This is a genomic window from Pedobacter agri PB92 (assembly GCF_000258495.1).
GTDB classification, from domain to species: Bacteria; Bacteroidota; Bacteroidia; order Sphingobacteriales; family Sphingobacteriaceae; genus Pedobacter; species Pedobacter agri.
Genome location: NZ_AJLG01000018.1, coordinates 1 through 41103 on the forward strand (window position 1 = coordinate 1; position 41103 = coordinate 41103).

Here is a 41103-nt window from a genome sequence, read left to right on the forward strand (position 1 = left end):
ACGTACACACTGAGTATCGCTCTTTCCGGCCAATACCGTTTAGCGGGTAGATAACGGTGTATCACCTGCAACCCCACCTTTCCAGCGACGCGGTCAAGCAATTTGATCACACTCTGATCATCAAGGCCAGGCTTCGATGTCCACATCTCTTCCTGGGGAACCTCTACATCATCCACTTTTGGTGCTTCCAGCACAAAAAGCTCGATGCCAAGGGCAGGCCTGATCTGATCGATTTTCAGCTGAAAAAGCTTCAACAGGTGACTGATGTTATGCGATGCTCCGCTCGTACCGATATCAACCTGTACCACTTTGCCATCGATCCGGTAACAGGTAAGCACACCAAAGCGTAGTCCCTTCCCCTCGGCCTGCATTCGCTTGCACAGGTTTTCCAGTAATTTATGGATGGCAATTTCAATTCCGTTTCTTGTTTTGATAGGCTCCAGGCAGGCAAGTCTTTCGCTAAACTGCACAGGCACCTGAAGGGGAGACAGTACTTCGATTTCTGTGCCTATGGCCTGGGCTAAGCGAAGCAGAAAATCCTCACCGAACCTTCTGCGCAGAACCGACCTGGGCATTCCGATAAAACTTTTGATCTGATAGAACCCCAGTTTTCGAAGTTTTGCCAGGGTAGTATCGTCGAGTCTTAATGCATCGGGTACCAGATTGAGCAGCGCATCCACATGTTCCCCAACAGGAATCAGCGGGGTAATTTTTCCGAAATGCGACACGGCCCAGGCAGCGCCGGGGTTATCGGCTATTGCTACGCGAACCGTGTAGCCCTTGCTTTTTAGCCTGGAAACGATTTCTTTCAGGTATCCGCGTTCGCCGCCCCAAAGATGGCTGCATCCGGTTGCCTCTAGGATCAGCCCATCCATTGCAAATTCATCGATGGCTACAATTGGAGAATAGCGCACACACCATTCGCCAAGACCTTTGAGCAATTTTTTTTGGTCTTTCAGGTTTATCATCCAACACCTCAAGTCCGGGGCAAATGGCCTTTGCATCGGCAGCACGCATTCCAACCTCTACGCCAAATCCCTGTGCCAGCTCGCTCACTGCTGTGATCATCATTCGGCCATGGTCGGGCGCAGCAAAAACAAAAGGTACACCGGAAAGCTCGGGCCTGCGGATAAGCTGCCAGTCAGCCAGCAGCTGGCGGAACCATATTGAAACAAAACGCCTTTGCATAATATCTATCCAATCTGCCTGCCCTCCATTTCAGACCAAACATTTTCTTTTTTGAGTTTCTTAACTTCTTCGAATCTTTCTCCCGCCCATTCCAGCACGAAGTTTCCAGGATTTCCGTTGCGCACCTTAAGCAGCTCGACCTGCCAGCGAGGAAACCCAAGGCCCGGCATACCATCCTCAGCTTGAGAAGGGAGGGGACTGATCCTCCACCTTGCGGTGGCTACTGTGCTTGCGGTTTTATTTTCATCTTTTCGAAGGATAAATCCGGTAACGCCACTGGACTCCACGGCCAGCTGCAATCTTCGGGATTCGATAAGTGACAGATTATTGACCTCGGCGACCACGGCCGCAAGTCCCTCGCATTTTAGTGCTTCCTCCGTGATCCATAACACATCCTTTTCGGTCCGGACATCCATAAAAATAATGCGCTCGGCCTCGACATTGAAAAGGCCGAGCGATGCCGGAAACAACCGACGAGAGGTGCTTGCCCAAACGCAGGCTGCACCGTTTTCCATCAGCACGGCAAGCAATCCTGCAATGAAGCCGTCACTCGCCGCCGAATGCTCGGGCTGAACAGTGATAAACTCATGGATTGCTTTTTTTTGGAAATACTCCACCAGGGAAAGCATCTTCAATCTCTCCAAGGCCGATGCGCTCAGCCTTGCCTGAGGCTACGGGCTTGAAGCCCTGCCACAACAGGATATCCTGTTGCAATTTTTGAAACAATTCCCTTTTAGCATCCATGGTATTTGAGTTAATTTTATACTATTTATATTAGTATTATCAAATTATACAACAAACATAAAGCTAAAATTGTTAGTAAAATATAAGATGTTGAAAAGATTGTACTTTTGGTGGAAAACTCTGATCAGGACATCGCCTAACGTTGTGCGCTAAAGACTGCCAATTTTATATCACAAAGGAAATAAAAAAGATTATTCTCTCCTGTTGCCAAAAAAGAAAACTTCAAAGATTAGAGATCCGATGGCTCAAATCCAACGAAACCCTTTGCTTTAAGGATGGCTGCCGTTTCTACCTGGAATCGCTTGTAGCCCTCGGGATCAGCGTACCTGGTTTCTATAACGCTGCCATTTTCCAAGGCCGTGGAGCCTGTGCAATATAGACTGGACAGGACGTTAGGCTGATAGGTATTTTTTAAAAGTGCCAGGATGTCAAACGCAAATTCGGAAAAATGCTGTTCCCAGAATGTCAATGACAGGCTGAAATATTGATCATCCTTATACTTCAGGCATTTCGATGTTGACCAAAAGGATAACGATGAGTTATTGTTTGGCTCAGCATTGACGTTTTCATTTCTGAACGTTATTTTTCCACTGTTATACTTTTCAAGCGTTTAGGCACGAAGTATAATTCCCCCATAAAATCTTCGGATCATTGTGGCATTAACCAGCTCATTCATTGCTGCAAAATCTTTTTCATGTTCTTTACGGAGCTCGAAAAATACCGTCGCACAAAAGAAATTGGCAGGAAGGTACATTTTGGCGCGACTGGTCGGAGGGTCTACACGAGCCAATTATGGCTTTAGCTTGGAAAGCTGGTTCACTGCATTTTTGCCGGATCGTCTGTTAAACGCGGATTTCACCTCAAATACCGCATGGACATACTCTACAGGAATTGCCAGCGACTGTCCCTGATTGGAAGAATCTGGATTACCCTCGACCCAGAGCACTGGGGATTCCAGCTGGTCATATACGATCACATCATAATGCACCATATGATCTTTACTGGAAATTCCGGGAGAAATGATATACCCAGCTGTTACCGCATATCTCTTTGGCAGAAATTCGCTTAGCCACTTTCTGAATTCGGCTTCTGCTACAAGACCATGTCTGACCTTAACCAGCTTGTTGTTTTCCATATCTTTCGCTAGATCATAGGCAGCAAGCATGCGGGTTTTTGCAGCGAGGAACTGTTTCCATCCCTGGCTTGCCAACTGCCGCTGGAGTGGTTTTTCATTGGACATATCTATTCTTCTTTTGCGCTAAAATAAAAATGAACACTAATTTCTCCAGTGGTCAAAATCCAGTTGTTCCTGGTCTACGAAACTAAGGTCAAGGGCAGGATGATCCGGATAATTAAGAGGGGTAGCCTCACCGGCAAAACGGTAATCCTTATCAATGGTGCATGCTTCCATCAATTTCGAAGGGATTTGGGTAAGCGCAATTTCAGTCAAACGTTCTTCGCTGGGCTGTTCCATTAACCATTCCCAGGCAAGATCATCGGTAAGTATGGTTGGCATGCGTTTTTTAGAGTTGTGGATCTGCTGCATGATGCCATTTGCAGCCGTTGTACCAAATGCTACCGTGCGCACCCATTGTCCTACTTCTTTATCGAACCAATCATTATACACGCCGGCAAACCAGAAATATTCCTTGCCCACGATTCCGATTTGATAGGGCACTTTATCGGTAGCCTTTAATAGCTGACCCTTTTTACCATAGGTAGGCACATGCATGGATTCGATGATCCCGGTAGAAAGTACAAGGCATCTGCGCTGACGTGCAGCCTCTGCCCACATAGACTTTTTGCCTGCCTCATTCTTAAAAAGATTTTCCGCCTTGAAATTTAGCGTCGTATACATGCCCCTGAATTTCTTTGCCTCTTCGCGGTCTTTGGCATATCCCGGAATAAATCCCCATTCGGCTTGCTGGATTTCAAAATCCCTGCGATCGTCTGTAGACACTAAGATTGCACAGGGTGCATAGTTGAAACCGTTGTGAACGCCGGTATCTAAAAAATCGTAATTTTTTACGGCTTTTTCTAACTGTTTAAGCTGGATAAACTCAGCTCTGGTTACTCTTTGTCCATTGTAATAACACATAATCCTATTTCCTTTTATTGCGGATATACACCGCTATTAACTTTCCAATTGCTGCAGCCTCTTTCTGGCGTCCCTCTGGAATGGAAGTCCAAAATTTTTGGTCCCTTAAATTTAAGCCCACTCCAATGACTAATGGTTTTAATCCGGAACTAAAGTTTACATAAAAAACCCTCTTTCCGGCTATTTCATGTTCTGCAATATGCAAAAGTTCTTCATTGAAATGCAGCTCAAAGGGAGGTTCTAAATCCCTCATTATTAAAGATAATAAAATGTTTTTGAATTCATGTCCGGCAAATTTTCTCTACAATAAATATTTTGGCGTGCTCATTCAATCGCAGTTTCGATTTCATTTCTTCATGCCTGCGGGATTTCCATTCAGTCACTCACGCAATTTATTTTAAATGAAAAATCTCCTGCTTATATATTTTTGCAGGATGTAATGCTGACCAACTAATGTCCTAACGAATATCGATAATCAATTTATCTGGTGCACTATTGATTTTTTTTGGTTTCGGTTATCCATTTAATGATATCATGATAGTCTTTTAAGTCAATAAGGTGTGGGTTATGGTCGTTTCTGTACTTTATCGCATCGGGTGAAAATGTAGAGCTGGTGAATATGACACCTTTATTGGCCTGCTCATTGACAATCACAGATTGAAATCCGCGAATCACTAAGACGTCTATTTTTCTGAAGGCAGTCCACCTTTTAACTTTCTTGTCTTGCTAACAGGCATGTTTATAGTTAACTGTTTGATTCATATGTAAATATAGTGAAGTCTTGGCAGGAATAATAGAAGGAGAAAAATCCGAAAAGGGGCAACAATAGTTTTATAACTACTATTGTTGCCCCCTCATCATCACTGATCTGGCGGAAGGAGGGGGATTCGAACCCCCGAGCCCCAATGGAGCTAACAGAGTTTAAGTCTGCCGTAATCAGCCACTCTACCACCCTCGAATATTTTCAGTTAATATTCAAGGGTGAATGTTAAATATAGCAATTTTATGTTGAAATAGGAAACGGTATCTTTGAGATATGGATCAAGATATTAATAACGCGTTCGTCAAATTACGTAAGCCATCAAGAGCGAATTTTAACGAAATATTTGAAAACTATTCCATTGTCTTTGAAAATCAAATGGATTCCATCAGGAAGGAAATCATTCTTTGTATAGTACATGACCTTCATCAAGCAGCCATAATGCTAACCAATCATTTGCTGGAAAAATTTCTCAGAGCCGTGATCGTGATTGAAGAGTCAGGGATAGAAAAAATGATTCCGGAAAACCAAAAGAAAATCAAAACCGCTTACAAAAATAGAAGGAGTAGTAGTTTAAATGATCTTAATGACGAGGCGCTTAAGCGAAATATAATTTCTGAAGTTCAGCACCAGCAAATCAAGGAGTATATCTTAACCATAAGAAATCCATATAGTCATGGATCTTCATTTCAGATTTTAAAGGACGAGAAACCAATAAAAACTTTGAGCGGTAGTTTTTCGGAAGGTATCAAATCAGAAATAATCGAAACCGATATTAACAGCTATTTTCCGCTGCAATCTCTTTTCCAAGAGATCCGCGCAATGAAAGATTCTGTGAAGTATTTTAAGTTCGTTGATGCTATTCTTTATTCTTTTTATAAAGAAAAAAATGAGCAGGTGTTTAGGCGTCAGTTCTAGATTATAATTATCTCTACTAGGATAGTTTTTGTTTGAAAAATCTCTAGTAGAGAACTTTAAAAGTTCCCTACTAGAGATAAATTGATTGAGGTTATGCGCATGCGACTAAAACATACTATGTTTTCAAAAGCCGCTCTGAAAGTTGCGGATCAATCTCCATCATTTTCCCCTTTAGGTTCGCTAGACGCGTTAAATCGTACATAAAATCCGTCTACAGAAGCAAGTGAGGCCACCCTTTATGGGGCAAATACTTTTTAAGAGGGTTTTGCCCCTTTTTTCTGTGCCCGTAATGCCTGTTTTCCAGATAGATCAGCTCCGCTGCCCGGTTGAGTTTCGGAGTTTGACAGGCACCCTCAGCATAGGTGATTTTGTCAGGGAATAAAATGCCTACTAGGTATCTTTTCGCCTTATTGAGGAGATGTCATACAGTTTGTCCAATTCACAAAGTGCATTTACGGCCATATCAGAAAGCTTTTTAATGTTTACCTGCGTTCCGTTGCGCTTTTACTGGCGTGAGACTGAATTTTTCGTTTCTGTATCTTTTTAACATTGGCTTTCGTTTTATCCTGCAAACATGGGGCACTAGCAAATGTGTTTTACTCTACTAGGCATAAATATTTATCCACTTAAATAATTTATAACTAGTAGACAGGTATTTAAATCCGGAAAAACTGAGCTTTAATTGTTAGATTTTTTGTTTGCTATTTTCTACCTTAGTTAAGTAATTAAATATTAACGCTCATGGATAAGAAAGTTCAAAAACAGATGTTTATTGTCAAATCACCTTGTTATAAATGCAAGGAAATGTTCAATGTTGCATTAGTAAATGAAGAAGTAGGGACTGGCCAGATTTACGGACCAGAGGAATTTACCAAGGAAGAAATGAGACTGGCCGAAGAACATGGCGTTCTTATCAAGGAACAATTCTCTGCAACTAGACAGGAAAGCTATTATGCAAATACCTGTCCCAATTGTGGTGTGTTTGTAGGACAACATTTTCTGTTTACAGAGTACTTTTGTGAGGCCAGCTATGGAGGCTGTGAATATGAAACAATTGATCTAGCATAACTATTGTTAACCTACTTACTGGATTCTCAATTCATTAAATTCTTACTGCCTTTCACCAAATCGCTCATTGAATGAATAATCAAATTAGGACCTTACTTATAGATCAGGCACGTAAAAAAATGCCAATTACCTATGGTGATGTGATGAAAAAGCTGGGACTCGATCATAATAATATTGATCACCGCAATAGTTTGAGCAACGAACTCTATGCGATTTCCAAGTTTGAGCATGAACACGAGCGCCCACTGTTAAGTTCGATGGCGATGTATTCTAAATTGGCCGATCATGGTCCCGGATTTTACGAACTGGCAGAAGAGTTTGGTTTCGGTGATTAGAAAACGCTTACTGATCGATTGTTTGCTTTCCAGGAAATGAATCGGTGCCAAGATTTCTGGTTGAATGATGAAAACTATCAAAAGAATTACGGCCTTCCGGCAATGGTGAATTATAATTACCCATTCTTCAACGGCGCTGAACCGATTGTTTACATACTTGGGGAGGCGTCAGTTGCGAGATAAAGTTTCACAATAGCCTGTACAATTTCATTAAGGAGACCTTTAAAAAAGAAGACCATATTGTTTCAAACAATGAACTAGATAACATTGAAGACGATATAGAAGAAAGAACAATAGACGCTCTAAATAATTGGACAACCGAGGGATTTTGGGCCTATCTGAGCTATTATTGAAGATGTAGTTGCGGTAAATATAGGAGTAAAAGAAAATGTTTCATAGGTAAGGAAATTGAGCAATAAAAGTAATGCAAAATATTAACCAACACAAGATTTCATTTTGATGATTAAGAAATTAGGTTTAAACTATTGCATTTTATTACGATATGCAAACCTACGTCTTATAAAAAGATAAGTTGCTGGCGATATTAGCAGAATCATCCACCATAAGTGATCATCTAAAGGAATATTGCAAGCTCTTGTGAATGGCTGTGATATCTGCATGTAATATAAGCCTGTTTTTGTTGTTCGCCCATCAGTAACTGAGCAACTTCCAGAAGAAGATCCAAAGACCTGGATATAAGTGTGCGGTCCACACGTACCCGCCTAATTAACAAAGTTGTAACCATTGCCTGGTGTAAATGTTGTTGCACCCGATGATGTAGGCCGATTGAATACTTTATCAAACTGATCGTAATTTGCGATTAAACATCCCTGACTAAAGGCAGAAAAAGAAATAAAATAAAACAGTAGGGACGATAAAATTAACTTAAACTTCATTTTTTTTAGACGTTGAATATTAATGAATGAATAACTCCTTCATTGAAGATGTCAGTATCCCGGTTGTAATAAGTAAGATGAGAATGGCTGCGGACACAAATAAGTATAGCATTAATCTGAGTAATCTCCAGAAATCGGTCTTATAGAGGATATAGTAAACTTTCAATGATAGCCATTGAAAAGCTAAGTTTATGGTACGCATATATCGGGATTGACAGCTTCACAACCTATTTAACGCGATATTGTTTGGGTGCTGACTACCTGATTTTCAAAACTTATCACGTATAAATACGTTTTATAAAAGTTCCCGGAAGATCAGTTTGACATTAAATTTAATTTATGAGAACGGGGATTGTCATCGCATACAACAGAAAAGTCAAGATTGGCGTAATAAAAGATAGCAACGAACAAAGAATAAGATTCTATTCAGAAGATGTTACTAATACTTTCCAGCGGTTTGATGTAGTTCAATTCGATATAGCGTTTATCGCTAGATCTTTGAGGGCTGTTAATGTAGTACATGTTTTGGATAGGCAGGGAAAACCGGTTAGAATGACTGTTGGGGTTGATTAATGGTACGATGGCTTATCAATATTCATAGCAAATTGATATCACTCTCCAAAATACCATTGCACCGCACCGGTACTTGCCAGTATGAGGATTATCACAAAAAAATTACGGCGGATTACCAACTCATTAGGTGGCTGCGGTTCCGTCAAGAAAGTGAGGAATGAAAGTAGATTTATTTTTTTAATAGTGCAAAGCTGTTGCAATACTATATTATCGCACAGCCAATAGCCTGAAATAATCAAGACGAAAGCAATTAAACCCATATATAAATAGCTAAACCATGGATTTCGCTATTTTACTTTATGTGGAATACATTCTAACGAATATATTGGAATAAGAAAATCCCAATAGTGAGGATAGCTGCTACAAATAATACAAACATTTTGTAATTATTATTTTGACGCAAAGCCTTGTAGTTAAAAACTAAGGAGGCAATCCCTAATACTATAACTCCAGATAATATAATAATCTTGGTCTCCGTAGTTATATCAAAGAGTTGAGTAGCTAAAAGATAAAGTACGAAAGGAACTATACCTAACCACTTTAGAGAAATTTTTCTTTCCATATTTATTTATTATTCAGCTGTCACCACTCCGTTACAATCTTGCGCCGCCGCATTACAATTATCACCCGCAGCTAATTGGTAAGCAATTGCTGCACCATGGCACACAGCGCCCAAAAGAACCGTAAGATCTGCCGCAACACACGCAACATGAGCTGCGGTAGCTGTTGCTCCTACCATTATTATACAATTTCTGCGAATTCTTTCGCAATTGTTCATATCCTCAACCTGCACAACATTACCTTTCAAACTGCTAATCTTAAATGGTGTTTCGTGGAATTCAAGACTTCGATACCTATCGTTGTTAGATCTTTTTGACTCACTTTTTCGAGTTGATATTCTTCTTTCAGTTTAAGAAGAACTGCATCCTGCTTTTGAACAAAGTCAGAGTATTCGGCGAAATCTTTGAATCCTAGTAATGTAGAAAATTTATTAAGTTCTGCCGCAGTTGGATTTGGTTTAGTAATTAATGACACTGCTTCTTTACCATTACTGCCATTTGCTATTAGAGATGCATTTTGTTTTACAATAGCGATAAATCTTTCGTCAGATTTTAGAGATTCAATTGTGGTTACTGTTTTTTCGGTTTTTTACACGACATGTAGGTTAGGGATACTACAAATAAGAGCGTCAGAAATAGTTTTGAGGTGTTTTTGAGTTGCATAATTTTTACGTTAAATTAAGATTTTAAGATTCTATAATGTTAGTCATTTAAATTATACAAAACTCCAATTACATATTTGTAGCGTTAATATTTCAAGCGAATTTTATTTATAAGGCAATAGCCATTAAATATACCAGTGGTAGAGGTCATTCCGAAAGTAGTTTCTACAACCTTGTTATAGATAAGTTGTAAAATAGTTCCGGGAATCAACTGCCAACTTTTTAATTTAGAAGTGGCTTATAACAAGAGGGATAATAGCCGTGTATAATAATGCGGTAAAAGAAGATTATGTCAAAGATGAGAATAACTAAAAGATAAGAGTCAATATTGGGAAGACAAAGGTGTTGTTAAAAGATTTGATAAAGTTACAATTTGAATTATTTTTTAGGAAGAGTTGCGGGCGGTAAATGTGATGCATACCAACGATGTGGTGAGGTAACCTGCGTATTCAAGAAATAAGCTGTTCGTGATAGGGTTATCAGTTACTCATCCCAAACATCAAACTCCCTGATATCATAAACCGTAAATGATTTGTATTGACGGCCATTATGGTAAAATATGTATTCTATATCATTAACCGGCAAACCTGTTTCTTCTATGTGCATATCGGGCGGTGACAAACCAGTTTCTTTTCGCAAAATATGGTGCCATTCTTTTTGCACGTTCAATCACGTATGGACTTGACTCGAATATTTCCATATTTGAATATAGCGAAAAGTTGTGAAAGTAATCAATGGTATTGTTCTTAAACTATTTGAGATTGGCTTCCAATAGTTCGTAGATGTCTGTTCGCTTGTAGTAAAGCGTTTTGCCTACTGTACTGTAGCTTATGGTTCCATGTATCCTCAGATTTTGCAACGTTCCTTGAGAAATATTCAGAATTTCTCTAACCTCAGCGCTTCTCAACCAATCTGATTTTTTACATGAACGAGGAGAAGACATAATGATTTCCTCAATATTTTTTAAAAGATCTTCTCTAAAAGATTTTAAATCCTCTTCCGTTATCAATGTTATTTTCATCATATTTATTAATTTTTAAATATGGTGCAATTTGATTGATAATGTTAAGTTTCTTTAGTGATCCTCAGCAGGATACCTAATGATTTTAATATTCCACTTTGGTATTAATTTATGCGGCAGAGGATTAAATCGCAGCGAAAATTTCTAAAAGATGAAGAAACGGACAAATTTCTTAAAAAGAAATTTCTTAAAATAAAAAACTACAATAAATGATTTATTTTTAACTTTATTAAGATTTGCAATCAAAAGAAGGCGAGGTGAGTCTTTGAAACGAAAATTCCAAAAAGCATATGTAAGGTATTGAAATACAGGTGGTTAGGTTGGTGGGCTCGACTTCCTTCGGATTCTTGGTGACGCAGCTTAAAAAAGCTAAGAGTTTGAATTTTGATGATGTCTGTGGTCATCTTTTGGCTTCTTCATCAAACATAAGCTAGTTTGCTTTGACATAATACTTTATTACCTTCCATTGCTGCGGTAACATAAAGTCTATATGCATATTTACAAACTCCGGGCAAGAGTATAATTGGCTAATAGCCTGATCGTAATAGATGTAATTATGCGTTCTACCAGCCGATTCCTAATTTGTGATCAATGTTATTTCAGATAATCAAATGGATCCTCCAATTTATATTTGGGGCTTCGTCTCAGAAAATCATTGAAAAATGCGGTATGTGTTCCACCCATCAGGATAAATATCCGGTCGTTTTTCTAAAGGGATCTGATTGAGGTTGGAGAAGATCACCAGATTCCTATGATAGAATTTTGCGGCCTCGTCGGCACCTTCTGATTTACCCTTGCTGGAGATATAGGTCAGCATATCTGCATTGATATTGATCATACTTTCCAGGTACTGGGGGTGGTTATTGAGTTTGAAAAGATCATAAAAGGGAATGCCTTCCTCAGGGTTTTTCTTCTCGTTCTCCTCGATGAGTTTCCAATACCTGTTATTGGTGCTTTTGTCCATTGTATGTTTTACTTTGCCGCCGATCTGGTAGTCATAACCCTCTTTAAAGTCAATTCCATATATTTTTTCTGCACGGCTTAATCTTGCAACTTCATAGGCAAGCAGCTCTCTTTCATCCGGATCTTTGAATCTCTTTTTCGGATTTTTGAGGTAGTTCATGTAATCTGCTTTTCTGGTCGAATCATTTTTTGGACGGTCTTCGATGATGATTATGGTTGGGCTAAACGCTGCCAGTTTCCTTGCCAGGTCTCTGATGTCTTTCTGGTTTTTTGAGTCTTTCTCGTCGAAAGCTGTTGAATTTGCATCTGAGGTTTCGCCCATATGGAATGTTGCGATATTGAGTACTGGAACTGCATCTTCGAATTTGTTCTGATAGATCTTTTTCTGGCTGTAAATGATTTTTTTCGAGCAGGAAGCCAATGTCAATAGAAAAATAAGGGCAGTAATATGAAGTTTGTTTTTCATTGGATAGTGGGCGTTCGCCTTTTTCTGATTGATGACTATCTGAGTTCTTTTGATTTTATTTCGGAAGTCAATGTTTTGATCCGTAAATAGATGGGTAGAAAACTGATGAAAATCGTAATTGAGGGTATAAACAGCGCAATGTTATCTTTCTTGTAATAAAAATAAATGGCGGCTGCTAGTACAAATGGCCAAAGGATGCAGATTCCAATGAGAACGCCTTTCAAAAAATTTCTTTGTTTGATCAGGGTTTTGAGATCTTGTGGGTTGGATAGGTTAGTGGATAACATTGATAATGTTGGATTTTAAGTATATATAATAATTTTAGTTTTTTATTTTGGGTAGGGTATGCCATTGCTATTTCATCAGTATAAATCAATGTCGTTTATAGAATATGCTTGACCTGGTTGTGCATCTTTTGTAATAGCTATCACTGGTCACGATCTTTTGGAGGTTGATCAGATAGCAGCGAGTCTGGCGCTTTGTATCGCAGAATTGATGAAGTGTCAACGATACGGCTCTATTTCTGCACCTGAGCGTTTTCGGATTTTGTTCTGCTGTCTGCATCTGGATCAGTTGTGCTTCTTGTTCCTTGCTACAGGATTACAAAATATCGTTCCAATAAATGGAGGAACAAAAGGTAATTTTTTTCATTGTTCAGTGTGTTCAAATGGTTGTTTGCAAAGTTTTGAATGGGTACTCAGAGCCTTTGTGTTGGATATCGAGTACAGTATTAATTTCTCCAATTTACGGAGAAGACAAAACTAGTGAAATAAATTTATATCACAATAGTGTGATATAAATTTTTCTTGCTTTTTTTCTTGTTGTATCGTGTTTTTAATCCAACGTTACCCTTTGTCAAACTGTGGCTTGTCGCTTCATGGAAATGAAGATGACGTTTATTTGTGCGGGCGGAATCTTTGATGGTGGCGCAAAAAATCGCAAATTGCACCAAAGTTGATTTAAATGGCAAGAAAAGTTACAGATGGCCCGGTCAGAAACAAAGAACGCACCAAGGAAAACCTAATTAATGCCCTAGGAGAAATCCTGAAAAAGGATGGTTTTTCGGCGCTGAGCATCAGCAGGGTTGCTGATGTCGCAAAGGTAGATAGGAGACTGATCTATGACTATTTTGGTAGCCTTGAGGGACTAGTAAAAGAGTATCTTAATACCAACGACTATTGGAAGATCCGTCCGGAGGAAGTGGGAGGTATTGTGGAGACCAGCAAGGCGGATGCCGGTAAGATGCTTGCTTACAATGTGCTGGAGAACCAGTTTGACAGCCTGATAAATAATGAGGAGATGCGCCGGATCATTACATGGGGACTCAGCGAGAAATTGCCGATTTTGAAAGCGCTTGATCTGAAACGTGAGGATATCGGTAATCAGGTGATGAGCGAGGTCTTCGATGCGCATTTTGAAGGCAGCGATAAAAACTTTCGGGCGATGTATGCATTGTTGATGGGCGGGGTCTACTATCTTACCCTTCATGCCAAAATGCAGGAAAATCCTTTTTGCGGAATAGACTTGCAGCGAGTTTCGGGTCAGGAAGAGATCAAGAAGGCGCTCAAGCAGTTTATTGAACTTGCGTACGCTTAATCTGTTTATAAACTTGCACTTATTCAATCACACAAATAACCTCAAAGTTCTAAAAGTCGTTTGCACTTGTCCGGGGTCATCCGAGTCAAGTTGATAAATTGAATACTGTTAGTTAAGTAGTAGGTATGAGCTTGCTGCTGTTACTTCCAAGTGTATTGGCTAAAATAAGTAGTTGACCAATTATTTACACATCTAGAGAAACCAGTTTTAGAGGGTTATTTTCAAATGAAACGGATTAACATTGATATCGCTTCTTTTATAGGTAATCATACAGGTTTTCTTAGTCCGATATTTTGTGATTTCCTCCCTATTTTCTATACAAACGTGCATTTGTTAATTTTCGTCGAAGGTGGAAACAAAATCACCATGTTCGGCATTGTAAACAAACAGGTTTACATCAATGGCCACTTCAGCAAATAGACATATTCAAATCCACAGGAGGCAGGAATCTACCATCTCCGTTAAAACTTTTTTGATTTCAATCGCTGTAAGTATTGTTGTCATTCTTTCACTTTGGGCATGGAAATCAATAGAACGGAAGTCCATCATTCAGAAAAGTCAAAGGCAGAGCCAGTTTTATAAAAACAAAATTGCTGCTAAGTTAGATGCTTCATTAAAAAACCAATTGCTGGTATTTAGCAAGCCATTGGTCTGGCAATCCGCACTGAACTTTTGAAAGGGGATAGGAAAGCTGTAAGTACTTATCTTAACCAGCTTATGACCATGGAGAATTTGCAGGAGGCATCCGTGATTGATAATTACGGAATAATCATAGCTTCAAGTAAAAAGTCAGAGATTGGACATCTGTATTCCACTTTCTATAATATCAACTTCCTCTCGACAGATTCAGCCAGACTGAATACACAAAGTGGTAATAGTATCATCATCACCAGTCCAATTTTTGAAAGGGACCGTAAAGTGGCTACCCTGTCCATTCATTACCAGCTGGCAAATATAGATCAATATTTCAAGTAATAACTGACAGCATTAAGTATGTTGACTTTATCTCCCGTTTTGCTTTTTTTTAAGGTCAAGTCATATAAAGCTTTTTGAATAAACTCTACACCACATTTGCCACCTATTTCTCCAAAATTTACCATTTTTACATAAGAAATTAGTAGAGAGGTACGTTCTGGCGTGGTCGGTTGGAGGGTCTAACCGCGCTAATGATGGCTTAAGCTTGGCAAGTCGGTCGACACCTTCTTTAGCTGATTTCGAGATTTCGCTAGCAGTGATCAACTTATTTCGGAAATCAAATTCAGTTTGTTCGGCCTAAAATGATCATCTCAACAGGTTGATTAGTGACATGATGGAGATAAGTCGGTTTCAATTTGATACTGGTCAATCCACAACGGAATCGTCTGGTCAACGAAGCCGAAATTTGCAACCATGTGCATCTTTTGTTTTTAATGCAGGCGACAGATCTAAAGTCAATTTTGAATGTACTATAGTTATCTTTTTGCCTGTGTATTAGGTCTGTTCTAACTGTTATTTCTACTTTATCCATTTATTTATTTAACAGGGAAATAAACCATGGCAAGCTAAATCACATTAGATTCCGTTGATGATTGAAAACGTGGCTGGTTTTTTAATAAATCATCTATTTACACAATTTAAAGCCGCTAGAACCTGCATTTGGTATTTGGCGCCAATTGGTATTTCCCGGGCTGAAATATAAACTTCATCTGGAGTATAAGAATCTATCTTATCAGAAGCCACCAGGTATGACCGGTGCACCCTTAGAAAAGCAGCCACGGGGAGCATGGCTTCAAGTGAGGCCATTGTAAGTTTGGTGATCACCGTGCCTCTGGTCGTATGGATTTTGACATAATCCTTTAAACTCTCCACGTACTGAATCTCATCCAGCTGGACTTTAATCATTTTACGATCCGCACGAAAGTAAAGGAATGCAGGGCTGGAAAAATCCGCTGCACCTTTTTTCACTGGTGCCTGCTGCGCAGAATCCTGATCAGGCAAAGCTTTCATCGCCGCTTTTAAAAACCGCTCGAAACTTACTGGTTTAAGCAGGTAGTCTGTGACCTCCAGTTCAAAAGCTTTAACCGCGTATTGCCCGAAAGCGGTAGTTAATATGATTTTTGGCGGATTGATGAGTGCGCCTATCAGCTCCAACCCGCTCAGTTGCGGCATCTGGATATCGAGAAACAGGATATCGATGTGCTCGGACTTTAGCATTGCAGCCGCCTGTAGAGCATTGCTGCATTCACCTGCCAGATGCAACATGGGAAGCTGGGCAATGTAGCGCTTCAGAACTTCCCTTGCCGGGGGTTCATCATCCACAATCAGGCAATTGTACTTTACATTATTCTCCATGATCAGATAGCTTAATTTCCAGGTCAACAATATACATTTCCTCCATATTACTGATTTTTAGCGCATGCATTCCGGGGTAGAGGAGCTCAAGCCGCTTGCGGACGTTTTCAATTCCGATGCCAGGCATTCCTGTTTTAAGCTGTCCGGGCTTTCCGTTAATAAGTTTCATTGTTAGCCAGTCAACATTCATCGAAATATCGACGCTTATCCAGGGCCGCTCAATTAGCTGACTGGCCCCATGCTTAAAAGCATTTTCAGCGAAAGGTAAAAGGATTAAGGGGGCTATGCGGTAACCGCCGCCGTCTGGCAGCTGAAGGGAAATATCGAGACCCTCCCCATAGCGCGCGGATTCGAGCTGAATATAATCGCGGATCATTTTAAGTTCCTGATCAAGCGGAACCAATGGCTTATTACAATCATATAAGATATAACGTAACAGCTCGGCGAGTCCCATAACCATGGCCGATGCTTTCGGGGAAACTTCCTGCGTAAAAGCATATATATTATTTAGGGTATTAAAGAGGAAATGGGGGTGCAATTGCGCTTTCAACATCTGAAGTTCTGCGTTCGCCTTTTCCTTCTCTAATCGCAGTGCAGCTTCCTGCTTTTGATAAAAACACTTCATTAGCTTAACCGCCGCGGCAACCCCGCCTACGGTGATACTACCCCGAAGACCTGCCAGCATAGCGTGCCGAGCTGGATGTAAAAGACTGGATGCCGCTCAGTAGCAATCCTTGGCGATAAGCGGGCTCCGTTTCTATGGCGCAGGTAATCCACCAGGCTCATCGACAAAGCAGCGGACAAGGCGGAAGTGAGCACCATTAGTAATATCGAGCTCAATACCGCCCAAAGATAATCCCCTGGAATCACCTGCCTGGGGATAACCCAATACATCAGCGTGTAGGCCAGGAACATGCTCGGAATCAGGAAAATTAGCGTTTCGGGCAGCGTAATTAAAATCCGGTTAAGGAAAGCCTGATGTTGGAGCACCGGGGAAGGTGAAAAGGAGTATAACAGCAGCTGAAAAATAAACCATGCGGACCAAAAACTCAGGTGCCGGGCAAGGCGCCAGCCTCCCTCACGCGCGAAAAGAAAAGGAAGTTGCTGCATCATGGATCTGATTTCAGCTCTAATATACAGATCAATTCCCTGCTAATCCCATTCGCTGCCGGATATTCGACCAAGCCGGGTATCACGTCTATCAAAGCATTTTATCGACGACGAAATCATTCCATAGACCAGAAATGATTGTGTGTCTTTCCCCGGAGTAACTTAGGCTACTTTTTATTCCATCAATATTCCATGCCTTTACCTTTAAACAAAAAATCAACCATGAAAACAGTTTTGCTATTCACGTTTTTGTCATTCTTTTATCTTCATGTCACCGCCCAGATGGATACGACAAGCTATCCCAAAGAACGGGCAGAAATCAGGCAAGTTTTGCGAAGCCAAAAACCGGGAGTGACAACAGACTGTAGCGACATGATAGCTGTGGGACCAAAAGGGGATATCTCTTTTTCTCGCCAGCAATGGTTAGCCGTGCAGCAAAAAGAAAAGCTTACCTTCAAGTCCGTCAGGCCAGTTCCGGGTAATGAATACATCCGTATCTATGAGGGCAACATCGCCGTGGTGAACCTGCTGATTAAAGTAAACCTCTTGGTCAACGGCCAGGACATCAGCATCAAAGTCCGCCGGCTGGAAGTCTACCACAAACGCTTGGGCAACTGGTGCCGGGTGGCGGGACAGGGTACCCAGGTAGACGAAGGGCTTTTTCCTACTGATGCCGGTAACAGACCCCAATAGCCAAGGCCATGAAAAAGATAATACAAAAATCGTTAAAACTAATGATCGTGCTTATTTTATTGAGCAGCACTGCATGTAAAAAATATAAATCTCAGCTGAATCCGGATAAAGACAGCAAAGGCACATACAGCTTTTCCAATACCAAGTACACGGGCCTGGCCAACGTAGGCGACCACTATTTCCCAAGGCCCCTGTCACTGCGCTTCGGTGCAGCAGATGAAGTCACCTTCTGGTCGCACCTCACTTTAAGCGTTTGGAGAAGGGGAGATGTTAAGGGGAAAATAACCAAAGTAGAACAGCGGCCGCAGGGTCAAACCAAGATCACCATAATGTTTGAGCTGCCAGGGGAAGAACAGTTTAACTCACCTCAGGTTTATATCATTTCTGCCGACAGAAAAAGCATTACCGGCGGCAGCACGCCAATCATTTCTATGGTGGATATGAAGCTTTTTCCAATAAATGCCCCCAGCATTGTTGGCCTATGGGCGCAGCCCGAGCATCCTGACTGGTTCCCCGACCTCAACGCAATAACTTTTGAAAAAGCCGGGACCACTACATACAACCAGGGCGGCAAACCGGTTTATTTTATTTATGATGACAAGGTTTTATATAGACAAAGCTATAAACAGGACGGCTCGCGCATCAGTTTCTTCGGTGTTAATCCGGTCGTCATGCCTAATATGCTCACCTATATCCCTTATTATGGCGTGCTTTCCAGCGGTGGCACAATCCTGTATGTAGATGCCTATGACCTCCAGCGCAAGAATCACCACCTCATTAAGCACCATTCCATGGAATGGACCAAGAGGCGTTACCCCATGGCTCAACAGGCAACCGAATTGAAACCTGTATGCCTAGCTGGATCAGTTTATGCTGGGATATTTGGATATGTATGATATAAAGGATTTGGGTAGCTTTGACGATATCATTTCGGAATTTTAAATCAGTATCTTGTGGTAGAAACCAATCACCTCCAGCAGATTAATAAATAATAAGTTAATGGATAAGTGATGTCTTGTCCTATGCTTGTCAGTCCGGCATGGAGTCACCTAGCTAACAAATCCTAAATCTTCAGTTAGGGAGCTTCTATAATTACTTTATTCTATTTTTATAAATTGTCAAGCGGTATTTAGTATTTCCCGAACTGGGCGTATGCTCGTTTTGATAGTTTCCAATGGAATTTGAAGTTCGTTTGCTATCTCCTCATATTGATAACCCTCCATATATCTCGTAAATGGGATGGAATATGCAGTAGGTAAGGCTTTTAAAACCTTCGTAATGTCCCCGACAAAAAATGAACCTATAGCACCATTACTTTGCGAAGTGGTTAATAAGTTTCCCGATGAGATTTCTTCCTCCTGTGTTATGATCTCGTTTTTTTTCGATTTTTCCTGTAGTCGTTAATGAAAGTATTTTTCAGGATGACAAACAACCAACCCCTTAAATTCGTGTCTTGTTCGTAGTTATAAAAAAATCGAATGGGCTTGATCATGGTATCCTGGAAAAGATCATTGGCATCTTCCAAATCATTAGTAAATTTAAAGCGTAGTTCTTCACTGCACGCGCATGTGCATAAATCTGCAGGTTACAATCGTTTGCATTCATAAGTTTTTCATATGGGCCTCTCAGAGATCCCAGGCATTAATATTTATGGTTGTTCTAGTTTTTTTCGCGCAGTTTTAATGTCTTTAAAATTCCCCGAAATAGAGCTTCTTTCCTTATGGATAGGTGCTTGTTTTTTTTCTCCTGATCATAGCCATATAATTTTTGTTTTCTAAAACATCCTGAATGAGCAATAGATAGCTTATCCTTCATTAGCTATCTTAATTTCGAAAAATTCTGCTAAAAGCCTTTAATTGTACAAAAGCAAACCATTTCCGTACAAAAACAGCCCCTCCAAATTTTGATTTGCGCTTAGTTTTGTATCAACCAAATATAATGCAGCACATGAGAATTAATCAGCAAAACACACAGCTGGAAGTTGAGTCCGTCGGTGTTCCAGCCGAGAGAAGAAATTACCACTATTCGTATCTCTCTCCTTTTCCATAAAAATAAATAATCAAATACATGCATATCAAAGCAAAATATGAGCAGCGAAGTTTACATCCGTCGTGATTTACTGGCGCAGTGAATAAATAATCATCTTAATACTAACCATTTATAAACTTGTATGATAATAAAAATACACAAAATGCTCAAAAGCAGTCTCATGGCTGTTGTCCTGCTTCTCTCTGCGGTAAACATGGGTTATGCACAGGATCTTATTTCAATTAAGGGAAAGGTAACTGATATTAAAGGCGATGTACTGGTAGGCGTATCGGTTAAAGTAAAAGGGAGCAATACCGGAACATCGACAGATAAAAATGGAGATTATACGTTAAAGGCAGCGCCAGCGGCCATTTTAGTATTCTCTTATGTTGGGTTTGATAGCCAGGAAATAAAAGCGGATTCCAAAACAATCAACGTAAAGTTAAGTGGAGATAAACAGCTGGACGAGGTTGTAGTGGTGGGTTATGGAACGGCTAAGAAAAAAGACCTTACCGGCGGCTTAGCGGTGGTTGGAAAAGAGCAAATTAATATGGTGTCTACGCCAAATTTAATGGATCGTTTGGTAGGGCAGGTAGCCGGTTTCAGTATTACCTCAGGTAATGCAGCACCTGGAGCCAATCAAACCTTACTTATCCGTGGAGAAAACTCGCTGTCTGCTAGTAACAACCCGTTAATTATTTTAGACGGAATTCCTTATAGCGGATCTTTGGCAGATCTAGATCCCAACAATATTGAAAACTTAACAGTGTTAAAGGATGCTTCAGCCGTAGCGATTTACGGATCGAGAGGGTCGAATGGAGTTATCTTAATCCAAACCAAAAGAGGGCAGCTAGGCAAGGCCAGTGTTTCTTACCGTGGGCAGTTAGGGATGGCTGAGCCCATGCAGCGTATTGATGTAATGGGTCCGAATGAATATATCCGCTTTCAGCAGGACATTGGTCGATTGAGGCAGGGTTATACCGGCTATCTTTTAGATCCTATTGCCGGCGACATCATTAGTGTAACAGAGCGGGGCAATTATCAGCAAGGAATTACCCACGATTGGCAAGATTACATTTTTAGAAAAGCGATGACAATGGATCATCAATTAAGCATTTCTGGTGGAACCGAAAGTACTAAATACATTGCCTCACTATCGGCACTGGATCAGGATGGTGTAGTATACAATTCCACATTATCACGTTTAAATATGACTGCTAATTTAGACCAAACTTTTAATAAGTGGTTGACTATTGGTGTGGGCATGCAATTTACGCAAAGAAGTGATGGTGGGATCCAACCAAATATTGAGCATGCCATCAAGCAAAGCCCTTACGGTAGTTATCGAGACGCCGCAGGGAATTATGTACCCGAGCCGATGGAGTATTCATTAATTGCCAATCCAATGAGGAATGTAAATGCAATCCAGGATCGGTTGAACAGAAATTTCTTTTTATCGGGTTATGCCGATATCGTACTACCTGTTAAAGGATTATCGGCAAGATCTAATTTTGGATATAATTATAGAAGTGGGTTCAATGGAACTTACTATGGCAGAAATACTTTTGATGGAAGAGAGCAGGCAGGTTTAGTGGGTGGCCGTGCTTCTGTTAGCAATTCTCACTATCATGATTACACCTGGGAAAACTTGTTAAAGTACGAAAAGCAAATTGGTGATCATAAATTTGACGTGACAGGTTTATTCAGTATGCAGGCTGATCGCCTTGTAAATTCCAATCAAAGTGGTGAAGGTTTTGTAACTGATGATACCGAGTATTTCATGATGGGCACCGCTGCCCGTAATATTGTTATTGGCTCAAGTAAGGAAGATAAGGCATTACTTTCCTATATGGGACGCTTAAATTATGCTTATAAAGGGAAATATTTGCTCACGTTTACCGGACGTAGCGACGGTGCTTCTGTTTTTGCAAGAAACAATAAATACGCATTTTTTCCAGGTGGCGCATTGGCCTGGAATATTGGTGAGGAAGATTTCCTGAAAGATAATATAAAATGGCTGGATTTCTTGAAATTACGTGTTTCTTATGGCGCAAACGGAAACCAGGCCATAATTCCTTATCAGTCCTTGGACCGTTTATACTCCAATGTAAAATATATTTGGGGTGATAACGGTGTTCCTGTGAATACCGCCTATTTAGCCGGTGATGGTATCGGTAATCCAAATCTGAAATGGGAAACCACTTATTCTACTAACCTGGGTTTAGATTTCCAGTTATTAAAGAATAGAATAGCCGGTACGATTGATGGGTATGTATCAAATACCAAAGATTTATTGATGACCCGTACAGTGCCAATTATGAATGGTTACAGCCGTATTTATGATAACATTGGCTCAACCAGAAATAAAGGTATTGAAGTAACGCTAAATACAAAAAATATAGACGAAAAAGATTTTAAGTGGAGTTCTACATCAGTATTCTCATTGAATCGTGATAAAATCGTAGAGCTGAGGGGTGATGGAAAAGATGACATCAATAACAACTGGTTTATCGGAAAACCACTGCGTGTATTTTATGATTTTAACATGATTGGAATTTGGCAAAGTGGTGAAAACTACAGTATGCAGCCAGGAGCTGCTGCCGGCGCTGCCCGACTAGAAGATGTAAATGGTGATGGTATCATCAATACTTCTGATAGAAAAGTAATTGGTTCGAAAAATCCGAGATATACCGCTTCATTAGCCAATCGCTTAAGCTACAAGAATTTTTACGCTTCGGCATTGGTGACAGGCGTGTTTGGCGTTTGGCGTGATGACCACATGGCTAACCTTGGTTCCTGGACTTTCGGAATCACCAACTATGTTCACGGCGCCAACTACTGGACACCTGAAAACCCGAATGCAACTATTGTTTCCCCAGGTTACCTCAATACGCAAGGACATGGTTTCTACAAAAAAGTAAACTATGTTCAGGTGCGGAACATCACCTTGGGTTATCGGGTTCCTCAAAATATCACAGGAAAACTAGGCTTAAGTGGTATTGATGTCAATGCAAGTGTAAATAACTTACATACCTTCTCTAACATCAGACAGGTACTCAATTACGATAACTCATGGATGGCTTCTTTCCCGACGGCACGTTCCTACATGTTTGGCCTAAACGTAAATTTCTAATTTAATACAAACACGAAAATGAAAAATATTATTAATGCAAGCTTAGCGCTTATCATAATCATCTTCTTAGGCGGGTGTAAAAAGTTTTTGGAGGAGGATTTGAAAAATCAGCTCGCGCCAACCAATACTTATACCAGTACTTACGGATTTGAAGTAGGTAGTGCGGGTCTTTATGCCCTCGCTCGTTCTGAATATAATACTTATGGAGAGGGCGGCGCTTATATCCATAATGGCGCTGCGCCTTATGAAGCCTTGCAGGCGGCAACAGACATTGCTGATGTGATCAACAGTGATGCTTCTTTGATGGCCTTTGCTAATTTAACCCTTACACCAACCGAACGTTTTGTAGGTACTTATTGGAATTGGGCTTACAGTTTAATTTCATCAGCCAACTTAATGCTGGTGTATTCAGATCAAAATACCACTTGGGATTCGCCATCTGATAAAGTCCGCTTTCAGGCAGAAGCACGCTTTTTTAGGGCTTACGCTTACCGTACACTGGTTTATTTATATGGAGATGTTCCGTACGTAGAAACAATTCTTTATGATTTTCAATTAAACTTTACGCGTACGCCAAAAGCAGAGGTAATTGGCCACATGGTTGATGACCTAAAATTTGCAGTACAAAATCTGCCCTCAAACCCAGATCAGGTAAAAGACGGGAAAGTAACCAAATGGGCTGCAAGCCACTTGCTCAGCGAAGTTCAGTTGTTACAAGGCGATTATGCAGCTGCAGAACAGGCAGCACTGGCGGTAATTAATAGCGGATATTATAATCTGATGAAAACCAGGTTTGGTGTAAGTAAAGACAAACCTGGGGATGTTTTTAGCGATATGTTTCTAGAAAATAACCAAAACAGATTAGGTTCGGCTGCAAATAAGGAGAGCCTCTGGGTATTGCAGTTCCAGTTTAATGTAGTAGGCGGCGGTACCAATTCAGATGATTGGACACGTAGGGCATGGATTCCAAATTATTCTTCAATCACTGGCTTCGTTTTAGCCGATACGCTTGGTGGTCGTGGTTTGGCGCAATTGGTGCCAATGAAGTGGTGGACTGGTACTGCCCGCACGAATGCCAGTGGTAACGTGCCCGGCATCTTCACGGCTAATGATATTCGTAATTCAAACTTCAATATTAAACGTGACTGGTACTATAATAATCCTAACGAAAGCTCTTTGGTGGGCAAAAAGGCACCAATCACTGAGCAAACCTGGTTTACTACTAAAACTTTATTTCCGGCGGTTACAAAATTCTTCTATGGTCGGCCAGAGAATTTAAGTTTAACCGGAAGTTACAAAGATCGGATGAAGTTTCGTTTGGCTGAAACTTATCTATTGTTGGCAGAAGCTTATTTAGGACAAAACAATCCAGCTAAAGCAGCTGATGCCGTAAACGAAGTGCGCAGAAGAGCAGGTGCTACAGATGTAGCTGCAGCAAATATGAACATGGATTTTCTTTTGGATGAACGCATCAGGGAACTGGTAGGAGAGGAAAGTCGTCGATTTACTTTGGTTCGTACAAAGAAATATGTTGACCGTGTAAAACAGTATAACCCCGCTATTGCTGTTAAAGTGAATGAAAATTATGCGTTGTGGCCAATTCCACAGTCGATCAGAGACGCCAATACTGGGGCACCATTCCCCCAAAATCCTGGCTATTAATAAGCCATCTTTAAGTTACAGGAGTTAAAATAGAAAGTGATTTGATCTCAAAACATCATGAAAAAAAGCAACCATTTATATAAAATATTATTGCCCTTTAGTTTTTTGTTTTGCCTTTCGGCTTGCAAAAAAGGCATTAACGACATTGATAAAGTTCAGGAGAAGATGGAACTTAGGGTTTCATCTCCCAACGTAGCCTTAGATGAAAATTACCCGTCGAAAGACATCGTTACCTTTAGCTGGTCCCCAGCACGACCGCAATCTGATGACCATATGGTGACTTACACCACCCGGTTGGATGTGGTAGGAAATAATTTTGGAACCGCTACAACCATTATGACATTTGAAGATGATGGCATTTACAGTAAAAGCTTTAGTTCAGAGCAGCTTCAAAACTGGGCGAACGAAAAATGGGGAATTCCGGCCAATAAGTCTTTTACCCTGGAGTTTAGGGTAGTGGCCGAGTGGGAAGGCGGCGGAAGTTTTGAGGCCCCTGAAGTTAAAACCACAAGGGTAGAGGTTACTCCAATCAAAACCGTAGTTTTTGATGCGGATAAAGTTTTCTTGGGTGGATCAGCCATCACAGGCATTAATAAAATCGAAATGCCAAAAACACTGGAAAACCTTAACCAATATGCTTTTGTGTTGAATCTACAGCCTGGTAACCTCGAAATTCCGGTAGAATTTCGAGGAGCTACCAATTATGTAGTGCCTACCAGTGCCAATACTGTCCTGCAGGATGGCGAAGCAGTGCCAATCAGACTTCGAGAAAATCCATTTGCTTTCAAAATTGAAACAGCTGGTGCATACCGGGTAGTGGTAAATATGCAGAAAGCATCGGCAACGATTTACTCGCCAGCGACAGCTCTTACACCTCGTGTAGTTTCATGGAATGGTGAAGGTGGCGTTGCTCAAAATACCACAGTAACAGAATTATACATGCATGGTGCCATTAACAATTGGGGCAACCCAATTAAAATGGATTTGAAAGTAAGTCTGGCCGATCCGCAAGTACTGGTTTACACCGGTGGAAGGGTAGGCAAAGCTAAGTTTATTGTGTATGGCGGAAGCGATAATAATAAAAATTTATCTTATGCTTTTGTAGGTCCGCTTACCGACGCAGGTTTGCGTCAAGATCAAAATTTAGTGCTTGGAACAGCTTTAACGCTAGCAGGGGGCTCATCTGGAGAACATAGAAACGCTTACCTTACTATACCAGCAACGACAAATGTTTTGATTTTCGATTTGCGAAACAACACCATATTGGCCCAGAAACGCTAGCAATAATCACGTTTTAAAAAATTTTAACTGACGCTAAAAAATGAAAAAAAATGAACTATAAAATGATTGGTAGCAAAATACTGATCGCTGCCTTGTGTATGCTCGCCTTTGCCTGTAAAAAGAACAATAATGAAACCGAAAAACAAGCGGAAGGTACGTTGGTTAAACCAAACTACAACCGAAACACCATGTTCCGTAACCCGCTTAATGGTTGGGTAATGTATGGTTCAGGTACTGTCCAGCCAGGATATTGGGATACAGAATATTATGTTCCTGATTTGGGTAAAAAAGTTAAGGCTATAGATTATGCTTCAGCTTGCTATATTCGTACGCGTTGGGCAAACTTTAACCCTTCAAATGGCGTATATGCGTGGCGAGATCCGAGTACAGCGCTTTATAAAATGATTAAAGGCGCTCAAGACAGAGGTCTGCCGATTGCATTTCGTATTGTAGTTGATGGTCGTGACCAGGGCCTGAATACGCCTCAATTCGTTTTTGATGCAGGTGCAAAATACATCACCGAAGATCCAAAATTTCCAGATCGTAGAACGCCCCTTCCACAAGATCCAATTTTCAGGCAGCATTATGCTAAATTTATCGAAGAGTTGGCAAAGGATTTTAATGATCCAAAGAAAACTTCCTTTATTGATGCTTACGGTTTGGGCAAATGGGGAGAAGCCCACAATGTGATTTATTTTGATCCGGCTGCTAATGCACCAAAAGATAAAATTGAACAAGCAAAAGAAGAAGTGATGGATTGGATTTCAGATCTTTATGTGAAGAATTTCTCCAAAATACCTTTGGCGATAAACTACCACCGAGTGGTAGGCGATCCGGTAAGTTGGGGTTCGGCCAATCCAAATTCAGATCGTTTGTTAAAGAAATTGATTAATAAAGGCTATATATTACGCCAGGATGCTTTTGGTATGACTGACTATTACCAGAGTTGGGAAAAAGCATTCGCTAAAACCTGGAATTTCAAGCGCCCGATATTGATGGAGGGTGGCTGGATTACCAGCGGAACGCACCGCTATTGGACCGATCCAAGTGGAAAATACAGGGAAGGACATCCTGAAGATGTAAGAAAAGGGGAGTTTGATTCTTCATTGGAAGCAGCCGTAAATATGATGGATTTTCGCGTTGGAGATACTGAAAGCTGGTTTACTAAGTCATTTACATTGGTGCAGCGTTTTATTTCAGAAGGTGGTTATCGCTTGTACCCGGAGCGGGTGTATGTACCAGAAAAAGTGAGCGCTAATACTGAAACCACCATTACCCATCGCTGGAGAAACATGGGCTGGGGTTATTTGCCTAATAACATACCACAATGGAATTATAAATACAAAGTTGCTTTTGCTTTGTTAGATGGCTCTGGGACCGTAAAGAAAATAATTGTAGATCAATATGGAGAACCATCAACCTGGTTAAAAAGCAGTGCCACCACCTACGAACTGAAGACAAAGCTAGATGTGCCTGCTGGAGCCTATACCTGGGCTGTAGCTATTGTTGACACAACCAACGATAATAAGCCAGGTATCAGATTAGCTGTAAACGGCGATATGACTACTGATGGTTGGTACAAACTGATCAACGTTCAGGTTCAATAATATTTTTACGTTAATTGCTTTTAAACTTCCTGCTGCCTTTTTGGTGCACAGGAAGTTTTTTTTATTTTACGATCAATCCGCCTGCAAAGCGACGTGTCCTGGAGGATGGCGATTCCAATAGCAATTTTTGAAGGAAAAATGACAATTTAACAAGCTAAGGGTGGTATACTAAAGAGGTATAGTCCTCATTTGTTGTTTCATGGAAACGTTCCCAAAAATTGGGAACGTTTCCATGAAAAATAGATATCTCTTCCTGAGGGTAAGACTCAAAACGTAGATATATTTGAGTGTAATCAGATACAATAACAAATCCTAACCAAATTAATATGCAGAATAAATCTACACTACATTTATTGAAGGGCGCATAAGTTATTACTTTTGCGGCATGGATCAAGTCGATCGCTGCCTTTATAGCCTAACCTCTTTTTAAACCTAAATAAACCACTCATGTCAGTTTTCATTAAACCGCTGAGGGTATTCGCCTGCTGTGCCTTATTTATTAATCAGGCATCAAGGCTACATGCCCAGCAGGTTCCAGATACGATCAGCAAAAAGCAGGATACCATGCAGCTGGTGGATAAGAAACTCAAAAAACTTATCTACTTTAATACGCCAAAAACACTTTCAACAGTTTCTTCAACCGCTATTCCAGGTGCTGAACTTACCAGTACTTTAGTGGCGTCTTACCCCATTGCCTTAGCAGGTAGGTTGGCAGGTTTAACCACAAGTCAAAACAGCGGACAACCTTTCAACGAGGGATATAGCATGCGCCTAAGGGGGCAAAGTCCTTTAATTTTTATTGATGGTATTCCACGTTCGGTTTCAGAAATTGGAATAGAGGAAATAGAATCGGTTACGGTGCTGAAAGATGCTGTTTCTTTAGCCATGTTGGGTGTTAGAGGAGCAAATGGTGCAGTTTCAATTGTAACAAAAAAAGGGATGGTCGCCGGACAAAAAATCAGTTTCACCGGGCAATGGGGTATTCAACAGCCAATTCAGAATTTAATATCAAAGCCTCTAGATGCTTTCAATTATGCCACATTATATAACGAGGCATTAACCAACGACGGACTTTCAGCTGCCAATAATGGTTTTAGCCAATCCGCTATCAATGCATACCAAACAGGTAGCGATCCTCTCCGCTATCCAAATGTAAATTGGGCCGATGAAGTTTTAAGAAAATCAGCAGCCATTGCCAGGTACAATTTAAATACCAGTGGTGGTAATCAGTATGTTCGATTTTTTGTGAATCTGGAGCATTTTAAACAAGATGGTTTACTGAAAACAAGAGACGATATCAACACCAAATATTCAACCGATGCGAATTTTGTAGGTTATTTCATTCGCTCGAATGTGGATGTTAATCTGACCGACAAATTAAGCGCTGGCCTTTATGTTCAGGGGCGCATTTTAACCGATAACAGTCCCGGCAACTCTGGAACTCAAGGTATTTTTAATGCTCTAAAGGCTACGCCAAATAGTGCTTACCCTATTTTTAATGCCAACGGCACGTACGGCGGTTCTGCTCAGTTTCAAAATAATATTGTAGCCCAGGGTGTGAGTGCGGGTTATTCTAAAACTAACACCCGAACGGTTCTTTCCGACTTTTACCTGAAATATAATTTAGACGATTTATCTAAAGGTTTATGGGTAAAAGCAAGGGCATCATTCTTCAGTAATCTGGCAGAAAACTATATTAGGAATAAATCTTTTGCGGTATTTGAGCAAATAAGTGGCTTTGGTACTTTATCTCCCGTTTATCGTCAGTATAATAACAATACTGACCAGGCAAATGGTAACAACATTGCCTTCCAGAACAGATCAGATTTTCAGGAATTATCTTTTGGCTACCAACGTGATTTCGGTTTAAATGGTGTTGATGCTGTAATACTGGCCAATAGAGATAACTTAATCAATGGGTCGAATTTACCCTACGCCATTCAGGGTATTTCCGGTCACGTATCTTACAATTACGATAAAAAATACCTTGCTGAAGTTTCTTTTTCACAAAGTGGCGCCAACCGTTATCCGGATAAAGGCGGATTTAAATATGGCTTTTTCCCAGCTCTTGGTTTAGGTTGGAATATCCAACAAGAGGATTTTTTGAAAGAAAACAGCTGGCTTAATCAGCTGAAGTTGTACGCTTCATATGGAAAAGTAGGCAGAGACAATGGCGCTTACTACACTTATCAGCAAGTTTATAATGGTTCACCTGGTGCAATTTTCGGAAGCAGTGCGGGTACAGCCACAACTATTGGCGAATCGTTTCTGGCGAATCCAGCCATTACCTGGGAATATGCGAAGATGCTGAATATCGGTATTGATGCAGGTTTTCTAAACGATAGGCTTGGTTTAAATGTAGAATATTACAAAAATAATTTTGCTGATTTAAGTATTATGAGGGGAAATGGAAGTTCATTATTGGGCATTTCTTATCCGAATGAAAACATTGGAAAACAAAATTATTATGGTTGGGAAGCGCAGTTAAGCTGGAATGAACAAAAGAAAAAATGGGGTTATTTTGTGAGATTGAATGCCAGTTTACAGAAGAATAAACTCATTTACAGTGCAGAAGCCAACCAACGATATAGCTGGATGCAGCGTACAGGTCACCCTGTTGGGCAAACCTATGGTTACATCGCCGAAGGTTTGTTTCGTAGCCAGCAGGAAATTACTGGTTATCCTACCATCGAGGGGTACACGCCCCAACCTGGTGACATCAAATACAGGGATTTAAACGGCGATGGAGTAATCAACCAATATGACCAGACAACCATCGGCTCGCAAAAACCCAGTTTGTTTTTAGGGGCCAAGTTAGGATTTCATGTTGTTGGCTTTGATGTGAGCGCTTTGGTTCAAGGTGTGATTAATCAGGAAGTTTACCTGTCGGACAATAGCTATTGGGAGTTTCAAGGTGGAACAGCGCAGGCTTACCAAACCCATTTAAATAGATTTACGCCAGCCACGGCTAATACAGCAGCCTATCCAAGGTTGACTACCAACTCGGGCCCAAGAAACGGTGCGACCAACAATTTTGTAAGCTCGTCCTTCTGGTTAAGAAATGGCGATTTTGTCAGGCTGAGGAATGTAGAGTTGGGTTACACACTTCCAGCTAGGCTTACTCAAAAAGTGGGGCTAAAATCTACCCGCTTATTCACGAACGGGCTAAACCTATGGACTTTAAGTTCGAAAACATTTAACGGTGCCGATCCAGAAAACTTCAATGGGAATTATCCGATTGAGCGTATATTTTCCTTCGGTGTAAATATTCAATTATAGCATTACAGATATGAAAAGTGTACTTTATTTATTAATCATCGTATCGGTGCTGGCCCAATCATGTAAAAAATTCGAAAATGAACCTGAAGAGCGGGTACTGGAAACAGATGTATTTGATCCTACAGATCAAATGGGTGTTCAATCAACCGCTTATTTATTAGGTATTTATTCTTTCTTGCCAGATGGGTTTAACCGGATTGGCGGTGATTTTTTAGATGCGGCAACCGATGATGCGGTTCCTTCTTCGGAGCGATCGACAATTATGTTGTTCACCAATGGACAACTCAACGCAACTAATCATCCTGATAATAATTGGGCAAATAGTTATACCCTCATTAGGAGAAGCAATGTGTTTTTAAATAACATAGGTGTGGTGCCTATTCCTGACGCAACAAAGAAAAGACAGGTTGCCGAAGCTCGTTTTCTGCGTGCCTTCGCCTACTTCGAATTGCTGAAACGTTATGGCGGTATTCCTTTGGTGGGTAATCAGGTATTTGATCTAAACAGTGATTTAAACTTACCTCGAAATACTTTCGCAGAATGTGTAGATTACATTGCCGCAGAATGCGATGCTATTACGCCAGATCTGCCTAATGGTTCTGCCGTTGCGGCTACTGAGTTTGGCCGTGTTCCATCTGAAGCGGCAATGGCTTTGAAATGTAGATTGTATTTGTATGCTGCCAGTCCATTGTTCAATGGCGGTGGTTTTGAAAGCAATCCGCAGTTAAAATCGATTACAGGTTATCCCACAAATGATCCGGCCAGATGGCAACGTGTAATTACCATTGCTGAAGCATTAATTGCCAAAGGTTATTATAAATTACCTGCAGGAACCGGAACTGCTGCTTACACAGCTGTGTTTACAACGAAAATCAATACCGATATTATTTTATCTAACCAATCTTCAAATTCTACTGTAATTGAAAATGCAAATGCGCCGGTAGGTTATGTAGCTCCTACAACCAGTAACGGAAGAAATAGCCCGACTCAAAACTTTGTAAATGCTTTCAATAATATGAATGGAACAGTTTATACAGGGACTACTACTTCTGCATCGCAATATGAAAACCGCGATCCACGGTTGAAAGCCATTTTGTTTCACAATGGCGTACAATGGTTAGGTAGGGCAGTGCAGACATATGAAGGTGGCTTAGATAAACCTAACCAGGCTTTTAAAACGCAAACCAAAACTTCTTATTATTTAAGAAAATTTATGGCCGATTTTTCTACCTCTGCTACTTATTCAAACCAAAGTCACAACTTCCCATATTTCCGCTTTGCTGATGTTTTATTGAGCTACGCTGAAGCATTGAATGAGGTAGGAAGGGTAGAAGATGCTGTTCGCCAACTGAATTTGGTACGTGCCAGGGCGGGTATTGCTGCAGGTACGGGAAACAGATTTGGTGTACCAGTTGGTGTTAGTCAAGCTCAGCTTCGCGACCTGATCAAGAATGAAAGACGCATTGAGCTAAGCTTTGAAGAACATCGTTTCTGGGATTTGCGCAGGTGGAAAATGAGTAATGAGTTAAGTGCTACTTTACAAGGGTTAACCATCACTCAAAATGACCCATTATATGTACTCAAAAATGTGAACACGATGGCATTTCAGCCTAAATATTATCACATGCCCATTCCATACTCAGAAATAATCAGGAATAATAAGTTGGTTCAAAATGAAGGTTATTTCTAACCCAACTCAGGGATTGAATTTAAACACCGGTGATAACGCCAGCAATAGATAATGCGGCTATTCAATAAAAATTATAAGATGAAAAAAATAACATATTTATGCTGCATTTTCTTGATGCTCCTGAGCATAGCTGCCTATGCACAGCGAAAGCAAATCACGGGTGTGGTTAGCGATCAATCCGGGCTTTTGCCTGGCGCAACGGTGGTCGAAAAAAGTAATCCATCCAACGGAACCACCACAAACCAGGATGGAAAATTTACGCTTAGTGTTAGTAGCAATACCCTTGTGATTCGGTTAATCGGTTATGCTACCCGAGAAATTAATATCGACGGGCAAACGAATATCACCATATCCTTAAATGAAGATAAGACCGACCTGGATGATGTAGTGGTGGTAGGTTACGGCACACAAAAGAAAAAGACCTTAACAGGTGCGGTAGCAAGTATAGGTGGAGATGAGATTAGGCAAAGTCCATCGCCAAGTTTGCAAAACTCGCTAGCCGGACGGATTACTGGTTTTTCATCTCAACAAATCAGTGGACAGCCGGGTGCTGATGGAGCAAGATTCTACATCCGTGGGGTGAGTTCTTATGTATCAGGTGCGAGTAACAATCCTTTAATTTTAGTGGATGATATTGAATTCACATATGATCAGTTCTCACAGTTGAGCGCCAATGAGGTAGAATCGGTAAGTATCTTGAAAGATGCGGCAACTACTTCAATCTACGGTATTAAAGGTGCAAATGGGGTGATTTTAGTAACAACCACTCGTGGTAAAGTAGGGAAGCCAAGGATTAGTTTATTGGTTGAATATGGATTGAGCCAGCTCACACGAACACCAAAGGCCTTAGGTTCATATGAAGCCGCTTCACTAATTAATGAAGCGCAGGTGAATACCAATAACTTAAATCCAAACCCAAGTTTTGTGCGCACCTTTTCTGATAACGATTTAGAATTGTATAGAACCGGTGCTGATCCTTATGGACATCCAAACAATGATTGGTCTGACATCCTTTTAAAAAGATTTGCACCGCAAGCTAAAGCTAACTTTAATGTAAACGGTGGTACAGAAAAGGCAAAGTATTTTGTTTCGATTGGTTATTTAAATCAAGGTGGTCAGCTGAAAGATTTTAGTGAAGATTTAAATAGTAAATTTTATTACAAACGTTACAATTATCGCTCTAACATCGATTTGAAAGTAACTAAAACACTTGATGTAAAATTTGACCTGTTCGGGAATGTAGATGAAACTAATGCTAATAATGCTACTGTCAATAATACCATCTTTAGTGATTTGGGTCGTTTGGGCGAAACAGCACCGTTTAACTATCCTGTATACAATCCAAACGGAACTTTAGGTTACAGTGTTTGGCAAAGGACCGCATCTGGCAGAAATAATAATAATATTGTGGGTCGTTTAATGTACAATGGTTACTACCGTACATTTAATAACAACATCAATTTATCCACGTCAGCTAATCAGAAATTAGATTTCATCACTTCAGGACTTTCCATAAAAGGTGTATTGGCTTATCGCAACCTGTACTTTTACAGTCGCTCTCTTTCCAGGCCGGTAACAGGAACTGGTTTCATTTCTTACGTATACGATCCGGTTACTGATTCATACAGCTTTGGTCAACGTGATAATATCTTTAGGATTAGTACGCCTGGCTTAAGTTATTCATCCGGAAGCACTGCGAGTGCACTGACCATGCAGGCCATGTTAAACTACGGCAGAAGTTTTGGAAATCACAATGTTTCTGGGTTGATTTTGTATAATACAAATGATAAGAGAGCTCAAAATACCACTAACTCAAATTTGTACAATTTTATTCCAGAAGTATTTAGCGGTATTACTGCAAGGTTTGGTTACGATTACAGGCAAAAATATTTAATTGAACTCAGCGGTGCCTATAACGGTTCCGATCGTTTTGCGCAAGGCAAGAAAAAGGGGTTTTTCCCTGCTGCATCTGTAGGTTGGAATATTGCCGAAGAAACCTTCGTTAAAGACAATTTACATTTCATCGATCAGTTTAAATTAAGAGGTTCTTATGGTGTTGTAGGCGCAGATAATACAGGTGGTGTGTATGCTTACCTGCAGAATTGGGCAACAGGATCGGGAAGTGGTTTGTTTGGCCTGGCCACGAATAATGGATATGGTACGGTAACTGAGGGTACATTAGCCAACAATGAGGTAACATGGGAGAAAGATAAAAAGTTAGACATTGGTCTGGATATGGCTTTCTTCAAAAACAAACTATCTGCTAAACTGGATTATTTCAATAATAACCGATACGATATCATTACTAACCGTGGAACCATTTCTGCTGTATTCGGACAGAATTTACCATTGGTAAACATCGGTAAAACGAATAATAGGGGTTTTGAGGCTGAAATCAGCTTTAGAGATGAGATCTCCAAAGATTGGAATTACTTTATTCAGGGCACTTATTCACTCGCTAAAAATAAAATTACTTTTAGAGATGAAGCAGAAACTTTATACCCTTATCAACGAGAAACCGGACAAGCCATTGGATCTGTGTTGAAATACAAATGGACCGGTGAATTTTACACACTGGAAGATATCGCTAACCCTGCTGTTCCAAAACCAACTATTGGCGGAAGACCAGGTGACATCAAGTACATGGATCTGAACGGCGATGGGGTGATAGATGCCAATGACAGATCGTTTTTTGGAAGTACCAATTTACCTACAACTATTGCAGGGATTACCTTGGGAGTAGGGTACAAAAATTTCAGACTTAGTGTTTTATTCCAGGCCGCTTTAGATTTCGTTGCCAGTGCACAAGGGGCAGTTATTCACCACAATGCCAGTAACCAGTTGCCAATTCACCAGCAACACTGGACACCAGCTTTGGGTAACAATGCCAAATACCCTCAATTATATACAACAGCATTGAGCCAAAGTCCGAGAGATTTTTACTCAGATTTTTGGGCAATTCCGGGCGATTATGTACGTCTGAAAACAGCCGAATTGAGTTATAGCGCTGGTCCGAAACTATTGTCGAAATTAGGTGTAAAAGGGTTGCGATTATACACCAATGGGTACAATTTATTAACCTTTACCAAGCTGGATAGGCTATACAACTTAGATCCCGAAGTACTGGAGTCTGCCGGCGATTTGCCATATCCGCCAACAAGAATAATCAACATGGGTTTAAACGTTACTTTCTAATTTGTACCATGAAAAAAATATTAATTACAGCGATGCTTCCTTTGGTATTCTTAGCCTGCAAGAAATCAGGAGGTTTGGAAGATAAAACTACAGGATTAACCGAAGAAGCTGTCTTTACCGATAGCGTTCAAACGAACAATTTTTTAAACAGAATTTATCTAGATGCCGGTTATACTTTTGGGCCATCACGTTTTAATTCGGCAGGAGGTTCTGGAAATACAGAATTGGCAACTGATAACGCTGAAGGAAATAATAACCTTTCAGTATGGGGAAATGCCTATGCACAAGGAACTATTGGTCCATCGAATGTTTTAACCGGTTTTGGTACTGATAAAGATTTTTGGACTACACCATACAAAAACATCCGTAGGGTTAACCTTTTACTAGAGAAAATTGGTGGTGCACCTTTCCACGAATCAACCAAAAAAAGAATGCGTGCGGAAGCCAGATTTTTAAGAGCATTTTATTACCAACATATGGTAATCGCCTTTGGGGGAATACCTTTGATTGGCGATCAGGTTTTTGGGATCAATGATATTATTAACCTGCCAAGAAGTTCTTACGAAGACTGCGTTGCATACATGGTTTCAGAGTTAGATGCAGCAGCAGCCGATTTAGCCAATGTTACTTATAAAGATATTGATTTTGGCCGGGTTACGGGAGGTGCTTGCTTGGCCTTAAAATCCAGGGTGTTGTTGTATGCAGCTAGTCCGCTCTTTAATGGTGGTGGGACGACCAAAAGTGCGGCAGTTGGCTATCCAGCATTTAATGCAAACAGGTGGCAACAAGCTGCCGATGCTGCCGAAGCTTTAATCAATACGAACCTGTATAGCTTAAATGTAGATAACACTACGCGACCAGGAAATGGATTTTATCAGGTATTTTTAAAGCGTGTGAATACTGAATACATTTTCCAATACAACCGCCCGGCACAAAAAGAATTCGAAGCATATTATTTGCCGCCAACCCGTACGGGCGCATCGATTATGAAACCTACTCAAAGCTTGGTAGAAGCATTTCCGATGAGAGACGGTAAAGCAATCAGTGAAAGCAGCACGTACAATCCAAACGACCCTTATGTGAACAGAGATCCTCGTTTTGAATATTCTATTATTTACAATGGACTTTCCTACATCAATAATAGTTCAGTAAAAACGGTGGTGTACACCTACACCAGTACCGGTTCAACCATTGCAAATACCACTGCGGATGCTTATACGCCGAATAATCAGTTTACGGGGTATTTCGGTCGGAAAATGTGTGATGAAAACATTTCGAATGGTTTATCGGCAACTACTGAAAGAGCCTGGCCGCTAATTCGATATGCTGAAATTTTATTAAATTATGCGGAGGCGATTAATGAGGTGGGACAACCAGAAAAAGCTGTAGAAAAATTAGCGCTATTGAGAAATAGAGCGGGAATCTTGCCGGGTGCAGATGGCAGATATGGTATTAAAACAGGTATATCGGTTGCTGAACTGCGAACGTTAATTCGAAATGAGCGTAGAATTGAATTGGCTTTTGAAGACCACCGTTTTAATGATATTAGAAGATGGAAAATAGCGTCTGCTGTACTTAAAGGCTTCAATAGCATTGATATCATTACACGTACAGGCACCAACACGTTTGTGCATACTGTCTCGAGGGCACCTCGACCATTAAATTTTAGAGATGCCATGTATCTTCTGCCTATTCCGCTATCTGAAATACAGAAAATGCCGATGATGGAGCAAAACCCAGGTTACTAATTTTTGGTCAGTTTTATATCTCTGAAAGATGGCAAGGGCAACGTATTAACGTTGCCTTTTGCTTTTGAAACAATTGAAGGTATAGATCATAGCAGGTTGCAATTATTTTCATCATCAAAAAAGTAAGCCTAAATGTATAGTTTTAAAATGGCGCCTTGGTTTTTCTTTGTGATGATAAAACAATGTATGGGGTTTTAGCGGCGTTTAATTTTAATGATTTAAATTGTAAATTTCATTCGAATTTCTTTATTTGTAGTTCAACCATAGACTAAATTGTATGAAAAGTAATCAAGTAACTATCGTAGATATTGCGAACGAATTAAAGATGTCAAAATCTACGGTTTCAAGAGCACTTACTGGCCACCCGAATGTTAAACCGGAAACAAGAGCCAAAGTAACCGAACTAGCAGAGAAACTTGATTACCAAAGAAATATGCTTTCCATCAGTTTAATTACCAATAAAACGAAAACCATTGGTATTGTCCTGCCCGATTTCTTTACATCTTTCTTTCCACAGGTGGTGGTAGGTGCCCAAGAAGAAGCCGCCAGGCAAGGTTACAGTGTCATCGTGTCGCAGTGCAATGAAAGTTATGAAACCGAGGTCGCCAATTCGAAGGTAATGCTGGCCAATAGGGTAGATGGAGTAATGGTATCCCTAACGAAGGAAACCCTAAATTACGATCATTGGAAAGCTTTTATCAGAAAGAAAATTCCAGTCGTGTTCTTTAATCGCGTGTGCGAGGAGATGATGGTGCCAAAAGTCGTGGTGAACGATTATGATGCAGCATTTCAGGCGGTAAAACACCTCATTTCAATCGGTAAACGTAGAATTGCGCATTTGGCAGGACCAGCACAATTAGTGATCAGCCGCAAGCGAATGAATGGCTATCGCGATGCGCTGATTAAAAATAACATTCCTATAGATGAAGATCTGATCATTGAGTTCGACTTGAACCTCACTAAAGTGAAAATGTACGTGAAGCATTTGTTAGGGATGACCAATCCGCCTGATGCGATATTTGCGGTGAATGACCCAACGGCTATTGAAGCCATTCAGATCATCAAGCAATCAGGCAAACGCATTCCCGAGGATATTGCAGTAGTGGGTTTTAGTGATAATTATGGTTCAAACTTTATCGAGCCAAGCCTGACTACGATTGCTCAACCAGTTAAAGAAATTGGGAAAACGGCGATGGAATTATTGTTAGGTTTAATGGATAAAGATATTTCGGAATGGAAGCCGTTAATTAAAACGCTTGATACTGAGTTGGTTGTTAGAAATTCTACCGTAAAGCAGGTGCTAGAGCAATAAGATACTAGGCCCTTATCGTAGGGAACGTTCCCAATTTTCGGGAGCGTTCCCATCATATTTTCAGTTTTCCCAAGCACCGATCTGTTGATAATAAAAAATATCTTCGAGCTGATAACTATTGCCCTAAACTAGTAATGAAAAAAGAGCAGGCTTCGGCGAAACGAGATTTAAAAAAAATCAATTTAACGGCAGATTTAGTTGTTGCAGGCGGCGGACTTTCGGGTGTGTGTGCTGCAATTACAGCTGCCAGACAAGGTATAAAGGTACTTCTGTTACAAGATAGACCCGTTTTGGGTGGCAACTCTTCAAGTGAGGTCAGGTTGTGGATCTTAGGTGCAACATCGCACATGGGCAATAACAACCGATGGGCTAGGGAAGGCGGTGTGATTGATGAAATTTTAGTTGAAAATACCTACAAAAATCCGGAGGGAAACCCAATGATTTTGGATATGATCTTATTGGATAAGGTGATTAAGGAAAGGAATATTCAACTGCTTTTAAATACGGCTGTTTTTGAGATTGATAAAACAGCGGATCAAATCAAATCGATTACTGCTTTTTGCAGCCAGAACTCCACTTTGTATCAGCTGGAGGCACCCTTGTTTTGCGATGCCACAGGCGATGGTATTGTCGGTTTTCTCGCTGGTGCTGCATTTCGAATGGGCGCCGAAAGTAAAGATGAGTTTGATGAAGGCATGGCGCCAACTGCAGAATATGGAGAGTTGTTGGGGCACTCTCTTTATTTCTACAGTAAAGATACTGGCCGGCCAGTGAAATTCACACCGCCAAATTTTGCCTTAAGTGATATCAAGGAGATTCCGCGTTTTAAACAATTTAATGCAAATGAGTTTGGTTGTAAGCTATGGTGGGTAGAATATGGAGGCAGATTAGACACCGTTCATGATACTGAAAAAATTAAATGGGAACTTTGGAAAGTTGTTTACGGCATATGGAACCACATTAAAAATTCTGGAGAATTCCCTGAAGCAGAAAATTTGACATTAGAGTGGGTGGGCACCATTCCCGGCAAGCGTGAGAGTAGACGCTTTGAAGGTGATTATATCTTGACACAGAAAGATTTGGTTGAACAACGTCACCACGATGATGCGATTGCTTTTGGTGGCTGGTCGATAGATCTGCACCCGGCGGATGGTGTCTACAGCGAAAGACCGGGTTGTAATCAATGGCATGGAAAAGGAATTTTCGAAATTCCATATCGTACATTATACAGCAGGAATATCAATAACTTATTTATCGCTGGTCGTATTATCAGTGTAAGCCACGTGGCTTTCGGTGCAACTCGTGTAATGGCCACTTGTGCTTATATTGGTCAGGCGATCGGTATGGCTGCGGTATTATGTAAAAACGGAGGACTGCTGCCAAGGGACGTGCTGACCAACGGACACATCCAAGAATTACAGCAAAAATTATCTTTAAACGGGCAATACATTCCGGGCGTAACGATCAACGACGCTTTGGATTTAATTCCACGAAGCGAGATTTCCGTTTCAAGTACGCTAGATTTCAAAGGATTTGACCATGTCGATCTTTGGAAAACCTTAACAACTCCTTCTGCACAGCTTTTTCCTATGGTAAACGGCGAATTACCAGTATTTAACGTTGCCGTAAATGCAATCAAACCAACAACCTTAAAAGCATCTTTAAGAGTTAGTAAAAGACCGGGAGGTTTTACGCCAGATCAGACTTTAGCCACGAAGGAAATTAAAATTCAACCGGGTGAACAAGATATCAACCTTAATTTTGGCTTAAATTTGTCGAGAGCGAGCTATGTCTTTGTAGTTTTTGAAGCAAATGAAGCTATCCAACTCGGCTTTACAGAAAAACGGGTTACCGGAATTCTGTCGGTATTCAACTCAATAAACAAAGCAGTTTCCAATTTTGGTAGGCAAATGCCTCCGGCAGATGCAGGTGTTGATGAATTCGAGTTCTGGTGTCCACAACGTAGACCACAGGGGCAAAATTTAGCGATTTCCCTAGCTGTATCTCAACCGGTTTTCGATAAATCAAACCTGACCAGCGGGATTGATAGGCCCGTTCGTCAGCCCAATGCTTGGGTGGCAGATCCTGCTGATGCTTCGCCAAGTTTAAATTTTGAATGGGATGAGGTGAAGACAATTAAACAAATTGACTTATGGTTTGATACAGATTTTGATCAGTGTGTACGT

The 41103-nt window shown here is 40.6% G+C and carries 34 protein-coding genes and 2 pseudogenes; 18 read left to right on the forward strand and 18 right to left on the reverse strand.

All coding sequences use genetic code 11. The annotated features are described in order from the left end of the window. From ON09_RS04205 to ON09_RS26770, 7 genes and pseudogenes are all read right to left on the reverse strand, one after another. Nucleotides 1–941 (reverse strand): Y-family DNA polymerase (locus ON09_RS04205; RefSeq protein ID WP_162097934.1); only part of this gene is annotated, 941 nt, incomplete at its 3' end. Next, a complete protein-coding gene (locus ON09_RS24075; RefSeq protein ID WP_051010170.1) occupies nt 883–1188 on the reverse strand; it encodes a Y-family DNA polymerase in 306 nt (101 codons plus the stop codon). The genes ON09_RS24075 and ON09_RS04205, both read right to left, overlap by 59 nt. A 5-nt stretch (nt 1189–1193) precedes the next feature. Beyond that, nucleotides 1194–1832 carry an ImuA family protein gene (locus ON09_RS04210; RefSeq protein WP_202947114.1) on the reverse strand — a complete coding sequence of 213 codons (639 nt, stop codon included), beginning with the start codon at nt 1830–1832 and terminating at the stop codon, nt 1194–1196. A gap of 890 nt (nt 1833–2722) precedes the next feature. Then, nucleotides 2723–3172: a DUF6602 domain-containing protein gene (locus tag ON09_RS04220; RefSeq protein ID WP_010599813.1), complete on the reverse strand. Its 450-nt coding sequence runs from the start codon at nt 3170–3172 to the stop codon at nt 2723–2725. Nucleotides 3173–3208: 36 nt separating this feature from the next. After that, nucleotides 3209–4030, reverse strand: a complete 822-nt coding sequence (locus tag ON09_RS04225; RefSeq protein WP_010599814.1) for an SOS response-associated peptidase — start codon at nt 4028–4030, stop codon at nt 3209–3211. A gap of 4 nt (nt 4031–4034) precedes the next feature. Continuing rightward, the gene (locus ON09_RS04230; RefSeq protein WP_010599815.1) at nt 4035–4283 is read right to left on the reverse strand and encodes a hypothetical protein; all 249 of its coding nucleotides are present in this window, start codon (nt 4281–4283) and stop codon (nt 4035–4037) included. Between the two features lie 239 nt (nt 4284–4522). Then, nucleotides 4523–4732, reverse strand: a pseudogene (locus ON09_RS26770) (restriction endonuclease); the annotation flags it as partial. Between the two features lie 334 nt (nt 4733–5066). Between ON09_RS26770 and ON09_RS04240 the strand changes: the two are divergent. The 3 genes from ON09_RS04240 to ON09_RS04250 all read left to right on the forward strand — a co-directional run bounded on the left by ON09_RS04240 (nt 5067) and on the right by ON09_RS04250 (nt 7111). Then, complete coding sequence (locus tag ON09_RS04240; RefSeq protein ID WP_010599817.1) at nt 5067–5708, forward strand: hypothetical protein; 642 nt, start codon at nt 5067–5069, stop codon at nt 5706–5708. A 741-nt stretch (nt 5709–6449) separates the two neighbouring features. Further along, on the forward strand, nt 6450–6776 hold the full coding sequence (locus tag ON09_RS04245) for a hypothetical protein (RefSeq protein ID WP_010599818.1): 327 nt from the start codon (nt 6450–6452) through the stop codon (nt 6774–6776). A 71-nt stretch (nt 6777–6847) separates the two neighbouring features. Continuing rightward, nucleotides 6848–7111 carry a hypothetical protein gene (locus tag ON09_RS04250; RefSeq protein ID WP_010599819.1) on the forward strand — a complete coding sequence of 88 codons (264 nt, stop codon included), beginning with the start codon at nt 6848–6850 and terminating at the stop codon, nt 7109–7111. A gap of 722 nt (nt 7112–7833) precedes the next feature. On the opposite strand, the gene ON09_RS25085 is transcribed toward ON09_RS04250, so the two are convergent. Then, on the reverse strand, nt 7834–8007 hold the full coding sequence (locus tag ON09_RS25085) for a hypothetical protein (protein WP_157258830.1): 174 nt from the start codon (nt 8005–8007) through the stop codon (nt 7834–7836). Between the two features lie 339 nt (nt 8008–8346). On the opposite strand from ON09_RS25085, the gene ON09_RS04255 reads away from it, so the two are divergent. Then, nucleotides 8347–8580 carry a hypothetical protein gene (locus ON09_RS04255; RefSeq protein ID WP_010599820.1) on the forward strand — a complete coding sequence of 78 codons (234 nt, stop codon included), beginning with the start codon at nt 8347–8349 and terminating at the stop codon, nt 8578–8580. A 313-nt stretch (nt 8581–8893) separates the two neighbouring features. Here ON09_RS04255 and ON09_RS04265 read toward each other — a convergent pair whose 3' ends face one another. The 5 genes and pseudogenes from ON09_RS04265 to ON09_RS04285 form a co-directional block, all read right to left on the reverse strand. Then, nucleotides 8894–9142 carry a hypothetical protein gene (locus ON09_RS04265; RefSeq protein WP_010599821.1) on the reverse strand — a complete coding sequence of 83 codons (249 nt, stop codon included), beginning with the start codon at nt 9140–9142 and terminating at the stop codon, nt 8894–8896. A gap of 9 nt (nt 9143–9151) precedes the next feature. Then, nucleotides 9152–9319, reverse strand: coding sequence for a hypothetical protein (locus ON09_RS04270; RefSeq protein WP_157258831.1), 168 nt, complete (start codon nt 9317–9319; stop codon nt 9152–9154). Between the two features lie 966 nt (nt 9320–10285). After that, nucleotides 10286–10408 (reverse strand): hypothetical protein, encoded by a 123-nt coding sequence (locus ON09_RS26465; RefSeq protein WP_262495815.1) that lies wholly within the window; start codon nt 10406–10408, stop codon nt 10286–10288. A gap of 145 nt (nt 10409–10553) precedes the next feature. Further along, nucleotides 10554–10826 carry a helix-turn-helix domain-containing protein gene (locus ON09_RS04280; protein WP_238533602.1) on the reverse strand — a complete coding sequence of 91 codons (273 nt, stop codon included), beginning with the start codon at nt 10824–10826 and terminating at the stop codon, nt 10554–10556. 591 nt (nt 10827–11417) lie between these two features. After that, nucleotides 11418–12252 (reverse strand): annotated as a pseudogene (locus ON09_RS04285) (DUF5694 domain-containing protein). 963 nt (nt 12253–13215) lie between these two features. On the opposite strand from ON09_RS04285, the gene ON09_RS04295 reads away from it, so the two are divergent. After that, entirely contained in the window at nt 13216–13848 is a 633-nt protein-coding gene (locus ON09_RS04295) for a TetR/AcrR family transcriptional regulator (RefSeq protein WP_010599827.1), read from the forward strand. 723 nt (nt 13849–14571) lie between these two features. Next, on the forward strand, nt 14572–14823 hold the full coding sequence (locus ON09_RS04310; protein WP_157258832.1) for a hypothetical protein: 252 nt from the start codon (nt 14572–14574) through the stop codon (nt 14821–14823). 621 nt (nt 14824–15444) lie between these two features. On the opposite strand, the gene ON09_RS04315 is transcribed toward ON09_RS04310, so the two are convergent. From ON09_RS04315 to ON09_RS25090, 3 genes are read right to left on the reverse strand one after another with little or no spacing between them, the layout of a single operon-like run. Further along, the gene (locus tag ON09_RS04315; protein WP_010599830.1) at nt 15445–16179 is read right to left on the reverse strand and encodes a LytR/AlgR family response regulator transcription factor; all 735 of its coding nucleotides are present in this window, start codon (nt 16177–16179) and stop codon (nt 15445–15447) included. Beyond that, nucleotides 16169–16864, reverse strand: a complete 696-nt coding sequence (locus ON09_RS04320; RefSeq protein WP_010599831.1) for a sensor histidine kinase — start codon at nt 16862–16864, stop codon at nt 16169–16171. Before ON09_RS04320 ends, ON09_RS04315 begins: the two co-directional genes overlap by 11 nt. Then, nucleotides 16831–17292 carry a hypothetical protein gene (locus tag ON09_RS25090; RefSeq protein ID WP_157258833.1) on the reverse strand — a complete coding sequence of 154 codons (462 nt, stop codon included), beginning with the start codon at nt 17290–17292 and terminating at the stop codon, nt 16831–16833. The genes ON09_RS04320 and ON09_RS25090 overlap by 34 nt, the downstream gene beginning before the upstream one ends. A gap of 219 nt (nt 17293–17511) precedes the next feature. On the opposite strand from ON09_RS25090, the gene ON09_RS04325 reads away from it, so the two are divergent. Next, nucleotides 17512–17982, forward strand: a complete 471-nt coding sequence (locus tag ON09_RS04325) for a nuclear transport factor 2 family protein (RefSeq protein WP_157258834.1) — start codon at nt 17512–17514, stop codon at nt 17980–17982. Nucleotides 17983–17990: 8 nt separating this feature from the next. Next, complete coding sequence (locus ON09_RS04330) at nt 17991–18878, forward strand: hypothetical protein (RefSeq protein ID WP_157258835.1); 888 nt, start codon at nt 17991–17993, stop codon at nt 18876–18878. Nucleotides 18879–19100: 222 nt separating this feature from the next. On the opposite strand, the gene ON09_RS25865 is transcribed toward ON09_RS04330, so the two are convergent. Together ON09_RS25865 and ON09_RS25870 are read right to left on the reverse strand one after the other, a co-directional pair. Then, nucleotides 19101–19205: a hypothetical protein gene (locus ON09_RS25865; RefSeq protein ID WP_238533603.1), complete on the reverse strand. Its 105-nt coding sequence runs from the start codon at nt 19203–19205 to the stop codon at nt 19101–19103. A gap of 140 nt (nt 19206–19345) precedes the next feature. Further along, the gene (locus tag ON09_RS25870; RefSeq protein ID WP_238533604.1) at nt 19346–19474 is read right to left on the reverse strand and encodes a sigma-70 family RNA polymerase sigma factor; all 129 of its coding nucleotides are present in this window, start codon (nt 19472–19474) and stop codon (nt 19346–19348) included. Between the two features lie 717 nt (nt 19475–20191). On the opposite strand from ON09_RS25870, the gene ON09_RS04335 reads away from it, so the two are divergent. The 10 genes from ON09_RS04335 to ON09_RS04380 form a co-directional block, all read left to right on the forward strand. Further along, entirely contained in the window at nt 20192–23143 is a 2952-nt protein-coding gene (locus tag ON09_RS04335) for a SusC/RagA family TonB-linked outer membrane protein (RefSeq protein WP_157258836.1), read from the forward strand. 18 nt (nt 23144–23161) lie between these two features. Beyond that, nucleotides 23162–24805, forward strand: a complete 1644-nt coding sequence (locus ON09_RS04340) for a RagB/SusD family nutrient uptake outer membrane protein (RefSeq protein ID WP_010599834.1) — start codon at nt 23162–23164, stop codon at nt 24803–24805. A gap of 57 nt (nt 24806–24862) precedes the next feature. Beyond that, nucleotides 24863–26086: a SusE domain-containing protein gene (locus tag ON09_RS04345; protein ID WP_010599835.1), complete on the forward strand. Its 1224-nt coding sequence runs from the start codon at nt 24863–24865 to the stop codon at nt 26084–26086. 50 nt (nt 26087–26136) lie between these two features. Then, nucleotides 26137–27693: a hypothetical protein gene (locus tag ON09_RS04350; protein WP_010599836.1), complete on the forward strand. Its 1557-nt coding sequence runs from the start codon at nt 26137–26139 to the stop codon at nt 27691–27693. Between the two features lie 447 nt (nt 27694–28140). Beyond that, nucleotides 28141–30972, forward strand: coding sequence for a SusC/RagA family TonB-linked outer membrane protein (locus tag ON09_RS04355; protein ID WP_010599837.1), 2832 nt, complete (start codon nt 28141–28143; stop codon nt 30970–30972). A gap of 10 nt (nt 30973–30982) precedes the next feature. Next, on the forward strand, nt 30983–32662 hold the full coding sequence (locus tag ON09_RS04360; RefSeq protein WP_010599838.1) for a RagB/SusD family nutrient uptake outer membrane protein: 1680 nt from the start codon (nt 30983–30985) through the stop codon (nt 32660–32662). Nucleotides 32663–32740: 78 nt separating this feature from the next. After that, nucleotides 32741–35857, forward strand: a complete 3117-nt coding sequence (locus tag ON09_RS04365; RefSeq protein WP_010599839.1) for a SusC/RagA family TonB-linked outer membrane protein — start codon at nt 32741–32743, stop codon at nt 35855–35857. An 8-nt stretch (nt 35858–35865) separates the two neighbouring features. Next, nucleotides 35866–37605, forward strand: a complete 1740-nt coding sequence (locus ON09_RS04370; RefSeq protein WP_010599840.1) for a RagB/SusD family nutrient uptake outer membrane protein — start codon at nt 35866–35868, stop codon at nt 37603–37605. Between the two features lie 277 nt (nt 37606–37882). Then, complete coding sequence (locus ON09_RS04375) at nt 37883–38917, forward strand: LacI family DNA-binding transcriptional regulator (RefSeq protein WP_010599841.1); 1035 nt, start codon at nt 37883–37885, stop codon at nt 38915–38917. 134 nt (nt 38918–39051) lie between these two features. Beyond that, a partial coding sequence (locus tag ON09_RS04380) for an FAD-dependent oxidoreductase (protein WP_010599842.1) occupies nt 39052–41103 on the forward strand: 2052 nt, incomplete at its 3' end.

Excerpts from the sequence above, each read along its gene's own strand:
- ON09_RS24075 (WP_051010170.1), bottom strand. The coding sequence starts at position 1,188 with ATGCAAAGGCGTTTTGTTTCAATATGGTTCCGCCAGCTGCTGGCTGAC.
- ON09_RS04220 (WP_010599813.1), bottom strand. The coding sequence starts at position 3,172 with ATGTCCAATGAAAAACCACTCCAGCGGCAGTTGGCAAGCCAGGGATGG.
- ON09_RS04225 (WP_010599814.1), bottom strand. The coding sequence starts at position 4,030 with ATGTGTTATTACAATGGACAAAGAGTAACCAGAGCTGAGTTTATCCAG.
- ON09_RS04230 (WP_010599815.1), bottom strand. The coding sequence starts at position 4,283 with ATGAGGGATTTAGAACCTCCCTTTGAGCTGCATTTCAATGAAGAACTT.
- ON09_RS04240 (WP_010599817.1), top strand. The coding sequence starts at position 5,067 with ATGGATCAAGATATTAATAACGCGTTCGTCAAATTACGTAAGCCATCA.
- ON09_RS04245 (WP_010599818.1), top strand. The coding sequence starts at position 6,450 with ATGGATAAGAAAGTTCAAAAACAGATGTTTATTGTCAAATCACCTTGT.
- ON09_RS04250 (WP_010599819.1), top strand. The coding sequence starts at position 6,848 with ATGAATAATCAAATTAGGACCTTACTTATAGATCAGGCACGTAAAAAA.
- ON09_RS25085 (WP_157258830.1), bottom strand. The coding sequence starts at position 8,007 with ATGAAGTTTAAGTTAATTTTATCGTCCCTACTGTTTTATTTTATTTCT.
- ON09_RS04255 (WP_010599820.1), top strand. The coding sequence starts at position 8,347 with ATGAGAACGGGGATTGTCATCGCATACAACAGAAAAGTCAAGATTGGC.
- ON09_RS04265 (WP_010599821.1), bottom strand. The coding sequence starts at position 9,142 with ATGGAAAGAAAAATTTCTCTAAAGTGGTTAGGTATAGTTCCTTTCGTA.
- ON09_RS04270 (WP_157258831.1), bottom strand. The coding sequence starts at position 9,319 with ATGGTAGGAGCAACAGCTACCGCAGCTCATGTTGCGTGTGTTGCGGCA.
- ON09_RS26465 (WP_262495815.1), bottom strand. The coding sequence starts at position 10,408 with ATGCACATAGAAGAAACAGGTTTGCCGGTTAATGATATAGAATACATA.
- ON09_RS04280 (WP_238533602.1), bottom strand. The coding sequence starts at position 10,826 with ATGATGAAAATAACATTGATAACGGAAGAGGATTTAAAATCTTTTAGA.
- ON09_RS04295 (WP_010599827.1), top strand. The coding sequence starts at position 13,216 with ATGGCAAGAAAAGTTACAGATGGCCCGGTCAGAAACAAAGAACGCACC.
- ON09_RS04310 (WP_157258832.1), top strand. The coding sequence starts at position 14,572 with ATGGAGAATTTGCAGGAGGCATCCGTGATTGATAATTACGGAATAATC.
- ON09_RS04315 (WP_010599830.1), bottom strand. The coding sequence starts at position 16,179 with ATGGAGAATAATGTAAAGTACAATTGCCTGATTGTGGATGATGAACCC.
- ON09_RS04320 (WP_010599831.1), bottom strand. The coding sequence starts at position 16,864 with ATGCTGGCAGGTCTTCGGGGTAGTATCACCGTAGGCGGGGTTGCCGCG.
- ON09_RS25090 (WP_157258833.1), bottom strand. The coding sequence starts at position 17,292 with ATGATGCAGCAACTTCCTTTTCTTTTCGCGCGTGAGGGAGGCTGGCGC.
- ON09_RS04325 (WP_157258834.1), top strand. The coding sequence starts at position 17,512 with ATGAAAACAGTTTTGCTATTCACGTTTTTGTCATTCTTTTATCTTCAT.
- ON09_RS04330 (WP_157258835.1), top strand. The coding sequence starts at position 17,991 with ATGAAAAAGATAATACAAAAATCGTTAAAACTAATGATCGTGCTTATT.
- ON09_RS25865 (WP_238533603.1), bottom strand. The coding sequence starts at position 19,205 with ATGGAGGGTTATCAATATGAGGAGATAGCAAACGAACTTCAAATTCCA.
- ON09_RS25870 (WP_238533604.1), bottom strand. The coding sequence starts at position 19,474 with ATGATCAAGCCCATTCGATTTTTTTATAACTACGAACAAGACACGAAT.
- ON09_RS04335 (WP_157258836.1), top strand. The coding sequence starts at position 20,192 with ATGGCTGTTGTCCTGCTTCTCTCTGCGGTAAACATGGGTTATGCACAG.
- ON09_RS04340 (WP_010599834.1), top strand. The coding sequence starts at position 23,162 with ATGAAAAATATTATTAATGCAAGCTTAGCGCTTATCATAATCATCTTC.
- ON09_RS04345 (WP_010599835.1), top strand. The coding sequence starts at position 24,863 with ATGAAAAAAAGCAACCATTTATATAAAATATTATTGCCCTTTAGTTTT.
- ON09_RS04350 (WP_010599836.1), top strand. The coding sequence starts at position 26,137 with ATGAACTATAAAATGATTGGTAGCAAAATACTGATCGCTGCCTTGTGT.
- ON09_RS04355 (WP_010599837.1), top strand. The coding sequence starts at position 28,141 with ATGTCAGTTTTCATTAAACCGCTGAGGGTATTCGCCTGCTGTGCCTTA.
- ON09_RS04360 (WP_010599838.1), top strand. The coding sequence starts at position 30,983 with ATGAAAAGTGTACTTTATTTATTAATCATCGTATCGGTGCTGGCCCAA.
- ON09_RS04365 (WP_010599839.1), top strand. The coding sequence starts at position 32,741 with ATGAAAAAAATAACATATTTATGCTGCATTTTCTTGATGCTCCTGAGC.
- ON09_RS04370 (WP_010599840.1), top strand. The coding sequence starts at position 35,866 with ATGAAAAAAATATTAATTACAGCGATGCTTCCTTTGGTATTCTTAGCC.
- ON09_RS04375 (WP_010599841.1), top strand. The coding sequence starts at position 37,883 with ATGAAAAGTAATCAAGTAACTATCGTAGATATTGCGAACGAATTAAAG.